A 57,671-nucleotide genomic window follows, 5' to 3' on the forward strand; every position below is an offset into this window, starting at 1 on the left:
ATATTTTCTGTTCATTCTTTTTAATGTTGCATCGCATCCACTTTGTAAAGATAAATGGAAATGAGGACAAAAACTTTGAATTTTGCTTAATCGTTTTACAACTTCAGGCGTAATAAATCCAGGTTCAAGTGAACCAAGACGGATTCTTTTCACCTGAGAAATCTCTGAAATAGCTTCCAGCAGATCAATTAAAGATGTATTCCCGATATCCACACCGTATGAGGTAACATGAATTCCTGTAATCACGAATTCCTGACACCCGTTTTCACATAACTGACTGATTTCTTCCAGAATCTCTTCCTGACTCCTGCTTCGGACTCTCCCTCTGGCATAAGGAATAATACAGTAAGAACAGAACTGATTACATCCATCCTGTACTTTAATATACGCTCTTGTATGATCATTCAAATGATCAATATGCAATGACTCATATTCTCTGTCCTTTGCAATATCAAGAACTTCCGGACTCTGGATCCTTTCCGGAGCATAACTTTCTAAAATATGCACAAGCTCCTTTTTCTTATTATTTCCAATAATAAGATCAATATTTGTATCTTTTGATAGCTCGTCTTTTCCAACCTGCGCGTAACAACCAACTGCAACTACTACAACATCAGGATTCATCTTTTTAGCCCGATGCAGCATTTGTCTGGATTTTCGCTCAGCCATATTTGTTACAGAACAAGTATTTACGATATAAATATCTGCAGCTTCTTTTGGAGATACCATAACCACTCCTGCTTCTAGAAGCATTCCCCACATGGCATCCGTTTCATACTGATTCACTTTACAGCCTAAAGTAACAATTGCTGCCTTTTTTCCCTGTAAATTCATAAGTTCCCTTTCTATTGACTTTTCTTTAAAATACGAGTACACTGTCCTTATTCAAGATATCTGCTGATGCATTTCTTTTTAAGGAGTTTTGTTATGTGTTACGCACTTATAAAATTTAATTCCATGAACGATGTATATTCATTTATCGATATCATCAATCAATTTCCTGGCGATTATGAGATCATAGACGGTCATCATGTGATAAATGCAAAATCACTTTTGAATATCCTTAGTATGAATCTTTCCAATCCATTAAAACTTACTCTGGATTCTGAACACGCCGATGATATTCTTCGTGCTATTCAGCCTTTTATTTTACATGAATAACTTCTGTCGTTTCAATGGCTTTTTTCATCAAATCATCTATAACATCTTTCAGATGCTCTTCTGATTTTCTGATTCTCTTTATATTTCCTTTTGTCACAGGATGTTTTGCAACAAAAATGGTACAGCAATCTTCAAACGGCTGAATTGATGTTTCAAATGTACCGATTTTTTCAGAAATATCAACAATTTCCTGTTTGTCCATTCCAATACAAGGACGAAATACCGGCATATGACACACTTCATTTGTAATTGCAAGGTTATGAATTGTCTGACTTGCAACCTGTCCGATACTTTCTCCTGTAATCAGCGCCAGACCATCATTTTCATTTGCAAAATGCTCTGCGATCTTCATCATATAACGTCGCATGATAATTGTTAATTCATCATGTGGACATTTTTCATATATTGCAAGCTGGATATCTGTAAAATTAACAACATGAAGATTGATTGGCCCTGCATATTTTGCAACAATCTTTGCAAGATCAACAACTTTTTGCTTAGCTCTTTCGCTTGTATATGGTGGTGCGTGGAAATATGTTGCATCAATTCTGACTCCACGTTTCGCAATCATATATCCAGCCACCGGACTGTCAATTCCTCCTGATAACAGAAGCATTGCTTTCCCGTTTGTTCCAACCGGCATTCCACCCGGACCTTTAATCTCCTGAGAATAAATATAAATATATTTGCGCACTTCAATATTTACCATTACATCTGGATTATGAACATCAACTTTAACACCATCAAAGGCTTCCAGCATTTTTTCTCCAATATCCATATTAATTGCCATGGAATTCATCGGAAACTGTTTGTCCCCTCTTCTTGCATGAACTTTAAATGTAAAATTCTTTACCGGATATTGTTCATCGATAAATGTAAGTACAGTTTTTCTAAGATTCTCAATATCTTTGGTTTCTTCTACGACCATCGGACAGATTCCAACGATACCAAACACTTTCTGTAAAGCTTCTACAGCTTCATCATAGTCAAATTCACTTCGTCCTTCCACAAACATACGGCCGGATTCTTTTCGAACTTCAAATTCTCCTACCGGTTTCATGGCATAACGAATCTGTTTCATCAAGGCATCTTCAAACATGTATCTGTTTTTCCCCTTGATACCAATCTCGCCATATTTAATCAAAAAGGCTGTTACCTGCATTTTTTCTTCCTTTCTATCTTCTCACAAATCTTCGAAGCATTGGAACCAGTTCCTTTAACGCTTCTATGGTTTCATCTACTTCTTCTTTTGTATTTTCTACAGAAAAACTAAATCTCAACGTTCCATCTTTAAAATCATCAGAAATTCCTATAGCATTTAAAGTACCGCTGACTGCCTGCTTTTTATTGGAAGAACAGGCAGAACCTGACGAAACATAGACACCTCTATCCTCCAGAGCATGTAAAAGAACTTCACTTCGAAGTCCTTTGAAACTGATACTTGCCACATGAGGAGCCTCACCTGAATTGTCTTTGATATCATCAATCTCTTTAACTTTTTCCTGAAAATACTCTTTGACCTGACGGATTTTATCAGCATTTTCATAATGATTAGCTATCATTTTCTCGCATGCACATCCTAGTCCTGCAATTCCAGGTACATTTTCTGTTCCTGAACGCATTCCCTTTTGCTGGCCTCCGCCAAAAATAATAGGCTGTATCTTAGTCCCTTCTTTTATATATAAGAACCCGATACCTTTTGGACCATGAATCTTATGTCCACTCATGGACAATAGATCAATATTCATATTCTTAGGAATAACCGGTATTTTCCCATATGCCTGAATGGCATCCACATGGAAAATCGTTCCCGGATTTACGGATTTTATGATTTTCCCTATTTCCTCAATCGGCTCTACAGCACCGATTTCATTATTTACCATCATACAGGAAACCAGAATTGTATCTGGCCGAATGGCTTCTTTCAATTGATCAATTTTTACGATTCCTTTTTCATCCACATCCAGATAGGTAACTTCAAATCCCTGTTCTTCCAGATGAAACATTGGCTCATATACAGAAGCATGTTCAATCCTAGTCGTGATAATATGCTTTCCTTTTCTATGATTTGCCATTGCTGTACCTATAATGGCCGTATTGTTAGATTCTGTCCCGCCTGATGTAAAAAGGATTTCCTTAGGCTTAGCTTTTAATGATTTTGCTATAATATCCTGGGCCCCTTTTATAATATTTTCTGCTTCAATTCCTTTTAAATGCTTTGCAGATGGATTTCCGTATGTGACTTCCATTGCCTGCTCCATGGCAGTCATTACCTCTGGAAATACTTTTGTTGTTGCCGCATTGTCAAAATAAATGCTCATCTTGATTCCTCCAAACCTATGGAAGATTTATCTTCTTCCAGTGTAAACATCAGAATCGATAACATAGCCATTCCAGCAGTTTCTGTTCGAAGAATTCTTTTCCCAAGGGTCATAGTTTTCCCTCCTGTCTCTCTTGCTGCAGCAATTTCTTCTTCTTCAAAACCGCCTTCCGGGCCAATGATGATTCCAATGGATTTCTTCTTTTTTGCCTGTAAAAGAAGTTCTTTTGAATATGTTATTCCTTTTACTTCTTCATATGGAACTAATAACATATCCAGTTCTTTTGCCTCCTCCAAGGCTTCTTTATATGATTTTACCTGAGATACTTCTGGAATAATTCCTCTTTTTGACTGCTTTGCTGCACTTAGTGCAATCCCATTCCAACGTTCTGTCTTCTTTTTTGCTTTCTTCTCATCCAGCTTTACAACACATCGTTTCATCCGTACCGGAACAATCTTTGTCACTCCTAGTTCAACTGCCTTTTGAATAATGAATTCCATCTTATCTCCTTTAGGCAGACCCTGATATAAAATTATCTCAGTTCCTAATTCTGTTTCCATCCCGTGAATATCCAGAATTCTCGCCTTGATTTTATCAGATGCAAATTCTTCCAGACTGCATTCATATTCTAAATCTGTTTCACAGCTTAAAAATACCTTATCTCCTTCTTTCATTCGAAGAACATTTTTTATATGATTCACATCTTCCCCGAGAATCAATACATATCCATCCTGTATCTGATCTTTCTTGATAAAAAAACGGTACATACATTTACCTCTTCTTGGCAGTCATGGAAACCCAGTCTTTCATTCTTCTTGTTTCCACGATTTCAAAGCCAAAAGTATTCAGTTTATCGGCTATTTCCTGTTCTTTTGAATCTATTATTCCGGAAATTACAAAAACTCCATCTTCTGTCATAAACTGATCTACAATCTCAATCAATGGAGAAATGACATCTGCTAAAATATTAGCAACAACTACAGGATAACATTTACTTCCCAGTGATTTTGCAAAATCATCATCTTCCAGAATATTTCCCTGATATACATCATAACAGTCTTTTGATAAATGGTTCACTTCAAAGTTTTCCATTGTGGCAGTGATAGCATGAGGATCTATGTCTGTCAATACTGCATGACTGGCTCCCAGTTTCATTCCGATAATAGATAAAATACCACTTCCGCATCCAACATCTAAAATCTTTGTATCTTCCTTAATATAAGGTTTCATTCCTTCGATACAAAGCTTTGTTGTTTCATGAGAACCTGTTCCAAAAGCTGTTCCAGGATCAATTTCTACAACAATCTGGTTATCTTTCACATTTTCCAAAGTTTCCCAGGTCGGTTTTATCACAATCTGGTCATCCAGCTGGATTGGTTTAAAAAACTTTTTCCAGTTATTGACCCAGTCTTCTTCTTTGGTCTTATCAAAAGAGATAGTTCCCGGCCCAATATCCATAAATTCTTTCAGACGTTCCAGCATCTGACGAATCTCCATAGTGATTGCTTCCAGATTCTCTTCCTCATCAAAATAACAGCTGATTTTAGCTGTTCCGTCATCAGGTGCAATATCATCTGGCAGAAGATCTACATACATTACTTTCATTTCTTCTTCTGTCAATGATACATGATCTTCAACTTCTACTCCTGTTGCTCCTAATTCAGTCAGTTCATAACTAATCATATCTTCTGCTGATGTCAGCGTATCAATCGTAATCTTATTCCATCCCATGAGATATTACTCCTTTAAAGTTTCTCGAAATCATAATATATCAATTTAAAAGTGTAACATAAAAGAGAATTGGAAACAAGAGATTTGCTCCATTTTATCTAGTCTGCTCTTAAGTCAACTTATGTTAACTATAACATAAAAATGGCATGATATTTAATTATCACACCATTTTTAAACAATAAATTAATTTCTTTTCCTTAAATGTAGTTCATTCTACAACGCCCTATCTGACCATATAGTTCTTTATATTTTCTTCTCATAATATGAACAATTTCATGGAGAGATACAGGATCCTGCTGCCTGACTTCTTTCTTAACCATTTCCTTGATTACTGCATCAAATGCAGCTTTCATAGATGAATACTTTCCAATGATTTCATAAATATTTCGATGAAGTTCAGCATCATATGTTTTGACTAATAATATATATGTTTCCTTCTTAATCTGTATATAATAATTTCCTTTTATATGCAACATCGTTATAATCTCCTTTCATTTTGGATTATTGGCATTATAACCTATTATTGTATACAATTTGTGTCATAAAGATTATCTCTTTTTAAAATTTTTCTTAAGAAATTATGATTTACATCAGATTATTTCCATATAAAGGAAATTTATACATGTCATCATATAATATGAAAATATAAAACTCCTCACAGATTAATATCTGTGAGGAGTCATCATCTTTTGGTTTATTTTTTATGTTTTCCAAAAAATCCTTTATGCTCTTCCTTTTTAGGAACTTCTCCCATAGCTTCCTGGAATTTCTGAAGTGCTGCTCTCTGCTCTCCACTTAAATGTTCTGGTACCTGAACAACTAATGTAACATAGTGATCTCCTCGAACATTTTTATTTCGAACCGCTGGCACACCTTTACCTTTTAATCGGATTCTTGTGTCCGTCTGAGTTCCAGGTTTGATGGTATATTCATATGGGCCATCCACTGTAGGAATTTTTATTGTAGCTCCCAGTGCAGCCTGCGTAAAGGAAATTGGCTCTGTAGAATAAATGGTTGTATCCTGACGCTGGAATTTAGGATGACGTTCTACAATAACTTCTACCAGAAGGTCTCCTCTTGGTCCTCCATTTACTCCAGGCTCTCCTTTTCCACGAATTCTGATACTCTGCCCATTATCGATACCTGCCGGCACAGTAACCTCTATGGTCTTACGACTGCTGGTATATCCTGTTCCATGACATTCCGGACATTTTTCTTTTATGACTTTTCCTGTTCCATGACATTCCGGACAGGTCTGTACATTCTGAACAGTTCCAAACATTGACTGCTGAGTATAAACTATCTGACCTCGGCCTCCACATTTCGGACAGGTTTCCGGACTTGTTCCGGCTTTCGCTCCTGTTCCATGACAGGAACTACATTCATCCTTTAATGTGATTTCAATTTTCTTTGATGTACCAAAAACGGCTTCTTCAAAAGTAACATGAATTCTTGCACGGACATGTGCACCCTGTGCAGGACGATTCTGCTGTCTGGCACCGCCTCTCTGACCGCCGCCAAACATACTTCCGAAAATATCACCAAAAATATCACCCATGTCTCCGCCGAAATCAAATCCGCCGAATCCGCCACCGTTAAATCCGCCGGCTCCCTGTTCAAAGGCAGCATGACCAAACTGGTCATACTGCGCTTTTTTCTCAGAATCACTTAACACTTCATATGCTTCAGAAGCTTCTTTAAATTTTGCTTCTGCTTCTTTGTCTCCTGGATTAGTATCAGGATGATATTTCTTTGCAAGTTTTCGGTAGGCTTTTTTAATGTCTGACTGTGAAGCATTCCGGTCTACACCAAGTACTTCATAATAATCTCTTTTATCTGCCATATTCGTCTACCTTCTCTTTATCTTAAACCTCTTTGTAATCACCATCGACTACATTATCATCTGCTCCACCTGCTGTCTGCCCTGCATCTGCTGCACCTTCTGGTGCTCCCTGCTGAGCCTGAGCAGCTGCTTCATACATTTTAGCGAACAGATTCTGTGCACTTGTCATTAATTTTTCCTTTTTAGCTTTCATATCTTCAACCTGTGCATCTGTCATTTCCTGATCTTTTGTCTGTTCTACCAGGTCTTTTAATGCCTTCAGGTCTTCTTCAACTGCTGCTTTTTCTGTTGGATCTACTTTGTCTCCTGCTTCTTCCAGAGCTTTTTCTGTCTGGAATACCATAGAATCAGCTTCATTTCTTGCATCAATTGCTTCTTTACGTTTTTTATCCTGTGCTTCAAATTCAGCAGCTTCTTTTACAGCTTTATCGATATCTTCATCAGACATGTTAGATCCGGCTGTAATTGTAATGTGCTGTTCTTTTCCTGTTCCTAAATCTTTTGCAGATACATTTACGATACCATTTGCATCAATATCAAATGTAACTTCAATCTGAGGCACTCCACGTCTTGCAGGTGCGATACCATCCAGTCTGAATCTTCCTAAAGATTTATTATCTTTTGCAAACTGTCTTTCACCCTGAACAACGTTAATATCTACTGCACTCTGATTATCTTCTGCTGTTGAGAAAATCTGACTCTTCTTAGTAGGGATTGTTGTATTACGTTCAATCAGTCTTGTTGCCACACCACCCATTGTTTCGATAGAAAGTGATAATGGTGTTACATCCAGTAACAGAATGTCTCCCGCACCTGCGTCTCCTGCTAATTTACCACCCTGGATAGATGCACCGATTGCTACACATTCGTCTGGGTTGATTCCTTTGAAAGGTTCTTTTCCTGTTAACTGCTGTACTTTATCCTGTACTGCAGGGATACGTGTAGAACCACCAACTAATAATACTTTGCTTAATTCAGAAGCTGTCATTCCAGCATCATTTAAAGCAGCATTTACAGGACCTGCTGTTCTTTCAACAAGGCTTGCTGTCAGTTCATCAAATTTAGCTCTTGTCAGGTTCATATCAAAGTGTTTTGGTCCTTCAGCTGTTGCAGTGATGAATGGAAGGTTAATGTTTGTTGTTGTAGAAGAAGATAATTCTTTTTTAGCTTTTTCAGCAGCTTCTTTTAATCTCTGCATAGCCATCTTATCTCCAGATAAGTCTACACCTTCCTGTTTCTTGAACTCATCTAACATATACTGTGTAATTACATTATCAAAGTCATCTCCACCTAATTTATTATCTCCGGCTGTAGATAATACTTCAATAACTCCATCACCGATTTCAATGATAGATACATCAAATGTACCACCACCTAAGTCATATACCATGATTTTCTGTTCATCTTCATTATCAAGTCCATAAGATAAAGCCGCTGCTGTTGGTTCATTAATAATACGTTTTACATCAAGTCCTGCAATCTTACCAGCATCTTTTGTTGCCTGACGCTGTGCATCATTGAAGTATGCAGGAACTGTAATTACAGCTTCTGTAACTTTTTCTCCCAGATAGTTTTCTGCATCAGATTTTAATTTCTGAAGAATCATTGCAGAGATTTCCTGTGGAGAATATGCTTTGTCATCAATTGTTACTTTATAATCTGTTCCCATATGTCTTTTAATGGATGAGATTGTCTTTTCTGCATTTGTAACTGCCTGACGTTTTGCAGGTTCACCAATTGCACGTTCTCCTGTTTTTGTAAATGCTACAACAGATGGTGTTGTTCTCATTCCTTCTGCATTTGTAATAACGGTAGGTTTTCCACCTTCCATAACTGCTACACAACTGTTTGTTGTTCCTAAGTCAATACCAATAATTTTACCCATGATCTATTTCCTCCTAAAATCTATCTAAAATTTATAAAACAATATATCGCCTGACGGCTTTAATTTGCTACTTTTACCATACTGTGGCGAAGTACGTTTTCTTTGTACATGTATCCTTTTTGCAATTCTTCTGCTACAACATTCTCGCCATATGCTTCATCTTCTATATGCATCACTGCATTGTGGAGATTTGCATCAAATTCTTTTCCTTCTGCATCCATGGCAGAAACTCCAAGATCATCAAATACAGACATTAACTGTTTGTAAATCTGCTGTATTCCCTGAACAAATGCTGTATCTTTTTCTTCTTCAGAAACTGCATCCAGCCCTCGCTCAAAATTGTCGATTACTGGAAGAAGTTTTTCCAGGACTCCCATAGCGCCCATATCATAGCGCTGTGTTGCTTCCTTTGCTGTACGCTTTCTAGCATTTTCAAATTCTGCCATCAGTCTCTGATATTTGTCTTTCCAGTCAGCAATTTCTGCTTCCAGTTTTGCTGTCTGATCTTCCTCAGTTTCTTCCTTTGGAGTTTCCTCCTTGGAATCTTCTTTTACTGTTTCTGGTTCTTCTATATTTTTCGCAGTTTCTTCTACGTCTTTTTCTTCTTCCTGAATATTCTTTTCTTGTTCTTTCATTCCTTCACTTCCTTTCTCAGGTTTTTTCTCTAAAAATATCGTCAAGTTCTTCTGTAAGATCCTTCAAAGTCTTTACAACCTTTCGGTAATCCATACGTTTTGGTCCGATGATTCCCACCGTTCCTGTGCCGCCCTCTGCAAGCTCATAGGTTGCAGTTACAATGCTGCAGTCTTTCATATTCTGTACCGGTGATTCTTCTCCGATGTATACCTGTATTCCATGATGATTGTCATCCTGACCTAATGTAGTATCCACCAGCTTCGTTAATGCCTTTTTCTCCACTAATGTGTCCAGAATCTCTGTTGCCCGATCCGGATTACCAAGTTCAGGATATCTCAGGATATTGGAAGCACCTCCTGTGTATATTTCCATTCGGTCTGCTTCATGAATCGTTTTGGCAACTTCTTCTAAAATCCGCTCCAAAACATCCTGTCGGATTCCAGCCTGATCACGCATCGTCTGAATCAGTTCCAGATTAATATCTCGTAAAGAAAGTCCCTGCAGAAATGTATTCAACAATACATTCAGCTTCAAAACATCTTCATTAGACAATGGTTCCTCTACAGAAATCATTTTATTCTTCACAATGTTCCCTTGTGTCACTATAACTGCCAGCAAATGTCTGTGATCTACCTGAGACAGCTGTACGAATTTTAATGTTACATTCTGATAATGAGGCGAAGAAACCATTGTTGCATAATTCGTATTGCTTGCCAGTACATTAGCCACCTGTTTCAATAAGACTTCCATCTTATCTACTTTTTGAATTAATGCCTGTTTTTCTTCATGATCAGTTTCTCTCTCCATCATCAGCTGATCTACATAAAAACGATATCCTGCATCGGAAGGAATCCTACCTGCTGACGTGTGAGGCTGCAGAATAAATCCCATATCCTCCAGATCCGCCATCTCATTACGAATGGTAGCTGAGCTAAGCTTCAGATCCGGATGTTTGGAAATGGTTCTTGATCCTACCGGCTCACCAGTTTCGAGATAATTGGCAATAATCGCTTTTAATATTAACTTTTTACGATCATTCAATTCCATATCTTTCCCTCCCTGTTATTAGCACTCAATAACACTGAGTGCTAACATCTATGTTTAAGGTATCACTTTTGTTTTTTATTGTCAACCTTTTCTAAACATTTTTTTGAAATTTTTCTAATCTATTCTGAAGCATAAAATGATATTTGCGTTCAGACATAAAACTTTAGAATACAACAAGCTGCCACAGTCCTTAAAACCAAGGACTGTGGCAGCTAATTTCTTCATTTTCTATTCTTTACTTTTTTTATTTTTCTTATTCCTTTTCTCTTTTACCACATCAATCATAAAACATAGTAAAAAATACAGAATAAAAAGTAATATGTCTTTTGTTATGATTTCATCGATAGTAGATGGAATTGTTTTGTCAAAATAGTCCAATAAGGAAATCACAACTAGAAAACAACATAAAAAAATACTATTTTTTCGAAATGTTTTAAACTTAAATACATTTTTCATAATAACCATCTCCCTATCTTATCCAACAACATATCTAACCTTATTCATACTTGTAACTGCTTTATGAATTTTATAGTATACTTTTATTCCCTTTTTTTACTATAAGCTTTATGAACTGCTTTCTCCAAGGATGAGTAGCCCCCATATGAAGAAGCTACAGCAACAGCTGAAAGTCCCCATCCACATCCAGGTATTGCACTAATCAACAAGGAAATAGCACCTGAAGCAGTCTTAGCTTTTTTTAATCCTGTTTTATATAAGTATTTCACACCCGAATAATTAATGTATCCACATTGAACTTCTGGATAGTATGAACTACTAGCTCTTTTTAGCACATTCTCTTTGTTAATAATATTATTATCCAAATTATAGATATCAATAAGTATGGCTGCATATTCTTCCTCGCTAATAGTTCCATTTCCTAACATAATCGATGCTTTGTTTAATTGATAGACTAAATCCGCAGAAGCAGAAATTGTATTTATTGAATGAGTTGTTTGAACTATTGTCTCGTTTTCCTGTTCCACATTTGCTGCAACTGGCACAGATGTAAAACTTACAAATACAGCTATTATAAAAGATATTATTTTTTCTTATTCATAATCTTTCTCCTATCATACAGTCAAAAAGTATCTTTTTTACATTTGTATTTTTCAAACTTTCTGTTACAATATGAGTATCCATGTGATACGTTGTTTGTATCTATTTGATACAAAATAGGCTGGCACCCTTTGTATTACATGGATTTTCTATCAATCATATGCATCACCATTCCTTTCTTCTTCTAAACAAAATGCCACTCAGGCAATCCATATGCACCCAATTTCCATCAAAATATCACAAAAAAATCCAATTTTAGTTCCACAGATAAATAAAAACGTTACCACAAAAAATACCTTTACAGTTTTTGATTCTTAATAATCCTTTCATATTCTCCACCATTCTCATTATATTCACATAGGTTTTCAATGCATCTCCATCTATGATACTGGTACCCTGAAATGCACAGGAGTTAAATATTTTATTCGTAATATTCTTCATTCTTTCCTAAATTTCATTTATTTTCTTTATTATAACATTATCCTCCAGTTAACACAACTAAAATTTTAGTCACTTTACTTGTTGTATTTTGAACAGTACTATATCATTATTTCCTATAATATCCAATCGCCTGAATACTGCCAGATGAGCAATTTTGAACAAACACATGATATGTATCCGTTTCCTTAATTTTAAATGTTTTATAAACTCCCATTGTCGTAGATTGATAAATTTTTTGTGTATTTCCTCTTATAATACCAATCAAAACCTTTTTCTCCGGCTTCACACTAATTTTAATTTCAATTGTGCTTCCTGCCTTTTTCTTAAATCCCCCGCTCTTTTTCAAAGTTTTTGGCTTTACCGTCCAATTCACTCCTGTCTTTACGGCAAACGGAGAAATCCCTGTATCTTCTGTCCATTCTTCCGTAAATCCATCTTCCAGAATCACCGAAGAATACTCCAAATCCGCATTAGAATTCTCCGCTGCACTTACCTTATTCCCTATTCCAAAGAAACATAATACTGACATCATAATACATAATCCTTTTTTCCACCTCATACCTATCTCCTTTTTTATTTCTGTTTCACATTGACGCAATAATATCCTCCAAAATCTCCCATTTGTTTTCCCCAATTTTCCATAAAAACTCTATAATAACCGTCTTTTTTTATTGTAAATATTCTACAAAAGTCAAATCCTTTTTCTGCATAAGTTTCCTTTCCTTGAGAATCAATAATTCCGATAGATACCTGCGTCTCAGGGTTCTCTTCCTCAAAACCGGTCGATACAGCAATTTCTACTTCCATTCCTTTTTTCAAATATCCCGGTTCCGTCTGTATTCTTTCTCCCGGTACCACATCCCAAACTACTGATTCTGCCTTTTCCGGTCTTGGTTTTTCTTTCCGCGTCGTCACTTTTCGAATTCCCGGATTCGGATGATTCCGTTCTTTCCCGCCCCGGATTCTCGGTGTGTCTTTTACTTCTACAAACCCGGCTTCTTCTAAATCAATATCCGTCTTTTCATATACAATATTATATCCCTCTACAAATGCCGCCCCCGATACCGTCACGGTTCCTGCACTGATTCCCAGAACCACGAACAGTAAAAGTGCTGCCACTCCTTTTTTATGTACCTTTTGCTTTCGGTAAGACTGCATTCGCTTCATTCGCAATTTTAGCAATTCTTTATTTTCATACAGTCCGGCAGTTGTATAAACTCCATATACCGGTACTTCCATAGAAATATCTATAATCACGGTAAAATAATATTTAATATCCCGGATTCTTTCGCTAACCGCCATATCACAATAGGTCTCTCCCCACTGATCCATTTGTTCAAACAAATTTTTTACCATCGGTTGAAACCAGTAGATGCAACAGGTAACATTCGTCCATTGTTTCCATATCAGATCATGATGTTTTACATGCATCAATTCATGATAAAAAATAACCTCCAATTCTTCTTTTTTATACTCCTTCGGAAGAATGACTTTCGGCTGAAAAATTCCATATAGCATAGGACTTCCGGCTTTTTGTTGTATAACTGCAGAAATATGTGTTCGGATTCCCAATTTTCGTTTCACTTCTGCCAAAACTTCTTCCGTCTGTGGCAGACACGGCAGACTTTCTCTTACATCTTTTTGAATTCTCCGGTATTGTTTGAATAGCTGTATCACCGCTGTAAAACAACCCAGCAGCCATAGAATTCCTAAAATCCCAAAAACAATACCTAATGTTTTTGTCGGCCAAAACAGCCATCGTTTTGTTTCCATATTCAGCATATAAATCCATGTAATTGGAAAAAAGAAAACAAGTAGTACAGCTTTCCACATCCAATAACTGACTTCTACATAATCTTTTCTTTCCATATACTTTCCAACAGTTTTCCATAATAAATATAAAATCGTTCCCTGTACTGCACATAAAAAAATTGCACTAAATATTTCTATTACTATCTTAATCAAAGTCCATATCATCTAATAATCCTTTCAGTTCCTGACTTTCATCTTCTGACAGCCTTCCTCCTAACGCACTGAGAAACTGCTTTGCCGAACCATCAAACCATATATCCAGAATTTCCGCTGCCTGCTCTTTTTTATAAGTTTCCACCGGAATCAAAGTTTGAATATAAGACTGCCTTCCTCTCTTTTCGACATTAATATATCCTTTTTCCTCTAATCGAAATAAATATGTTCGAATACTTGTTCTTTTATAATCCTTATGAAAATTTTCTTTTAATTTCTTTCCCAGCTCCAAAAACGGCATTTCACCTTCGTATTCCCAAATACACCGCATAATTAGCTGTTCTACATCCGTTAATTTTTCTATTTTTACTTCCTCCTATATATTTTATCCTTTTATTATATCATTGCTTTTTTATCATTACAACTAAATTTTTAGACATATAAAATATTTCCACAAAATCTTTTGATTTTTTGTGCAATTTTTATTGACTTTCTTCATAGAATAAAACGAAGGAGGAATACAATGAATCAAAATGCAAATTTGGAATTGGAGAGATTAAAATTACAAAATAAATACCAGCAAATAAATTCCGGCAAAAATTACATACAAGAAGAAAATGAACAACCTTCTTACTGGTCTTTTTTAAAACTCAGAATCGGATTTTCTCTTTTGCTGCTGTTCTTTATTGTGACTTCTTTAAAAGCTTTTGATTCCTCAGAAACCAAAAAAGTACAACATGTATTAAAACAGATCAATCAAAGAGATCCCTATACACAAAAAGCATTAGATAAATTAAAATCTTCTATTTCTTTTCCAAACAAATAAGGGATACACAAATTTTGTGCATCCCTTTCAATATTCATATTTTTATAATAAATGCTTTCTTAATTCTTCTCCTGATTTTGGACTTAAATATGCAGGTGCAATATCGAACACTGTCTTGCATCCTGTTTGCCCTTCTGTCTGTAAACGATAAACGGCTCTTGCATAAGCAAGCAAAACAGATGATGTAAATTCCGGATTAGAATCTAATTTCAAACTGTATTCAATGACATGCTTATGCTCTTTTTCCCATCCTGTTACGCCGGTTCTGAAAACAAATCCCCCATGAGGGATCCCGCTATGATCTCTTTTCAGTTCCTCTTCACTGATAAAATGAACCGTTGTATCATAATCAGAGAAATAATTTGGCATATTCTTAATGGTTTCTTCAATCTTCTGAAGATCTGCACCTTCTTCAGGCACCACAAAACACTCTCTTGTATGTTTCTGTCTTGTTGTTAGTTGTGGATTGCTTCCGCTGCGGACTACCTCTAAAGCTTCTTCTACAGGTATTGTATACTGTTTTCCGTCTTTTACACCTTCTACCCGGCGGATAGCATCAGAATGTCCCTGACTAACTCCCTTTCCCCAGAAAGTATAATCATTACCTTCCGGAAGAATTGCATTTGCATATAAGCGGTTTAATGAAAACATTCCCGGATCCCATCCACAGGAAATCAATGCAGTATGTCCGCTTTCTTTCGCTGCTGCATCTACATTTGCAAAATGTTCCGGAATTCTTGCATGTGTATCAAAACTATCAATTACGTTAAAATATTTTGCGTATTCCGGTGTTTGCTTTGGAAGATCTGTTGCACTTCCTCCACAAAGTACCAAAACATCAATCTGATCTTTCATGTTTTCGATTTCGTCAACAGAATAGACTGGAACTCCTTCGGTTAAAATCGTCACATCCGCTGGATTTCTTCTCGTAAACACTGCTGCCAATTCCATGTCATCGTTCTGACGGATACCACATTCGATTCCTCTACCAAGGTTTCCATATCCTAAAATACCTATTTTCATTCCTAAATTCTCCTTTCGCTTTCCGATTTCAAATCAGTCTGGTATCTGCTATTTTATACTCATTCCATATTATTTGACAAGCCTTGTCCTTAAAAAAATTTATCTTTATGCCAAACCTGCCACTTTCTGCATTTTTTCTTTACAGAATTTATTATAAACAGCAATGACACGACCAGTAAAAATTACCACAACAATCGTTCCAGCACCGATTCCGATGATTTGATGTGTAATTACAATTCCAATGATACATGAAATACAGAAACTGGTAAAATCAAACACATTTTTACCAAGTCCCATGTCTTTTCCTAATTTTTCTCCAATCACTGCTGCCAGTGCATCTGCCGGATTTGGCACCAGTTTCATATTCACCATTGTTGCCACTCCAACTCCCGTCACAAGAATCCCTGCAATTAACACAACCACTTTTTCCAGTGTATTTTCCGGCTGTATCACAAGAAAATCATTAAAAATATTGATAAATATACTGGTTACCAGACTCATTGGAATCTGCAAAAGTTCATAAAAGTGAAATTCTCTGCCCTTAAAAAAAGCTTCCACCGCTACACAAACGCAATAAAAAAAGAATGTTACCATTCCTAAGTTCCACTGTCCAATCTGACTGATACAATATGGCACTGAAATAATCGGGGAAACTCCCAGTAATGTCTTAGTATTTAAGACAATTCCCAAAGCCAGAGTAATCAATCCAATTATATAAATTATAATTCTTATACACATTTTCCTCAAACAATCATCTCCTTTTCTTCTATATATTATAGCAAAGACCCTGATTTTTGAAAACCAGGGTCTTTTGTCATTTTTTTAATCATAAAATTTATTTTTCTATGATCTGGCAGAATTTTTTCTTGCCTTTTTTCAGAAGGATTCTGTTTTTATCATCAAAATCAGCTTTTCCAAAGACTGCTTTTATATCTGTAACCTTTTCTCCGTTTACAGATACTCCTCCTTGCTGAACCATTCTTCTTGCATCGGAACGTGTCGTACACAATTTGGAATCAACAAGAAGTGTCAAAATATCGATTCCTTCTTCCAACTGTGCTGTTTCATATTCAAATGTTGGTGCATCATCATTGGCTCCACCACTGACAAACATTGCTTTGGCTGCTGTCTGTGCTTTCTTGGCTTCTTCTTCTCCATGAACAATCTTAGTCACTTCATATGCCAGTACTTCTTTGGCTTTATTAATTTCTGCTCCTTCTAACGCACCTAATCTGCGAACTTCTTCCATAGGAAGGAATGTCAATAAACCAAGGCACTCTTCAACTTTTACATCTTCAATATTTCTCCAATACTGATAGAAATCATATGGAGATGTTTTTTCAGGATCAAGCCATACAGCACCAGCCATGGTTTTTCCCATTTTCACTCCATCACTTCTTGTTAACAGAGTTAATGTAAGTCCATAGGCATCTTCCTGTTCTTTTCTTCTGATCAGGTCGGCACCCGCAAGAATATTAGACCACTGGTCATTTCCACCCATTTCCAGCTTACATCCATATTTTCTATTTAGTACAAGGAAATCATATGCCTGCATCAGCATGTAATTGAATTCAAATAATGTCAGTCCTCTTTCCATACGCTGTTTATAGCATTCTGCTGTCAGCATTTTATTTACAGAAAAATGTACTGCAATTTCTCTTAAAAAATCTACATATTTTAAATTCAAAAGCCAGTCTGCATTATTGGCAATAATCGCTTTATCATCATCAAAGTCAATAAACCTTGATAACTGCTCTTTAAAACGAGCTGCATTATGATTGATTGTATCAATGGTCAGCATATTTCTCATATCAGATTTTCCTGATGGATCTCCGATCATAGTTGTCCCGCCACCAAGCAGTGCAATTGGACGATGCCCTGCTTTCTGCATATGCATCATTGCCATAATCGTCAGAAAATGTCCCGCTGTCAGACTGTCTGCTGTTGCATCAAATCCAATATAAAAAGTAACTTTTTCTTTTCCTAGAAGGTCTCTTAATTCCTCGTGCGTTGTCTGGGCAATAAAGCCACGTTCCTGTAAAATATCATATACATTTCTACTCATCTTACTATTAAACTCCTTCATTTCTTATCCATGTCACTTATATAAGAATACACATTTTATGGAAATTCTTCAATATTTTTTAATAGAAAACCTCTATAATTAATTTTTAAAGCTATGAATAGGAGCCGGAATTCTTCCTCCTCTGTTTACAAATGCATCACAGGAAAATTCATTTACTGGCATAATTGGAGCATATCCTAATAATCCTCCAAATTCCACCTGATCTCCGACATCTTTACCAATTGCCGGAATAACACGAACTGCTGTTGTTTTCTGATTAATCATTCCCAGTGCCATTTCATCTGCAATCAGACCTGCAATGGTAGTTGCTTTTGTTTTTCCAGGAATAGCAATCATATCAAGACCTACAGAACATACACAGGTCATTGCTTCTAATTTTTCCAGAGTTAAAGCTCCTGCATTAACAGCATCAATCATTCTCTGGTCTTCACTGACAGGAATAAACGCCCCGCTTAATCCGCCAACATAAGATGAAGCCATAACTCCACCTTTCTTCACCTGGTCATTTAACATGGCAAGAGCTGCTGTTGTTCCTGGGGCACCAGCATATTCCAGACCGATTTCTTCCAGGATTTCACCAACACTGTCACCGGCTGCTGGTGTTGGAGCCAGGGACAGGTCGATAATTCCAAAAGGAATTCCAAGTCTTCTGGACGCTTCTTTAGCAACCAGCTGTCCAACACGAGTTACTTTAAATGCTGTTTTCTTAATTGTCTCACAAAGAACTTCAAAATTCTCTCCTCTGACTTTTTCGATAGCACGTTTTACAACTCCAGGACCACTGACACCTACATTAATAATTGCATCTGCCTCTGTTACTCCATGAAATGCACCTGCCATAAATGGATTATCATCCGGTGCATTACAAAATACTACAAATTTTGCACATCCAAGACACTGATTGTCTTTTGTCAGTTCTGCTGTTTCTTTGATCATCTCTCCAATCAGTTTTACCGCATCCATGTTAATCCCAGTCTTTGTAGAACCTACATTGACAGAAGAACAAACAAAATCTGTTTCAGCCAGTGCTTTTGGAATGGAACGAATCAGTAATTCATCAGCTTTTGTCATACCTTTACTTACAAGAGCAGAATAACCTCCAAGGAAGTTTACCCCAACTTTCTTTGCAGCCTTATCCAGTGTTTTAGCCAGTTCCACAAAATCATCCGGTGTTTCACATACGTTTCCACCGATCAAAGAGATTGGTGTAATAGAAATTCTCTTATTAACAATAGGAATTCCAAATTCTTTTTCTATATCTTTTCCTGTCTGAACCAGATCCCTGGCAACGGTTGTTATTTTGTTATATACATTTTCTTTTACTTCATCCAATGTATTTGCAACGCAATCCAAAAGACTGATACCAATTGTAATTGTACGAACATCCAGATTCATCTCATGGATCATCTTATTTGTTTCAAATACTTCATTAAGATTAATCATGTTGCCACCTCACTAAATTCTATGCATAATGTCAAAGATTTTTTCGTTCTGTGTCTGGATAACAACACCGATTTCTTCGCCGATCTGTTTCAATTCTTCAGACATCAAAGCTGTTTCCTTAGATGAATTCTGAGGATCAACAACCATCATCATATTAAAGAATCCTCCTGTAATTGTCTGTGAAATATCCAGGATATTTACATTATTATTTGCAAGATAATTACATACTTTTGCAATAATACCAACTCCGTCTTTTCCTACTACTGTAATAACTGTTTTTTCCATATTTTCCTCCTAAAATGTTGTTTACACACTGGTTACTGTTGAAACTGCATCACGTTTGGCAACTTCCAAAGGAAGTCCTTCCATATTATGTAATGATACTTTTACAGTTTCATAAGCCAGTTTTTCATAGTTATTTTCTTTACTTAAATGCCCCAGATAAACTTTCCGGGTATCTGATGTAGCTGTATCTTCAATCAGCTGAGCACACCGTTCATTTGATAAATGCCCGTGTCTTCCCAGAATTCTCCTTTTTAAATAGTAAGGATACCGTCCAACCTGAAGCATATTGACATCATGATTAGCTTCCACAAACAATATATCTGAACCATATATTTTCTCTACCAGATATTCATCATAATCTCCGAGGTCTGTTGCAATACTTGCTTTCACCCCATCGGAACAGAACGAATAACACACCGGATCTGCCGCATCATGCCAGACCCTGGATGCTTCCACTGTTATATCGCCAATCAAAAACGGCCTGTCTGCATCAATGGAATGAAACAAATCTTTTTCAACCTTCCCGAGATTCTTATATTCAAAGATTGCATCAATGGTTTTACTGGTCGCAAACACAGGAATACCATATCTTCGAGATATTACTCCCAGTCCTTTGATATGATCAGAATGTTCATGAGTAATCAAAATGCCATCAAAATCGGGAACCGTCAAATCCAGTTCCTTCAGTGCACTCTCTATTCTTTTAGCACTGATTCCACAATCTACCAGCAGTTTTGTTTTATCAGTCCCTACAAATATAGAGTTACCTTCACTACTGCTTGCAATACTTGTTAACTTCATTAAATCTACCTCAATGTTTCTTTAACAAATTTGTCTTAATCTACAGTATATCATAAGGGTATATGAGAATCTACTATTTTTATTTTTCGTACATCAGATGTGTTAAGAGACACTTAAATCCCATGGGTTCCCCTAAAATTTCCATAATTTGTCTTCTGGTATCTTCTATCTTCCCAGAATTATCAATTAAATGGGTTGCCTGTCTCTTGAATTCTTCTTCACTTTTCTGACTGCTGATCATCTGACGTATCTTTTCATCTGAATATCCTCTGGATTTCTTCAATCTTTCAAAGCGTATATTCTCTCTTGTAAAAATATACCACAGCTGCTGAAAAAGACTTTCGTATTCTGCCCCCACCAGCAATGCTGCTTCACACACAATAAATCCTTCCGGATTTTTCTTCTGGATATCTTCTATACGTTTAAGAATTTCCTTATCTACATTTTTATGGGTAATCTGATTAAGTTTTTGCAGTTTTTCCGGATTCTGAAAAACAATTTCTCCAAGAATTCCTCTGTCAATGGTTTTATCTTCTTTTAAAATTGTTTTTCCAAAATACTCTACGATTCCATTATAGCTTACAGCACCTGGTTCCATCAGTTCATGTGCTACCTGATCTGCAATGATAATATCCGCCTTGTAATCTTCTTTTAGGATATTAAGTACTTCACTTTTCCCAGATCCTACTCCTCCGGTAATTCCAATAATCATTTTCTTCAACTCCTATTTCGCATCATACCAGTTTTCTCCAGTATTCATATCCACAACTAAAGGTACTTTAAGACTGGCTGCATTTACCATTTCTTCTGTTAAAATCTGTTTCACTTCATCCAATTCATCTAAATGTGCTTCTATCAGTAATTCATCGTGAATCTGCAAAATCAGTCTGGATTTCATCTGCTTCTCCTTTAATTTCATATTCACACGAATCATTGCTATCTTTATGATATCTGCTGCCGTTCCCTGGATTGGAGAATTCATTGCAACACGTTCTCCAAAATTCCTCTGCATAAAATTACTGGACTTAAGCTCTGGAATCGGACGTATCCGATGGAACATAGTTGTCACATATCCATCGTTCTTTCCTTTTTCCACTTCACCATCTAGAAATTCTTTTACTTTCGGATATGTCTCAAAATATTTATCTATATATTCCTGTGCCTGTTTTCTGGTAATTTTTAAATCCTGACTTAATCCGAAAGCACTTAACCCATATATAATTCCAAAGTTTACTGCCTTTGCATCTCTTCGCTGTCCTCCGGAAACCTGATCCATTGGAACACCAAAAACCTCTGATGCCGTTTTTGCATGGATATCCTGATTTTCTTCATATGCATGAATCAGATTTTCATCCTTTGATAAATGAGCCAGTACACGCAGTTCAATCTGAGAATAATCCGCATCAAGGAAAATATATCCTTCTTCCGGAAGAAAAACTTTTCGTATTTTTCTTCCAAGATCCATGCGGACCGGTATATTCTGAAGATTCGGTTCTGTACTGCTGATACGACCTGTAGCCGTAATAGTCTGATTAAATTTACCATGAATTCTTTCATCTTCTCCAATATAATTAGCGAGTCCATCTGCATAGGTTGATTTTAACTTAGTCAGCTGACGATACTCCAGAATCATAGGAACAATCGGATAAAGATGTTCTATTTTTTCTAAAACATCCACACTGGTGGAATAACCTGTTTTTGTTTTTTTACCACCCTCCAGCTTCATATGTTCAAACAAAACAACTCCCAGCTGTTTTGGTGAATTGATATTAAATTCTTCTCCTGCTTCCTTATATATAGATGTCTGCAGCTGATCAATTCTGCCAACCAGCTGATCACCATACTCTTTCAAAGCTGTCCGGTTCACATGTATTCCTCTGACTTCCATATCATGCAATGCAAAAATAGTAGGAATTTCAATCTGAGAATATAAATCGGCCATATCTTTGTCTTTCAGCTGATTTATGAGAATTTCAACAGCTTCTCCTGATACATAAGCTTCATATCCTAAAATCTTTATGCCTTCCTGGGTAAGCTCCCCATTTTTTACCATCGGTGTTTTTTTATCCAAAAGCTCTTTCCTTGAAGGCAGCATCAATCCCAGATAATCTCTGGAAATATCATCATATTCATAAGTGCTTTTTAAAGGATTTAAAAGGTAAGCGGCCAATGACACGTCAAAAATACTTTCTGTTTTCTCATGGATTTTTAAAAATGACAAATACTTCTTCACTTCCATCATTGCCACTTTTTCTACATTTTCATAGAGCATGCTGATTTTGTCGAAAAGAAAATCTTTTGTTATAAAACCTTCTGCCGGAATCAATGCTATTTTCCCTTTATCATAGCAAATGGACACCCACATATTTTCTTCTTCTGCGTATATTGCAATTCCAATATTCTTTTGTTTTACTGTCAGCTCAAATAATTCTTCTGTTTCTGCAAGATCCGTTATGATTTCTGTTTCCAGTTTGAATTCTTCCTGACTTTCCCCGTCAAATCGCTTAAGAATAGATTTGAACTCCAGCTGTTTTAACAGCTGATATGCTTCTTTTGTATAAATATCCTGAATTTCTGTTTCTTCTATAGTTATATCTACAGGACTATCCAGTTTAATCGTAGCAAGTTCCTTGCTTAAAACTCCCTGTTCATAATATTCCTGAAGATTATTTTTCGCACGGTTTGGTTTCACTTCTTCTATATGCTCATAAGCATTTTCGATGCTTTTAAACTCTTTTATGAGTTTTGTGGCTGTTTTTTCACCAATTCCAGGAATTCCAGGAATATTGTCTGAAGCATCCCCCATCAAAGCTTTTAGATCAATAAATTCTTTTGGTGTCACTTCATATTTATCCAGCACATCTTTTGCAAAATAATCTTCCACGATGGTTCCTGAACGGTTTGTTTTAGGAATTCTTATCTGAACTTTTTCTGTAGCAAGCTGAAGCAAGTCTCTGTCTCCTGAAATAATCCGTACATCAAATCCCTGTTCTTCCCCCAAAACAGACATGGTCCCCAGCAGATCATCCGCCTCAAAACCTTCTTTCATCATCATTGGAATATCCATTGCCTTTAGTACTTCTTTTATAACCGGAACCTGCTCAGCAAGTTCATCAGGCATTCCTTTTCTTGTTCCTTTATAGTCATCAAACATTTTATGACGAAAAGTGGGTGCCTTTAAATCAAATGCAACAGCCAGATGTGTAGGATGTTCTTCTTCTAAAAATTTGAACATGATATTTAAAAAACCTAAAATTGCATTGGTATGAAGTCCCTGGCTGTTTGTCATTTCAGGAAGTCCATAAAATGCTCTGTTTAAAATACTGTTTCCGTCAATTAATAATAATTTATTTTCCATACCGGAGATCTCCTTTTCGATTCTTCTGAAACATTGTAACACAAAGAAATCCTATATGCACGGGATTTCATTCCATAACATATAGGATTCCAAAAACAAACTGTATTTTTACATTAAATCACAAAATCATTTTCACCCTTCAATTTTGCATGATCCACAAGTTCCTGTAAAGTAATATTATTTAAATATTCATATACCACTTTACCAAGTCCTTCCCAGATTTCAATAGTTGGACAATCACGGTAACGTTCACACTGGTTCACAGGATCATCTAAGCAGGCAACTGGCTGAAGACTTCCTTCAGTAATCTTGAGAATCTCATATATTGTGTAATCTTCTGGTTTTCTTGCCAGCTGATATCCTCCATAAGGTCCGCGAAGGCTCTTCAAATATCCACAAATTCCCAGTTGACGCACTATCTGTTCCAGATATTTCACTGAAATATTCTGCCTTTTTGACACGTCTTTTAAAGCAATCCAATCACCAGTATGGTGAATGGCCAAATCATACATTAATCGAACAGCATATCTTCCTTTTGTGGATATCTTCATAATTTCACTCCCTGTCTATTTTAATTCTTCGGCATTTACTTCAAGTATTTCTACTATTTTGCTATCATCATCTGATTGTTGAACATCCTTATATGACAGTTTATTTTCCGTTGTCAGAACTGCCACATAACTATCATTTTCCTCAAAACGTTTCATCGTATTATATACATGATGACTATATCTCTGATCTCCAAATTGGTCTCTTGAGGTATCCTCGACGTAATAATACTTTCCATCTTTGTATGCAATATAATTTAAAATAGGATCTCCTTCAACAGTAAATTGACTGATAAGAACTGCACCTTCTTTTTTCTTTTTAATCTTATTGCAGAAAGACTTCCATAGTTTCGCACTTTCCCCTTTCATCTGCCGGTTTTCTACAACAATAAAACCACTATCCAGAGCCTCTTTTGCACTTAGATCATCCGGGTACTGTTTGAGTGCACTTTCAATCTCCTTAAAATTTGTTTTTACAACGATTAGTATTTTTTCATCAGAGTCTGAATTTTTAGTCTGCTCAATGGTGTCTTTGTTAGCTTTGATAAAATTTGCTGCAAGAACGATACTAACCACAAGAGCCGCTACTGTAATCAGCCATGTTGGTATCTGCCATTTTGCTTTTTTCATAACACAACTCCTTTTTCCTACATTTCCTCTCTGATATTTTACTTGTTTTTCCATCTATTGTCAATTATCTTCAAATCATTTAAAATAGAACCTACAGGAGGTTATCACTATGAGTAAAGTTAATAAAATCACACCACTTACCAATGTAAAATATTTGAATTTATATGAATTAGAGGCTGAGAACAAATTTGGAAAAACTCATCCATATTATGTGGCAAGCCGTAAAGATTCCCAACATATGATGGCTGCCACTAAAAAAGCAGATCCCGACGGATGTATTATTTACAGTGTTTTTGGTGAGAACCATGACAAAGTCATTATGATACGTCAGTTCCGTTTCCCTCTGAATTCTTATGTTTATGAATTTCCTGCCGGTCTGATCGATCCAGGTGAATCTGCCAGAGAAACCGCCATACGTGAGATGATGGAAGAGACTGGTCTTTCCTTTACTCCAGTTGAATGTAAAAACTTTTTAAATCGACCTCATTTTTCTTCTGCCGGAATGACAGACGAAACAAACTGTACTGTTTACGGATATGCATCCGGAAAACCTAATCTTGATCATTTAGAACCAAACGAAGACTTATCCGTTCATCTCGTTGATAAAAAAGAAGCGAAAAGAATTTTAAAAGAAGAAAACCTATCTGTTAAAGCATATTATCTTTTACTTCACTTTTTACATAGCAATCCGGAACATCCTTTTGAATTTTTAAACATTTAAAACAAAAAACGCTCCGCGCGTATGTACATGATGTGCAATGGAAAACAGTGAAAGCTATGGCACATCGGCACGCAAAGCGGAGCGAATCTCTCATGATTTTGGTATATAGGGAGTTTGTAGCAGACTTATCCGCTTTGTTCTTTACTTCACCGGCATAGGTAAATCTACAACTATTGGTTCATGATGTACTGCTGGAAGAAATTTTTCTAAAATATCCCTTGTCTTTATTTTTAAACTTGATGTACTTACACACGGATGACATCCTATATATTCGCTATCAAGTACTGTCTGATCTATCAGAAGCTGCACCTGATTATTTTTATCATTCATCAGTCCCATTATAGATACTGCTCCAGGTTTGATATGAAGAAATTCTTCCATATGCTCCGAATCTGCAAAGGATAATCTGGCACTATCAATCTGTTTGGATAACTCTTTGGTTTTAAAAGGTTTTTCTCCAGGCATCATCAAAAGATAAAATTTTGTTTTCTGACGATTACAAAGAAATAAATTTTTACAAATAATAGTATCTAAAATCTTATCAATTTCATTGCAAGCTTCCATTGTATTGGCTTCTTCATGATCGGTTCTCTCAAATTTTATATTCAGTTCATCCAGCAGATCATAGACTTTCACTTCCCGTTCCAGTCTACCATCTGTATTTTCAGGTCTTCCCTTATGTAATTCCATAGCTGTTCTCCTTATCCTGATATTTTTTCTTCTATTATAAATGTAATGATAAAAAAATCAAGAAAAACCAAAAAGTTATTGACAGGTTCACCCATTAATGATATTATAATTGAGGTCAAAAATTACATAAGCCGATGTGTCGGAACTGGCAGACGAGACAGACTCAAAATCTGTTGCTCCTGTGGGCGTGTGGGTTCGAGTCCCACCATCGGCATTTGTCAGTTATGGTGAAATGTCCATTCTATATGGATATTTCACTTTTTTCTTTCTTAAAAGAGTGATTACCTTTGATTACCATTTCCTCAAAAACATTCCGAAAAGATACACAAAGTGTATAAAAAGAAACAGCAGGGTCATACATTTATATGCCCTGCAAACTTATTATCCTTTTAATTCAATTAACAGATCTTCAATCTGATCTATACAGGCGCCACATACACTTCCTGCACCTGTTATATCTTTAATTGCATCAACTGTTGTTGCACCTTCTTCATAAGCATCCATAATCTGCCCTGCTGTTACATCCAGACAAGGACAAATCATCTGTTCTCTGTCCATAATCAATACCTCCTAATAACTATAATTTAGAGCCCTATTACAGGACTTCATAAGCTATTATAGGCTTTTTGTGATTTTCTATACATTTTTTATGATATTTTCCAATCCTCTCTTTCGAATCTGTTTATTTACAAACTGAGCAAGCAGCTGATAAAGCACTGAACAGATTGGAATACTGAAAATCATTCCAACAACTCCAGAAATATTTCCTCCAACTGTAACTGCAACCAGTACCCAGATTGCCGGTAATCCCACAGAATTGCCAACCACATGAGGATAGATCAGATTACCTTCAATCTCCTGTATAACCACAAATACCACAATAAAAATAATTGCCTGTTTCCAGTCTACCATTAGAATCAGAAATACACCTACCCAGCAGCCTATAAAACCTCCAACAATTGGTATCAAAGATGTAACTCCAATAAACACTGCAATCAAAATTGCATACGGTATTCCAAAAAGCTGCATACTGATAAATATCAGCATTCCTAAAATAACAGCCTCCATGCATTGTCCTGACAGGAAATTGGAAAACGTCTGAACTGATAATCTTCCAACTTTAATCATGTTTTCTACAATTCTCACTGGAAGAATCGCAAATAGCAGTTTTTTTATCTGATTTGCCAGAATTTCTTTCTTAAGCAGTGCATTCAAAGCAAATACCAGACCTAAAGCAAAACTTATCACCGCCTGTACTGCACCGGAAATAACGCTAACTGTAGAATTAAGAAGACCGGTTGCCCAGGTCTGCAGATAATTCATCAGCTCTCCACTAACCTTATTCCAATCAATTTCCATCTGTTCAATATATTTATGTATGGCAGGATTATTCTTTGTCATTTGATTAAGCACATCCTGTATCTGTCTGGCAAATCCCGGAATACTGTTTGATAGTTTATATAAAGTATCCACAAGTTCCGGAATGATCAGTCCAAGAACGAGCAAAATTACCCCTATAATACATGCAATGGCGCTGACGATACTTAATGCTCTTTTCCCTTTCTTCACTTTTGAAAAAACTTTTCTTTCAAAAAAACTCATAGGAACATTTATAATAAATGCCAGACAGCTTCCTAGAATAAAAGGAAACGCAACAGAAGATACATAAGATATCCCCTTAATCATTAGCTGTATATTACTCAACCCCAAATATAAAACGATACCAAATGCCACCACAAGAAAAGGGGTTTTATCATTTTCTTTAAAAAATTTCATCTTTTAAATTCTCCTTTTGTAAAAGATAGAAAACATCAAAGGAGACAGTATCCTGTCTCCTCTGTTATCTTATGCATATTATTATTTTATCTTTTGTAATACCCGGGAATGCCGGTCTCGCAATTTTGACGCCTAGCTAAGCTAGGTGGGTCATCTCAACAAACCTTCTGCCGTCCCTTACAAAAAGAGGGCATGACATCCAGTTCATTATACGATGTCCCGTGACAAGTAAATGTAGGTTCAAAATAGCAAGTTATCGCACACCCCAGGCTTTTAACTTTACATTAATTATACTTTAAGTATGTTTATTTTGCAAGACACCCATACATGAAATTCTATCCAATATGAATTGTACTTGTTTTCTGAAATGGTGATATCCTGTCATAACCACTAATATCATCTCTCAAATCTCTTTTTAAATATTGAAAGGTTTCATCTTCACCTTTCTTGGCATACATAGTCAGAAGCATAGTCAGATAATCCCTGGATGCATCATTCATAATCGTTGCTCCTATTCCATGATTAAAATATTCCAACGGACTTTCTTTTGTAAATTTATTTCCATTGTATATCTTCCCGGCACTTACTCTGTCTACAAACATTTCTGCCATGTATTTTTTGGGAATCTTCATTCCCACAAGTCCTTGATGATGTACATCAAGACTATAATCAATCCAATACTCAAAATGATGTTTATTTCTTCCTTTGTGATGAAGCCATGCCATAGATACACCATTTTTCAGACGCTCACCATTGTTAGGGCTCTGCGTTCCTTTATAATAAAGAATTCCAGGAATAAATTCAGCCGGAGAATACTTTGACATATCATGCATCAATCCCTGCCGATATAATCCCAGCCGGAAGCATCCCTTTGCCACAAGTATTTTATGCCGTGTAATCGTTTTAAAATGTCCAAGAATATTCATAACATCCAACTCCTACTGCAAATACAAATTTCTTCCATATTACTATAGCAAAAACCCCGATTAAAGAAAAGTACATTTTTTAAAACAGCATCTCCAAACATTCCCATTTGAAGATGCTGTTCACTATTATGATTGGTAATTCAAGCCCGGCAAAGATTATAAATTTGTATAACCCATCAGCTGATAATCTACTTCTCTGGCAACATCTCTTCCTTCACGAATTGCCCATACAACCAGAGACTGTCCACGATGCATATCACCTGCTACAAATACATTTTTTACACTTGTGGCAAAACTATTCTGCTCTGTTTCCACATTGGTTCTTGCATTTACCTTTACTCCAAAGGCATCTGTAACATACTTTTCACTTCCTAAGAATCCTGCTGCAATTAATACTAAATCTGCAGGTATCTCTTTTTCTGAACCTTCTACAGGAACCATTGCCATTCTTCCTGTTTTTTCGTCCTTTTTACTTTCCAATGAAACAAGTACAGCTTTACATACTTCGCCTTTTTTATTCATCTTAAATTCTTTTACTGTTGTCTGATAAATTCTTGGGTCATGTCCAAAAACTGCTATAGCTTCTTCCTGACCATAATCTGTCTTACAGATTCTAGGCCATTCTGGCCATGGATTGTCTTCTGTACGCTGATCCGGAAGTTTTGGCATCATTTCCAGCTGTGTAACACTTTTAGCACCATGACGGATGGATGTTCCCACACAGTCATTTCCAGTATCTCCACCACCGATAACAATAACATTTTTTCCTTTTGCAGAAATATATTTATTATCTTTCAGTTCAGAATCAAGAAGACTTTTTGTAGTTGCCTTTAAGAAATCTACTGCAAAATAAATTCCCTTTGCTTCACGTCCAGGTACTTCAATATTTCTTGGATTAGAAGAACCACAGGCAAGTACAATCGCATCATACTCTTTCTTTAACTGTTCTGGTTTGATGTCTTTTCCAACATTTGTATTGGCAACGAAATGAATTCCTTCTTCTTCCATGATTTTCAATTTACGTTCTACAATATGTTTTTCCAGTTTCATATTTGGAATACCATACATTAACAATCCGCCAAAGCGATCAGAACGTTCATATACAGTCACTTCATGCCCGCGTTTATTTAAAGAATTTGCTGCTGATAAACCTGCCGGTCCAGAACCTATCACTGCAACTTTCTTTCCTGTACGGAATTTTGGAGGCATTGCTTTTGCAAGACCATTGGCATATCCATATTCAACAATACTTAACTCATTTTGTTTTGAGCAGACCGGATCTCCATCCAGTCCACAGGTACATGCATTTTCACAAAGAGCCGGACAAACACGTCCTGTAAATTCAGGAAATGGATTAGTCTTTTTCAATCTGCGATAGGCCTGCTTCCAGTTTCCTGTACAAATCAGGTCGTTCCATTCCGGAACAAGATTGTTTAACGGACATCCTGAAGCCATTCCGTTTAACACCTGTCCGGACTGGCAGAATGGCACTCCACAGTCCATACATCTAGCTCCCTGTTTCTGCTGTTCCTCTTTTGGAAGAGGAACATGAAATTCATTATAATGTTTGATTCTTTCTTTTGGAGATTCAGCCTGGGCATCTTCTCTCACATAATCTAAAAATCCAGTTGGTTTTCCCATAATTTCCTCCTCCTAATTCTGTCCATTGGCATTCATGTAAAACGCTTCAATCTGTGCCTGTTCACTACTTAATCCACGTTCTTCCATCTGCACGATCAGATTCTGCATCTTCTTGTAATCATTTGGCATAATCTTTTTGAATTTTGGCAAATATTTTCCAAGATTCTTGAGAATTTCCTTACCTTTTTCAGAATTTGTATATGCCACATGTTCTTTCAGCATTTCTTTTACTTCCATAACATCATATTTAGAGGTAACCGGTTCAATTGAAACCATTTCTTTATTCAGATTCATATATAACTTGCTTTCTTCATCCAGAACATATGCAACTCCACCACTCATACCTGCAGCAAAGTTTTTACCGGTTGGTCCGAGAACCAGCACACGTCCTCCAGTCATATATTCACATCCATGATCACCAACACCTTCTACAACAGCTGTTGCTCCAGAGTTACGTACACAGAAACGTTCACCTGCAATACCGTTAATATATGCTTTACCACTTGTTGCTCCATATAATGCAACGTTACCTACGATAATATTTTCTTCGGCTTTAAATTTCACTCCTTTTGGTGGACAAAGCACTAATTTACCACCGGATAAACCTTTTCCAAAATAGTCGTTACTGTCTCCCACCAGCTGTAAAGTCAGTCCTTTCGGGATAAATGCTCCAAAACTCTGTCCGCCGGCACCATTACATTTTACTGTATATGTATCGTCTTCCAGTGTCTGTTCTCCCCATTTTCTTGTAATCTCAGCTCCAAACATTGTTCCAAATGTACGATCAATGTTTGTTACATCAATTTCAATACTCTTCTTCTGCTTTTTATCCAGTGCAGTCTTTAACTGTTTCATCAGAACTTTTTCATCTGCTGTCTGTTCCAGTTTAAAGTCATAAACTTTCTTATGATTGTAATCCATCTTTTCTGCATTTACAAAAGTTGGATCTAAGATACGTGATAAATCCACATGTTTTTCCTCGGCTACATGATTTGGTCTTAACAAATCTGTACGCCCTACCAGTTCATCCACTGTGGCAACACCTAATTTTGCCATATATTCTCTTAATTCCTGAGCAATAAATCTCATGAAATTCATTACATATTCCGGTTTACCTTTAAAACGTTTTCTTAATTCCGGATTCTGTGTCGCAACACCAACAGGACATGTATCCAGATTACAAACACGCATCATAACACAACCAAGTGTTACAAGTGGCGCTGTTGCAAATCCAAATTCTTCTGCACCAAGCATTGCTGCAATGGCAACATCACGTCCGCTCATCAGTTTTCCATCTGTTTCTACGATAACTTTGTTACGTAAATCATTCATCATAAGATTCTGATGTGCCTCTGCCAAACCAAGTTCCCAAGGAAGCCCTGCATTATAGATAGAATTTCTAGGTGCTGCTCCAGTACCACCATCATATCCGGAAATCAGGATAACCTGTGCTCCTGCTTTTGCAACACCAGAAGCAACAGTACCAACTCCTGCTTCAGATACCAGTTTGACAGAAATTCTTGCATCTTTATTTGCATTCTTACAGTCATAGATCAATTGTGCCAAATCCTCGATTGAATAAATGTCATGATGAGGTGGTGGTGAAATCAATCCTACACCAGCTGTTGAATGACGTGTTTTTGCAATCCAAGGGTAAACTTTCTTTCCTGGAAGATGACCACCTTCTCCAGGTTTAGCTCCCTGAGCCATTTTAATCTGAATTTCTTTTGCACTTACCAGATATTCACTGGTTACACCAAATCGTCCAGATGCAATCTGTTTGATTGCAGAACAGCGATTCAAACCATCTCTTCCAATTGTTAAACGTTCCGGTCTTTCTCCACCTTCACCACTATTAGATTTACCACCCAGTTTATTCATAGCAATGGCAAGGGTTTCATGAGCTTCTCCGGAAATAGATCCATAAGACATAGCTCCCGTTTTAAAACGTTTTACAATGGAATCAACACTTTCAACTTTTTCAATCGGAATTCCTTTTTTAGGATAATTAAATTCCATTAATCCTCTTAAATTTCCAGGTTCTAATTCCTGATCGATCATATGTGTATATTCTTTAAACAACTCATAATTTCCAGTTCTTGTTGCAGTTTGTAATGTATGAATTGTTCTTGGATTATACAGATGCTGTTCTTTTCCACTTCTATATTTATGACTTCCTGCACTTTCAAGAGTCATATCATTTTCCAGTCCAAGAGGATCAAATGCCGATGCATGTCGTGCATCCACATCTTCTTCAAGATCTTTTAATGAAATTCCTTCCACACGACTGACAGTATTTGTAAAATATTTATTTACCACATCAGAGTTAATACCAATAGCTTCAAAAATCTGAGATCCCTGATAAGACTGAATTGTTGAAATACCCATCTTAGATGCAATCTTAACAATTCCATGAAGTATGGCATTTGTATAATCATTTACTGCTGCATAATAATCTTTGTGAAGCAATTCATCATCAATCAGCTTCTGAATACTCTGCAGTGCAAGATATGGATTCACGGCACATGCACCATATCCAAGAAGTGTAGCAAAATGATGTACTTCTCTTGGTTCACCACTTTCCAGAATCAATGCAACAGAAGTACGTTTTTTCGTTCTGATCAGATGCTGATGCATTGCTGAAACAGCCAGTAATGATGGAATTGCCACATGGTTTTCATCCACACCACGGTCAGATAAAATAATAATATTGGCACCATCACGATAAGCTCTGTCCACTTCTACAAAAAGACGATCCAGTGCTTTTTCAAGTGATGTATTTTTATAATATATAATAGGAAGTTCTACAACCTTAAATCCTTCTTTTTTCATGTTCTTGATTTTTAACAAATCTGTATCTGTAAGGATTGGATTATGAACTTTTAATACTCGACAGTTTTCCGGTTTTTCATCAAGAATGTTTCCTTCTTTACCAACATAAATCGTGGTGGATGTTACAAGTTCCTCACGAATTGCATCAATAGGCGGATTTGTAACCTGTGCAAACAACTGTTTAAAATAATTAAACAACGGCTGATGTTTTTTAGATAATACTGCCAATGGTGTATCTGTACCCATTGCAGCAATAGCTTCTGTTCCATTTAACGCCATTGGCTGAATAGTTGTTTTGATTTCTTCATAAGTATATCCAAATGCTTTCATCATTTTTTCTCGTTCTTCTTTTCCATAAGAAGGAACTGGCTCATTTGGAATCTTTAAGTCTTTTAATTCTAACAGATTGCTGTCCAGCCATTCACCATAAGGTTCTTTCTTTGCATATTTTTCTTTTACTACATCGTCTGCAATTACTTTTCCCTGGATAGTATCTACCAGAAGCATCTTTCCAGGACGAAGTCTTTCTTTTACTACAATTTTTGTCGGATCAATATCTAAAACACCAATTTCAGAAGAAAGGATCAACTGATCATCATCTGTAATATAGTATCTTGATGGACGTAATCCATTACGATCCAGAACGGCACCAACCTGATCCCCATCTGTGAACAAAATAGATGCAGGTCCATCCCACGGTTCCATCATAGTTGCATAATACTGATAAAAGTCTTTCTTTTCCTGTGTTATAACTTTATTATTTTCCCATGGCTCTGGAATTGTAATCATAACTGCATGAGGAAGGTCCATACCACTCATTACCAGAAATTCCAATGTATTGTCCAGTCTCGCTGAATCTGATCCGTTTGGATTTACTACAGGAATCAGTTTATGCATCTCATTTTTAAGATATTCAGATTCCATATTTTCTTCACGGGCAAGCATCTTATCAGCATTTCCACGGATGGTATTAATTTCACCATTATGAACAATAAAACGATATGGATGCGCTTTTTCCCAGCTTGGTGTTGTATTTGTACTAAATCTGGAATGAACAAGTGCAATAGCAGATTCATAGGATACATCCTGTAAATCTTTAAAGAATGTACGAAGCTGTCCAACCAGAAACATACCTTTATATACTATGGTACGGCTTGATAAAGAGACAACATATGATTCTTCATTACTCTGTTCAAATACCTTTCGTGCTATATATAACTTACGATCAAAAGCAAGTCCTTTTTCCACATCTGCAGGTTTCTTTACAAATCCCTGCAGAATCTTAGGCATACATTCCAGTGCCTTTTTACCAAGAACTCCTGGATCTGTAGGAACCTCTCTCCATCCCAGGAATGTCATTCCTTCTTTCTCAACTATGATTTCAAACATCTTTTTAGCCTGACGAAGTCTTAATTCATCATTAGGAAAAAAGAACATACCAATTCCGTATTCTCTCTCATCTCCAATGTCAATCTGGGCTTCTTTACAGGCTTTTGTAAAAAATTTATGTGAAATCTGAAGCATGATACCTACACCATCTCCAGTTTCTCCCGCTGCATCTTTACCAGCTCTATGTTCTAATGTTTCAACGATCTTCAGGGCATTATCAACTGTCTGATGATTTTTTACACCTTTGATGTTTACACATGCACCAATACCACAGTTGTCATGCTCGAAGCTTGGATCATATAATCCTGGCATCTGTTTATCCTGATTCATCATCTTCCTTCATCCTTTCGTCAAATTCTTTCCTTTATGTTGTTTTTTATAATACATAAATAATCTTCTCTTGTAAAGAGGAAATTTTCTTAAGTTATCTGATTATTAGATTATTTAATTATATAAATATTGTTTTCAGATAATGTTTTGAATTTTCTCTTATTTTCTCAAGAACAAGACATTTTATTGCAAAATTTTTTTCTGTTAGTTGTGTCGAATCTTGTTTTATATTATACTTATTTACAGCCTATTAATAGAAAGTTGAGGATATAATTGAAATGTTACAAGAAAAGAAAAACAATCCTTTGGGCACTGAGAAAATCAGTACTTTATTGCTTAGATTTGCTATTCCTAGTATTATCGCTATGCTGGTCAGTGCATTATACAATATGGTAGATCAGTTCTTCATAGGACGAAGCGTAGGAATGCTTGGAAATGCTGCTACAAACGTAGCTTTTCCTCTGGTCATGACCTGTACCGCTATTGCTTTGATGTGTGGAATTGGCGGTGCGGCTAATTTTAATTTATCCATGGGAAGGGGAGAAAAAGATAAAGCTGCAGGATTCGCAAGAAATGCTATTACTATGCTATTTACTTTAGGCATTCTTTTATGCATAATCACAAAAATATTTCTTAAACCAATGATGCTTTTATTTGGCGCTACAACCGATGTCTTAAATTATTCTTTAATATATACCAGTATTACATCTTTTGGGTTTCCTTTTTTAATATTGACCACAGGTGGAACAAATCTTGTAAGAGCTGATGGCAGTCCCAGATTTTCTATGATCTGCACTATTACAGGAGCTATTATTAATACTGTTTTAGATCCATTATTTATATTTGTTTTTCATATGGGAATATCCGGTGCCGCATGGGCAACGGTTATTGGACAGGTTATTTCAGGACTTATGGTTCTTGGTTATCTAAGGCAGTTTCATACAGTTTCCCTTACAAAAGATACCCTTATTCCAAAACCTGAAAATTGTAAAAAAATCATCACTTTAGGAATGGCACCCTGCTTTAACCAGCTGGCAATGATGATCGTCCAGATTGTAATGAACAATGTTCTTATTTTATATGGTGCTTCTTCTGTTTATGGAAGTGATATACCTCTTGCATGTGCCGGAATCATCATGAAAGTGAATATGATCTTCTTTTCTGTCAATATCGGTATTTCCCAAGGACTCCAGCCGATTATCAGCTTCAACTATGGTGCTAAGAAATATCATAGAGTGAAAGAGGCTTATTTAAAAGCCATTGTTTCCGCCACAACAATCAGTACAATCGCTTTTTTGTGTTTTCAGATGTTTCCAAGAGAAATCATCGGGTTTTTCGGTTCAGAAAGTGAAGCTTATTATCAATTTGCAGAAAAGTTTTTCCGTATTTTCCTGTTTTGTACTTTCATTAACGGAATTCAGCCGATTACTTCCAATTTCTTCACTGCAATCGGGAAAGCAAATCGAGGTATTTTCATTTCTCTGACCAGGCAGATAATCTTCCTTCTTCCACTTTTAATTATTCTGCCGATTTTCTTGGGAATTGACGGCATTATGTTCTCTGCACCGATTGCAGATGCCATTGCTGCAGTCTTTGCAATCACATTTGCCTTACATGAACTTAGAAGCTATCCCATTTATATGTAAGAAGAAAGCGGACAAGTCCGCTATCAACTCCCTGTATCCCTCAATCATGAGGGACTTGCTCCTCTTTGCGTGCCGATATGTGCAGCAGTTTTAACTGCTTTCCTTTGTACATCGTGCACATCCGCGCGGAGCGTTTTTTGTTACATAGGAAATTCAAAGTAATTTCCTATGTAATAAAAAATAAATCCTCCTTAAGTAAATTCGGTTATATACCTTATCTACTTAAGGAGAATTTATATCAGATGTGAAATAAATTCCGCACCAAGACTCATGAGCGAATTTTAAATTAAAATATATCTATCCGCTTTTTATTAAAACGTTACATCTTTTCCATAGTAAATACATTCCAGGATCTTTTCCATATCTTCTACAGAAGTTTCTCTTGGGTTTGAACCTGTACATGCATCGCCCACAGCTCTTTCCGCAATCATATGCTTCTTCTCAAGGAATTCATCTTCCTTAACTCCAAAATCTTTCAGATTGGAAACAATATTCAAATCTGCTCTTAATTCTTTCACTGCCTTGATCAGTGATAATGTAAGTGCTTTATCTGTCATTCCCGGCAGTCCTAATTTTTTTGCAATCATCGCAAAACGGTCTGAACACACTTTTGCATTATACTGGATAACATATGGAAGATAAATGGCATTTGCACATCCATGAGGAATATGTCCTGTATCAAACACAGCTCCTGTTTTATGCGCAAGAGAATGTACGATTCCCAGCAGAGCATTGGAGAATGCCATACCTGCAAGACACTGTGCAATATGCATGTTTCCTCTTGCTTCCATATCTCCCTCATAAGAAGCTTTCAGATTATCAAAAATCATTTCTATAGCCTGAATAGCCAGAGGATCTGAAAATGGAGAATGTAATCCTGCCACATAGGCTTCGATTGCATGTGTCAATGCATCCATTCCTGTATGAGCTGTCAATGTCTGTGGCATTGTTTCAGCTAATGCCGGATCTACAATTGCAATATCCGGTGTAATTTCAAAATCAGCTAATGGATATTTGATTCCTGTACTATAATCTGTAATAACAGAAAATGCTGTAACTTCAGTTGCGGTACCTGATGTTGATGGAATTGCAATAAATTTTGCCTTATTTCTTAATTCTGGTATAGTAAATGGATCCTTAATATCATCAAAGGTTGTTTCCGGATGTTCATAAAATACCCACATTGCTTTTGCTGCATCAATTGGAGAACCTCCACCCATTGCAATAATCAGATCAGGCTCAAATTCTTTCATGACTTCGGCACCTTTCATTACGGTTTCCACAGACGGATCCGGTTCTATGCCTTCAATAAGCTTTGTTTCAATTCCAGCTTCTTTTAAATAATCAATAACCTGATCAACAAATCCAAAACGTTTCATGGATCCACCGCCCAGACAGAGAACTGCCTTTTTACCTTTTAATGTTTTCAGTGTCTCCAGTGAACCTTCACCAAAATACAAATCTCTTGGTAATGTAAATCTTCCCATAACAACATCTCCTTTTTTATTGGATAATAACTCATCCTTCTTATTGCTACAGGTTCATTATATATTTATGTTAAAATATTATCAATATTCTTCGTGATTTTTTACAAAAATTTTATATTTTTCTAATCATTTTTTGTTCTGATTTTCAAATATTCATCTAAACCTTTTTTTCTCAGTTTACAGGATGGACATTCACCGCATCCATCTCCCATAACACCATTATAACAGGTAAGCGTTTCATTTCTGATAATATCAAAAACCCCAAGCTTATCAGCCATTTCCCAGGTTTCCTTTTTATCGATCCACATCATCGGAGTTATAATCTCAAACTCATAATCCATAGCCAGAGTAAGAGTCGTCTCCAAAGAAGAAATAAACACATGACGACAATCTGGATATCCACTGAAATCACTTTGTGAAACCCCTGTCACCAGAACGTGAATATCTCTTTGTTTTGCGAATACTGCAGCAAAAGTTAAAAATAGCATATTTCTTCCATCTACAAATGTATTTGGAGTACCTTTTTCCGGTGCATCGTGATCCACCTCCATATCCATTCTTGTCAAAGAATTTGGAGCCAGCTGATTTAATAGTTCCATATTAAGAATATGATGTTCAATTTCATACTTATTACATATATCTTTTGCACATTCAAGCTCCAGAGAATGTCTCTGTCCATAATCAAATGACAAAGCGATTACTTCATCATATTTCTTTTTTGCCCAGAATAAACAGGTCGTACTGTCTTGTCCTCCGCTAAAGACTACCACTGCTTTCGTAGGTTTACTCATGATTCTTTTCCTCCAGTCTCAAAAATTTTGAAAAAACTCAATCAGGAAGATTAAACTGCCACCTTCCCTATAGCTATTTTATTTCCCTGCCTGCATCATAAAATGCCATTTCAATGTATCATCTTTTTCAAATGCCCCTCTTAACGTAGTCGTAACAGTTTTCGCATTGTTCTTTCTGATTCCTCTTGCACTCATACAGCTATGACATCCTTCAATATAAACTGCCACATCTTCACATTCTGCCACTTCCATAATAATTTCAGCGATATCACTTCCAATTCTTTCCTGAAGCTGCAGGCGCTTTCCAACCATGTCACAAATTCTGGCAATTTTACTTAATCCTAAAACTTTTTGATTAGGTAAATATGCCACTGCCACTTTCATATCATACATCAATGCCATATGATGCTCACAGTAGCTGAAAATATCTATATCCTTTACAATGACCATATCACGATGATCTTTTACTGTCAGATCATCTTCAAAGGTTTTTGAAAACATCTGTGCCACTTGATGATTAGAATAATTCATACCTTCAAACACTTCTTCATACATTTTTGCCACACGTTCTGGTGTTTCCACAAGTCCTTCTCTCTCTGGATCATCTCCCAAAGCAATTAAAATTCCTTTGATATGCTCTTTGATTGCTTCTCTGTCAATTGCCATAACATCCTCCTACACTCCGGTTTTTTCCGGATCCCAGACTACTTTATGTATCTGGATTTGAAATCTAACTTTATTTAAGTGCTCTTCTTTCATAAATTCTACTATTTCCACTGGTTCTATTTGCCCAAATACCGGGCTAAAATAGACAATTGCTTTTTCACAAAGAGAAAATCTTTCAATTATCTCCTTTGCCCGCTCCAGATCTTCTCTGCTTCCTATTACAAATTTTACCACATCCCATGGCTTTAAATATTCCATATTTTCCAGACACATAGACTCTTCCATAAAACTGGATGGAAGTTTATAATCCATAGTCATGGAAAGTCGGGCATCCCTTTCTTTATAAAAACGAATAGGCATGCTTCCATTGGTTTCAATTTCCAGTTCCACCTGGGGAATCATTAATATACTTCCAATCAATTCTCCAATATTGTCATTCATCAAAGGTTCTCCACCAGTCAAAGTTACCAGTTGAACACCCGATTCTACAATTCTATCTGTAATCTGCTTTGACGTCATCCATTCAAAAGGTGCTTTTCTTTCATTAGCCCACTTTGTATCACAATAGGAGCAATCAAGATTACATCCTTTCAATCGTATGAACATGGCAAGGCGACCGGCTTTTTTCCCTTCTCCATTAATACTTATAAAGGTTTCTACTACCTGATATTCTTCCATTACCCTTCTCCATATCCCGCCATATTATTTGGTGTTTCATATACATTAACAAATGATACCTGATATCCTTGTGCCTTCATCCTGTCAAAGAAATATTTAGCAAAATTTTCAGCCGTAGGACGAAACTCTACCGTGATAATTTTAAATTTCTCTTCCAGCAAAGCTTCCATGGTTTTTGATTTTAATGTATTTTTCTCAACGATCAGACAGTGATCAAACTCATCTGCCAGCATTTTTACATCTTGTTTTAACTTGCCAAAATCTACAATCATCCCTCGAATCTGCCCATTCTCCTCAAGCTTTTCACTTTCCACCGTCACTTCCAGTTTCCATCGATGCCCATGGAGATTACTGCATTTTCCATCATAACCAGCGAGAAAATGAGCCGAGTCAAAAGACGCATGTGTTGTTAATCGGTACATATAATTCCCTTTCTGTTTTATTTTTCTAATGTATATTCGCGCGGAGCGTTTTTGTTTCGTTAGGAAAGACTTTTACACTTTGGTGTAGCAAGGTCTTTCCTAATAAAATAAAAAAGATACAGATAAACGCACCTGTATCCTGAAAAATCAAATTCTTTCAAGTCCTAGTTTTATTTATAGACAGGATGGTACGAATGAACTGTCTTATTCACCTAATCCTACTAAGTATAGCATCCTTTTAGCAAAATAGCAAACAGAGATTGCGATTTTCATCGCAATCTCTACTTAATTTTTATTTATTTAACGATTTTTTAGTCACTGACATAATCAGCATTCCAACCACTGCTCCTACAAGAACAGCTACTATATACATTAATGGATTTGTGATAACTCCAATTACAAAGATTCCACCATGAGGAGCTGGAAGTCCGCATCCAAATGCCATAGATAATGCTCCTGCTATTGCTGAACCAATAATACATGGAGGAAGAATATGGATAGGATCTCCTGCTGCAAACGGAATTGCTCCTTCTGTAATAAAAGATAATCCCATAACATAATTTACAACACCTGATTTTCTTTCACTTTCTGTAAAGCGATTTTTAAAGAAAGTTGTACAAAGTGCAATTGCAAGTGGTGGAACCATACCACCGGCCATTACTGCTGCCATAATTGCGTATTGTTCTGGTCCTGCATCTGCTACTGTTAACTGTGCTGTACCAAAAACATAAGCAGCTTTATTGAAAGGTCCGCCCATGTCAACAGACATCATTCCACCAAGGACAGCACCTAATAAAATAGAACTTGTTCCACTCATGGAAGACAGGAAATTATTAAGTCCTGTATTAATTGCACCCATCACAGGATTGATTGCAATCATAACAACGCCCATAATCAAAATACCGCAAACCGGATACAATAAAATTGGTTTTAATCCCTCTAATGCACTTGGAAGCTTATCAAAGATTTTTCTTAATGCAACCATAATATATCCACCAAGGAAACCTGCAAGCAGCGCACCGACAAAACCAGATGAAACTGCTGTAGCAGAATCATAAGACATAATATTAGCAAATGTATATCCGCCATTAGCAAGAGCTCCACCGACAAATCCAACGGCAAGTCCCGGACGATCTGCAATACTCATTGAAATAAAACCGGCAAGAATTGGAAGCATAAATCCAAAAGCCTGTTCACCAATGGTCTTTAATGTTGCCGCAAGCGGAGTATTCTTTCCAAAGTTTGCAGGGTTGATTTCCTGATTATCAAATAAAAATGCAAGGGCAATCAGAATACCACCACCGATAACAAATGGGAGCATATGTGATACACCGTTCATCAAATGTTTGTAAATCTGACGTCCGACACTTTCACCTTCTGTATTTTCTTCTTCCTGTGCCCCACCTGCGTGATGATATGTAGGAGCTTTTTTATCTAAGATTGTCTGAATCAGCTCTTCAGGCTTATTGATTCCGTCTGCAACTTTTGTCTGAAGTACCTGTTTTCCATCAAAACGAGCCATTTCAACATTTTTATCTGCTGCAACAATAATTCCATCACAATTTGCGATTTCTTCTTTTGTAAGAATATTTTTTGCTCCTCCTGAACCATTGGTTTCAGCCTTCAGCGCAATTCCCATTTCTTTTGCTTTATTTTCCAGTGATTCTGCTGCCATAAATGTATGAGCAATTCCTGTTGGACATGCAGTTACAGCCAGTACCTGATATCCCTCTTTTTTATCTTCCTTTTTTTCTTCTTTTACTTCTTCTTTCTCTTCTTCAGGAAATCTTTCGCTTTCCTTTTCATCAATTAACTTCAAATACTCTTCTTTTGATGAAGCCTTTAACAGACTATCTTTAAAAGACGGATCCATCAGCATTGTTGATAATCTTGACAATGCCTCTAAATGAACATCACTTCCTTCTGCCGGTGCTGCAATCATAAAAAACACATCAGATGGTTCTCCATCCATTGCTTCATAATCAACACCTTCCGGAACAGTCATAGAAGCAAGTCCTGCTGTTTTAACTGCTGCATTTTTGGCATGAGGAATTGCAATTCCTCCTCCGATACCTGTAGTTCCACCTGCTTCTCTGGCAAGAATTCCCTTTTTGTATTCTTCTCTGTCAGAAATATTCCCGCCTTTCATCATCAGATCAACTAAGTGATCAATAGCTTCTTCTTTACTATTAACTTTTACACCTAAGTCAATAGTTACATCCTGCAGTAACTCAGTAATTCTCATAAAAATCCTCTTTTTTCAAATTACAATCAAAATCAGTCATTTATTGTTCAAATTTATGAGTGAATTTTACTGTTTTAATTGATTATAACATGATTTCAGTCAAAGTCAATCATTTTATCCATTTCTAAACAAATTTAACATTTTGAAAAAAAAGATGATTTTTTTAATTCTATTTTCATTTTTTGTCATTAAAAAATTACTTTTTAACTTAATCTCCCAGCAGCATATATATTCCGATTGCAAGCATAAACAATCCAAGAACAAATTTGAAAAGTTTTGAAGCAATATCTGTACTTCCATCTTCCAATCGATTGGCAAAACCTACAGAAGTTCCTGCTGCAACAATAATCATTCCATGTCCTACAGAATAACAGAACAGCAAAACTGCACCAAGAAAATAATTTCCACTTTGTGTCGCAATTGTCAAAAGCATAAGAATGACCGGTGCTGCGCAATGGGAAGAAAAAATTCCTCCAATCATTCCAATAAAGAACGCTCCAACCAAGCCTTGTTTTCCATTTCCCGCAAGTCCATGAACATGAGGAATCAAATGAATCACATCCCACATCTGCAGTGCCATCAAAATCATTAATACTCCCAGCAGAATATGAAGAATTTCAGAATGACCTACCACATGCCCTACAATAGATGCAATAAATCCAAGGCAAATAAAAGTGAATGCTGAGCCTGCAGCAAAAGTCAATGACAGTAATAGTGCTCTTTTGGTATCTTTAATCTCATCTCCATCAGCCGTCACATAACCGGTTACCAACGGAATATTAGACATTGCACAAGGAGTCAACGATGTAAAGATTCCTGCAATTAATGCAAAAAGAGGTCCAATCCATAAATTCCCCTGTATCATATCAATAATATTTTTCACAAATGTTTCTAACATAATCAAATCCACCTTTTACAAATTTTAGGTTCCAGTAGATTATTTTACTCATTTTCAAAAAAATATGCAACAAAAACTTCATATATCTCCATTTACTAATCATAATTTCTGATAGCCCATCTCATTTTTGTAGAACGAGCTCTTCCGTTTTTTATACATTCTTCTTTCGACGGACGGATTACATCCTTTGCAATTTCCTGATATATTCCCGCTTTTTTCCCTTCTTTAAATGCGTATTTGACCAAACGGTCCTCACCAGAGTGAAATGTTAAAACTGCAACACGTCCACCTGGTTTTAACGCACCTGGAAGTTTTTCCAAAAATTCTTCCAATACTTCAAATTCACTATTTACATCTATTCGCAATGCCTGGAATGTCCTCTGGCAGGATTTTCTAACAGCCTGTTTTCGCTCATTTTCAGGAATGAAGGAAAGTGCCTGCCAAATAACATCATGCAGCTGTGTTGTTGTTTTGATTTTCTTTCCTTTTCTGATCTCCTGAACCACTTTTTTTGCAATTTGTTTTGCATATGGTTCATCTGCATTTTCTATTAGCATTCCTTCTAATTCGTCTTTTGTAATATCTTCCAGACGTTCTGCCGCTGATATTCCTTTTTCGGGATTTAACCTCAAATCCAATGGTCCTTCATATTTATAGGAAAATCCTCTCTCCGGATTATCAATTTGCATGGACGAAACACCTAGATCCGCCAAAATAAAATCAAATGGGCCAACATCTTCGGCAACCTGATCAATATTAGCAAAATTGGTTCGTCGAATAGTTAAAATATCTTCCCCAAATCCTGCATCTTTTAATCGTTTTTCAGTTTTTACCGATTCGATAGGATCAACATCCAATGCATAAATATGTCCTTTTCCTTTTAAGCATTCCAGCATCTTTCTTGTATGCCCTCCATATCCTAAAGTAGCATCTAAACCTACCTGTCCTGGCTGAATATCAAAAAACTCCAGTATTTCTTTCACACAAATGGAAATATGCATTCCTGCCGGTGTACCGCCTTTTCGAATCACCTTCTCAACTGTATCCTGGTATTTTTCAGGATTTAATTCTTTATATTTTTCTTTAAACTTTCGTGGATGTGTCCCTTTATAACGAACACGACGTTTATGTTTCTTTTCCTGATTTTCCATAATATCCTCTTTTCTATATTTTTTTAATATTTTTCTGCATTTACTGTCTTTTTTAGTCATATAGATAATATGTAATATATTTCCCTCTACTGTCAATATATTTTAACATAACTATCATAAAAGTATTCTATAGAAAATCAAAAATCCATCAGACTTATCATATGTCCGATGGATTTCTGTTTGAAATATGCTAGAGTTTTATCTTACTCTTTTGTCAATTTTATTTTTCATTCCGACTTTAATCGCAATATCTTTCACACTATTCTGCATATCCTTATTAATTCCAATTGCCTGTTTTCCAAGACTTTTCGGCACGACTGCCTCATCTCTGTTCAATCGGATCAGAATCATATTTTCTTTTCTAGATGCAAGATACTCAAATGGAAATCTTATAATTGCAGGTGTATTGAAACCGATTCCAAGTTCAAACAGCACGGTTTTCTTATTTTCACATTTCTCTAAGAATTTTTCAAAGTTTTCCTCTGCCTGATGCCATGTATCATCCTCAACAAAATACTGATCACATCTTAAATTCATAGTCATTGGTTCCCCGCACACAGGACATTTAGGTACCATGTATGAAGGTACCAGGCAGTTTTTTCTAGCCTGATGCATCTGGATCATCATCTTTTCATCATCATAGATTTTCTTATGACATCCTTTAAGACACTGAATATAACCGTAATCGCCTTGAACAGCAAAAATATGGTCTTTTCCAAAACCAGCTTTATAAAACTGGTAATCTGCATTGGTGGTAAGTACAAAATATGGCTTATCCTTTACAAGTTTATATAAAATCTGATAAAGTTCCAAAGCCTGCGGCTCTATCCTGTTTACATACACATGCTTAGACCAGTACCCCCATCTTGCCTCTTCACTTTGAAATGGATAAAATCCCGCGCTGTACATATCTGTCATTCCATACTTTTCAATAAACTCAGCAAAATTATCCGTAAATCTTTTTCCACTATAAGTAAGACCTGCCCCTGCACCGATCAGGATATAGTCTGCTTCTTCAATGACTTTTGCAGCCTGTGCAATCTGTTCATCATATTCTGTTTTCTGAAAAATATAATCTCCTGCGGGTACTCCACATAAAAACTCCTGAAATGTCATATAACTGCTCCTCTCAAATCTGATCTACCAAAATGCCATGCTTTCACCTGCATCTATATGCATCAATTTTTCCTGCTTCTATGACTAGAATTCATAAGGTGGATTGCCTGAGAAGTCTGCAATTACACCATGAGCATCCTCAAGATAGAATACTTCAAATGCCGGATTATCTGCCGTCTGATAATTGCTCTTTACGATCGGGTTCTCAAGTTCTGCTTCCTTGATTGCTTTATCATCTACAAATTCTGCCTTCCCGCTAAGGCGTATCCACTGATACTATGGTGAAGAAACACTAATCTGAATATATGGATTTTCCTGCAATTCCTTATAAACTTCCTTGAAATTACCAGTATTAAACCAAAGTTTACCATCCTTTTCAAAGCTGAACATAAAAGGACGGCACTTCGCCTTTCCATCAAGACTTACTATCGCGATTCATATTTTACTTTGTATTTATCAGTTTTCAGACGAAGAAAAGGTTACTTCCAATTTTCTCGCAGGAAGTATTGGTGTAAACCCTGTTATCATTAGAAATGTACTTCTTAAATTACAGAATGCAGAGCTTGTAACAACTGCTGCAGGAGTTGGCGGGTCAAAACTGACCAGAGATCCGGCTGATATCACTATGCTTGATATTTTTAAAGCAGTGGAAGATTCTGAAGAATCACTCTTCCATTTCCATGAAAACCCTAATCCAGAATGTAAAGTCGGACATATCATTCATGCTGTATTGGATGACCGCCTTGCACTTATTCAGCAGGAAATGGAGAACAGTATGAAATCTGTTACAATACAATCAATCATTGATGATATGAAAAAGAAACAGCAGGAAATGATTTAGCATAACACGGTCTTTTCTAATGAAATGAAAAACCACTTAAAAAGGCGACAAGAGTTATTCTCTGTCGCCTTTTCCTTACATATATGAAAATCTTTCCTTTAATTTCCTGTTTCAATACTAATCTGATTAAACTGATCCAAAAGATCATCCACATTCAGATTATCTTTATCTTTCCCTGCTTTGTCAAGAATCGCCTGACCTTGATGCATCATGATCAAACGGTTTCCGTATTCTATTGCATAACGAAGATTGTGAGTTACCATAATGGTTGTTAATCCCTTTTCTTTTACAACCTTTCCAGTAAGTTCCATAATCAGCTCTGCCGTTTTGGGGTCCAGCGCAGCGGTATGTTCATCTAAAATCAGAAATTCGATAGGTGTCATAGTTGTCATAAGCAGTGCCATCGCCTGTCTTTGTCCTCCGGATAATGCACCAACTTTGCTTCCCATCATATCTTCCAGACCAAGACCTAACTGACTCAACAACTCACGATAATAATCGATACGCTTTTTATTTGTTCCAAAACCAAGGCCGAAAGGTTTTCCTTTATTATCTGCTAAAGACATATTTTCAAGAATTGTCATCGATGGACAGGTTCCCATAGCAGGATTCTGGTATACGCGCCCTATTTTCCGCTGACGGACAAATTCTTTCTGATGAGTAATATCTTCTCCATTTAACATAATGTTTCCAGCCTCTGCCTCAAGACTTCCACAAATTAAATTCAGCATAGAAGTTTTTCCAGAACCATTACTTCCAATAACAGAAATAAAATCTCCATCCTGAATGGTTAAATTAAAATCCTTAAATAGACAAACCTCATTTACTGTTCCAATATTATAATATTTATCAATATGCTGTAATTCAATCATGCTTTCACCTTCTTCTTGCGGTCCATGCTGATAACCAGAATAATCAGGAACAATGCCGCTGTAATCATTTTCAGATCTGAAGCCGGAAGACCAACTTCAATTGCAATTGCTACACAGGCTTTATAAATTACAGAACCAATCACAACCGCAGTGGTAGCTTTCAATAAATTTCCTTTAAATACATTGGTTCCAATAATAACACTAGCCAGGCCAATAACGATGGTTCCAGTTCCCATGGAAATTTCAAAAAACCTCTGCTGCTGACACATAACACTACCTGCCAGAGACACAAGTCCGTTGGAAATTGCCAAACCTACAATTTTTACAAATCCGCTATCTTTTGCTAAAGATGTTACAATTGTCGGATTGTCACCTACTGCCCGAAGTAAATATCCTGATTTTGTTTTTAAATAAAGATCTAAAAGCACTTTCGCAATTACCATTACAATAAAAATAATAATCACAGTCTTATAAGGCATCAATACTTCAGGAAATAATCCATTTACAACATCATTATCAAAAATGGACTGGTAATTAAATAGAGGCACATTGGCACTTCCGCCAACAATCCTTAAGTTTAGTGTATAAAGTGCTGTCATGACAATAATACCTGATAAAAGATCTCGTACCTTGCATTTTACATGAATCAGTCCTGTAACGATTCCAGCTAATGCACCAGCTGCAGTTGCAGCCAGCAATGCCAGAAATGGGCTTTTTCCAGATGATACCATGACTGTCGTAATCGCAGCTCCCAATGGGAAGGTGCTGTCGACAGATAGATCAGGAAAATCCAGTATTTTATATGTAATATATACTCCCAGCGCCATAATCGCATAGATAAATCCCTGCTCAAATACGCCGATAATTAATTGTTCCATAGTGCTCAACATCTCCTAATTATTTTGCAGCTTCAATTTTATTAAAAGTCTGCTTTGCCTGTTTCTGTACGTCTTTTCCAATGGTCATGCCGATTTTTTTAGCTGCCGCTGTATTAATAATAACATCTCCATCTTTAAAAGATTCATACTTCATTTCTTTTGCTTCTTTTTCACCTTTTAAGATTTTTGCAGCCATTTCTCCTGTCTGTTCCCCTAATTTAATGAAGTCAATTCCGACACAAGCTACACATCCTAGTTTTACCTGTTCTACTTCAGAACCAAATACTGGAATCTTTGCTTTGTTTGCTTTTTCCAGATATGTCTGCATATTGCTGACAACAAGATTGTCTGTCAGGTTTGTTATACAATCTACCTTTTTGATCAGGCTGTCTGCTGCCATTGGCATATCAGCAGATGCTGAAATTCCCTGTGTGATGATCTTGAATCCATATTTGTCTGCTACTTTTTCATAAGCTTCAATACCCGCTTTAGAATTTGCCTCATTTGTACTATATAAAATTCCAACATTCTTTGCTTTTGGCATCATCTGGCGAATTAATTTCAGCTGTTTATCTGCCAGAACCATGTCAGATGTTCCTGTAATATTTCCAACGTTGTTTCCATCTTTGTCTACAAATCCTGCTGCCTCTGGAGAAGTAATCGCTGTATAAACAACCGGTGTATCTCCATCTTTTACTGCATTATATGCACTTTGTGCACTTGGTGTTGCAATGGCACAAATCATATCCAGTTCCTTTGATGCAAAGCTGGATGCAATCTGATTATCTGTTGCTGTATCTGCCTGAGAATTTTTATAGGTTATGGTTAAATTCTCACCTTCCTTAATTCCCTCATTTTCTAATCCTTGTATAAATCCTTTTCTACAGTTATCCAGAGATCCATGTTCTGCAAACTGAAGAATTCCGATTTTGTAATTCTTATCTTTACTTTCCTCTTTTTTACTTCCACATCCTGTCATCATTGTCATTGCCATAACGGTTGCAAGTCCTGCTGCTAAAATTTTTTTCATATTTCTCATTGTTCTGTTCTCCTTTTTATTCCAGTTTACTAAATCAAATTGAAAAATAGAAAAATAAAAAGCCCCAAGCATCATCTGCTTGAGGCGAAATATCCGCGGTACCACTCAAATTGACATCATAAAACATGTCCACTCTCATCATATACTATCATATATGCCCACTGTGATAACGGGTCGGGTGCCCGGCGACTCCTACTGCTACTTCAGAATCACCCTCGAAAGTCCATTCATCAGGGAAGTCATGCTGCAATCCCACCACCTGCAGCTCTCTGAGATTCCTTCAAATCCTGCTTACTACTCTTTCTCAACGGTTTTTTTTCTATTTGTTTAAAATCATAATACTTTTGGAGAATGATGTCAAGAAAATTTTTTACATTATTTATAAAAAGAATGTCCCTCATAAGTAAACAGCATGGTCAGATTGTTTTCAAACCAAGATACATTTCGTGGATTTGCCATTGTTTTTTCTACAAAATATAATGCCCCTTCTGAGTAATCTTCTCCTTCTAATGCTCGTTTTACACTTTCTCTGGAACTCTTTGTTACATGAACAGCATCATATCTTCCATCTGCTGTAGGTGAAAACTGAACTTTTCCATTTTCTCTCTGAAACACAACTTTTTCAATAGAATCAGGAAATTCCTTGGAACGAACTCTGTTTAATATAACATTAGCAACTAAAATCTTACTTTTTATATCTTTGTCCGTAGCTTCTGCTTCCACAATTCGTTCCAAAACAGCTCGTTCTCTGGTAGTTATCTGATGACTGGTACCTGGAATAAAAACAGGTTTTTCCAAAATTTTCTTTTCCAGATTAATTTTTGTTATCAGCTGTGCATGTAGCAAATAATCTCTCTGTTCTTTTAAAAGTCTCGTCTGTACCAGATGTTCCATTTTTTCATTACTTTCCTTAGGCAGCCGCATAAACTCACTGGCACAGACATTCTGTCCAAAACTGCATAGCCCAATAGAACATACAATGGCTGCAATTTCTATTTTTTTCTTCAATATCACATACGCTCCTTTAATATAGTGTATGCATCTTTGAAAAAAATATTCTTACAGAAAAATAAATTATTCTAACAATTTTCCATCTTTTATTACAGCTTTCAAATTCAACTCTTTATCCCATAAAACAAGATTTGCTTTTTTGCCTTGTTGAATCGAACCATACAGTTTATCAATTCCAAGACTCTTGGCAGGATTAATAGTTGCACATGCTATTGCTGTTTCCAGCGGAATCTGCATTTCCCTGACAACTGTTCTGACACAATCAGGCAGTGTAGTCACTGAACCTGCCAACGCTCCATCTGATACTAAAGTTGCATGCTTTCCCTTTACTTTTACATCCAGCCCACCTAAAGTATACTGTCCGTCCGGCATACCTGCTGCTCTCATACTATCACTTATTAAGACCATTCGTTCTTTACCTAGCATTTCAAAAGTTGCTCTTACAGTTGCTGGATGAATATGAATACCATCACAGATAATTTCTGCCATTACATGTTTACTGTCAGCTACTGCACCAACAACACCCGGTTCCCGATGAGTAAATGGAGGCATTGCATTATACAGATGAACTGCATGATTTGCCCCTGCGTCAAATGCTTTTTTTGCCTTATCATAGTCTGCATTGGTATGAGCAAGAGAAACTGATACTTCTCCTTTTACAGTCTTGATAAACTCATCTGTATCACTTTCTTCTGGTGCAATTCCAATGAATTTTACCAGTCCATCTGCAGCTTTTTGAAATCTTCGGTATACATCTATATCACAGGGAACAATGTTTCTTTCATCCTGAGCTCCCTTTTTGATTTTGCTTATAAAAGGACCTTCCATATTGATTCCTACCAGATCTGCTCTGGAAATCATATTCTCTTCCAGCTGTTTCTTTCTGTAATCTGCCCCTGTCTTTAGAATCTGTTCCAGTTCTGCTACCGGCAATGTCATTGTAGCCGGAGCAATGGAGGTAACGCCGATAGAAGCCTCATATCTGGCAATCTGGTCTATTGCTTCCAGGGTTCCATCGCAAAAATCATAGCCTTTACATCCGTGAAAATGCAGATCGATCATTCCAGGAATACAATAACATCCTTGTCCATCAATAATTTCTTCATTTTCATTATTTATGCATTGAGGTTCAACCCCCTGCATTACCTGTTCAATTCTATCAGATTTTGTGATTATGATTCCGTCTTCAAATTTATTTTTTTCTGTATATACTTTTATATTTTTTATAATCATTTTCACTATCCCCATAGTCATTTTTTATTCCATATAGCAGAAAAAACGCCAAAGGCGTTCTTTCATTTATTTTGGCATTTTAGATAACGCTGCTTCGTCTGCAACCAATGTTACATCTGGATGAAGCTGAAGAATAGAACCTGGTACTTCTGGAGTAATTGGTCCGCAAACAGATGCTCTCACTGCTTCTGCTTTTTCTTCACCACTTGCTACCAGCAGAATTTTCTTCGCACTTAAAATTGTTCCGATTCCCATAGAATAAGCCTGTTTTGGAACGTCATCTGCAGAAGCAAAGAATCTCTTATTTGCATCAATAGTGCTTTCCAATAAATCTACACAATGAACTGCTTTATCAAATGAATCAGATGGCTCATTAAATCCAATATGACCGTTACGTCCAATACCTAATAACTGAAGGTCTGCTCCGCCAAAAGATCGAATAAGCTTTTCATATCGAACACATTCTGCATCTGGATCTTCAGCAATACCATTTGGAAGATATGTGTTATCCGGATTAATATTTACTTTATCAAATAAATGTTTATGCATGAAATAGTAGTAGCTCTGATCATTTTCTTTATTCAGACCTTTGTATTCATCCAGGTTTACTGTAGTTACTTCTGAAAAGTCTATATCCCCTTTGTTATACCATTCTACCAGCTGAGCATAAATTCCTTCTGGTGAGGAACCTGTTGCCAGTCCTAAAACACAGTCTGGTTTCATGATAACCTGTGCAGAAATAATATTTGCTCCCTGTCTGCTCATTTCCTTGTAATCTTTTGCTTTAATAATTCTCATCTTTTTCTCCTTTTAATGCTTTTACTGTGTTATCATGTAATGCTGCTTTTTTTATTTTATCTTGTTTTACATAATAAGAATAAATCAAATCCAGCATAATTAAAATTGGAAACTGCGGTGAAATAATATTTCCATAATTTAAATATTTTAATGACGGAATCAATACCATTTCATCACAAAATTCACTATAGTCTTCCTTGTTTTTTCCAGTAATCAAAATAGTCTTTGCTTTTCGCCTGCGCGATTCCTGCAACATATTCAATACGCCTACTGTATCACCGCTAATGCTGATGCCAATGACAAGATTGCTTTCTTTTTGAAATACTGCCTGCATTTTCATTAAATCTGTATCCTGTATGGAATTAATGTCCACTCCTATTCTCATGAATCTTAATTCCATTTCTTTGGCCGCAATTCCAGAACTTCCTTTACCACATACAAAAACTCTTTTGGCCTTATTCAGGCTATCACAAATTCTTACAATCTGCTCTTCATCCATCAGGCTGTATGTTTTATTTAGTAATTCCTGATACGCATTTAATACCATTCTGGTATGATTTGCAATGGACTCATTTTTTTCAACAAAAGTCTGTTCATATTGGTAAATAAATTCCCGATATCCCCGGTATCCGCATTTTTGTGAAAATCTGGAAAGTGATGCTTCTGACACAAATAGCCTCTCCGAAATGGATCTGGCTGAGAAATCAACTTGTTCCTGATTTTTCATAAAAAAATCTGCAATCACCTTTTCCATTGGTGTAAAATTTTCATAATTAGATTCAATAACCGGTACAACTGATTTCACATAATATTCCATATCATCTCTCCTGTTTAAATTACAAAGCTTCTACGAAGGATTTTGTAATCAACTGTGGTCTGGTTATAATAGAACCTACCACTACACTGAAGGCACCGAGATCTATGACCCTTTTTGCTTTTTGCGGAGTATTGATATTCCCCTCGGCAATCACACGATGTTTTACATTTTCAAGAATCTTTCTTAAAACTTCAAAATCATTTTCGTCTATCTTCAGATGTTTACTTTGTTCTGTATATCCGACTAAAGTTGTCCCAATAAAATCAAAACCTAGCTCATCTGCATGGATTGCTTCTTCCACCGTAGAACAATCTGCCATTAAAAGCTGATCCGGATATTTTTCTTTTATCTGATGAAAAAACTCATCTATAGTTTGTCCATCCGGTCTGACTGAGCCAGTTGCATCCAATGCAATAATTTCAGGTTTCACTTCCATTAATTCGTCGACTTCTTTCATAGTTGGTGTAATATACACTTTACAGTCTTCGTAATTTCGCTTTACAATTCCTATCACTGGTAAATCTACCTGAGATTGAATCTCTTTGATGTCTTCCCTGGTGTTTGCACGAATCCCAACGGCACCGCCTTCTTTTGCAGCTAATGCCATTCTTCCCATTATAAAAGAAGAATGTAACGGTTCTTCCGGCAAAGCCTGGCAGGAAACGATTAACTTGCCTTTTAATCGTTCTACTTTATCATTCATCTCTCTTACCTCCTTTATCTGCATTATATTTATATTTGATTTTATTTTCAATAGTTTATGCCAATTCTGAAAGTACTTTCTTTTTTTTAAATTTTATAAACTTTACTCCTGATTTTTTGCTGAATTTTATAAAACATTCTCTCGGTTTCTGCAATTTCTTTCGATAAAACTACGATTTGTAAAAAACCTCTTAAGTAATACCATTACCTAAGATGTTTCTTGCATATTTGCATAATTTATCAATATTTTTATCTGATACCTTACCAATATAATAAAGAAATAAAAAAGACATCTGCCATTATTTCAGCAGATGTCCTTTCTTCATATGTTTAGCCAGCCGATAAGCCGGGTTCTGTCGTTGAATGGTCATCTATCTCGACTTACTGTTACCAGCAAGCTCCAGCGACCCACCTGAAAACAAATCGGGCCAATTTATAGTTTTCATTTCGGTCTTGCTTCGGATGAGGTTTACATGTGCCCTGTCTGTTACCAGACAGGCGGTAAGCTCTTACCTTGCCTTTCCACCCTTACCATAAAAATGGCGGTTTATTTCTGTTGCACTAGCTTGAGGGTCACCCCTACCGGACGTTATCCGGCATCCTGCCCTGTGAAGCCCGGACTTTCCTCACCATTTCCCTTTCGTCTGAAATGGCGCGACCATTTGTCTGACTAAACACAAACGTCATCATAACATACCTTGTCATTTAGTGCAAGTTAAGTTTCAAAACAGCTTCCACCAATAAACTCCCGCAAAAGAGAGCTTTTTGGGATATCCTCGCTTTTAATATTCATAAAATAATCCAGAAAATTCAACAGCCTCTTGGCTTCCTGATACTCCGGACAATCCTGTGGCACAGCAAATAACAAAGGCTCTGCATATTGTTTTAACACTGCAAGCTCATAAATCTGTGCAGAATTAAACATAATATCCGCTTCTTCCTGATAAGGAAAAATATTATCTTCTTCCCCTTTTCTAACAGAATCCCAACGGGCAATGGTGTCTCTTGCATCATTCCCACGGCGCATGGCATCTCTTACAATCCTCCGAAGAAGCCTTCCATCAGAACTTGGAATACGATTGTGCTCATCCAGGTTTATCTGGCTTAATGCACTTACATAAATTTTGTATTTATTTTCTTCAGGAATATTGGCAGAAAGAATACCATTTAATCCATGGATTCCTTCGATTACCAGAATATCATCTGATCCGATCTGCAGTTGATTTCCTCTGTATTCACGCTTTCCGGTAATAAAGTTATATGTTGGCATGGATATTTTTTCTCCATTCAGCAAGCGATTTATATGTTCTGAAAACAATTCCACATCCAGAGATGCTATAGTTTCAAAATTATAATTTCCTTTTTCATCTTTTGGAGATTTTTCACGATCATAAAAATAATCATCCAAAGCAATGGGGTGGGGATGTTTTCCTGCAATTTCCAGCTGAATCGATAGTCTGTGAGAAAAAGTGGTCTTGCCGGAAGAAGATGGACCGGCAATTAATACAATTCGTTTTTTCTGCTGGACAATTTTATCTGCAATATCTGATAGCAGTTTTTCCTGTAATCCTTCCTGAAGAAGAATCAAATGACTGGTCTTACCTTCTGTAATTACTTCATTTAATGCACCAACCGTATCAACACCTAAAGTCTTACACCATTCACGGGATCTCTGCATAACACGAAATAATTTAGGCTGAGGATAAAAACGGGCAATTTCTTCTGTTTGATGACGCTTCGGTGTCTGAAGTACCATTCCATCCTGATATGAAGACACAAGAAACGTTCCGATATAGCCTGTAGAAGGTGCCATATATCCGTAAAAATAGTTATCATATCCATCTAAGGAATAAATATTGGTCCTGGATTCTCTTCTAAAACGAAACAGTCTCTGCTTTTCCCTTAAACCGGCTTGGGCAAAATACTTCCTTGCCTGAGATGTGTCAACGGATTTCTTTTCAATAGAAAGATCTGCCTTATATAATTCCTGCATTCGTCTTTGAATTTTATCTGCCAGTTCTTTATCTACCGTCACTCCATCCATTAAAAACTCACAAAAAGTACTGTTCCCTATGGAATAATTAATGGCAATATCATCTGCTGCACCCTTTCCAAGAACATCTTCACATGCTTTTAAAAACATAAACATTGCTGTTCTCTTATAGGTCATATATCCAGCCTGTTCCTCCAATGTTACAAATCTGACATAACTATCTTTTACCAGCGGATAAAACAGCTCTTTTAACTTTCCATCTGCATAGGCCAGTAAAATTTCAGACTCTTCTGGTTTTTGAACGACCTTTGCCAATTGAGCCAGCGTAGTCCCCTGCTCTACCTGATAGACTGTCTGATTGACTGTAACATGTATCATAAACATCACCCCTTTTTAGAATGTCTTTGACTTTCTTTTTGCGTGTTTATATTATAACTTTAAACGGACTTCCTGCTTTCAAAGAAATTATTTCACATTCCGGAAGTTTTTTCTTTAAAAGCTCTTCCATATCATCAATAAAAACCTGTTCCAGTCCATAATGTCCCGCATCGATAACTGTCAATCCCATATCAACAGCATCTAATCCTTCATGATGTCCAAAATCTCCTGTAACAAGTACATCGGCCTCTTTTTCCATTGCCTCTTTCATTAGACTTTTTCCAGAACCTGGAACAACTGCAACTTTCTCTATTTGCTGCTGTGGATCTCCATAAATCATAACTGAATCAAGTCCAAAATCATTTTTCACTTTTTTTGCAAATTCCTGTAATGATTTTTTTTCTTTAAATGTACTAATAAAACCAATTCCTTTATTATCTGATGCCAATGCAGGATTAGATGAAATTTCCACTGGTGCATCTGCAGTAAGACAAAGTCGTCTTCCTACAGCATCACACATTCTGTAAACATCATAATTGGTATGCATTCCATAACAGCAAATATCATTGCGAATCAGTGTTAGCAATTTCTTCTGGAGGAAATCATCACTGGTACATT

At 36.4% G+C, this 57,671-nt stretch carries 56 protein-coding genes, 1 tRNA gene, 2 other RNA genes, 1 pseudogene and 1 other annotated feature (1 of these 61 running past the window's edge); of the genes and pseudogenes, 6 read left to right on the forward strand and 54 right to left on the reverse strand.

The genetic code is table 11. The annotated features are described in order from the left end of the window. A partial coding sequence (locus KTB61_RS09315; protein ID WP_216697368.1) for a MiaB/RimO family radical SAM methylthiotransferase occupies positions 1–834 on the reverse strand: 834 nt, incomplete at its 3' end. Positions 835–927: 93 nt separating this feature from the next. Here KTB61_RS09315 and KTB61_RS09320 point away from each other — a divergent pair. After that, a complete protein-coding gene (locus KTB61_RS09320) occupies positions 928–1,161 on the forward strand; it encodes an HPr family phosphocarrier protein (protein WP_216697369.1) in 234 nt (77 codons plus the stop codon). Here the strand turns inward: KTB61_RS09320 and thiI are convergent. The 15 genes from thiI to KTB61_RS09395 form a co-directional block, all read right to left on the reverse strand. Then, a complete protein-coding gene (gene thiI / locus KTB61_RS09325) occupies positions 1,145–2,323 on the reverse strand; it encodes a tRNA uracil 4-sulfurtransferase ThiI (protein ID WP_075758509.1) in 1,179 nt (392 codons plus the stop codon). The genes KTB61_RS09320 and thiI overlap by 17 nt on opposite strands. Before the next feature lie 13 nt (positions 2,324–2,336). Continuing rightward, on the reverse strand, positions 2,337–3,482 hold the full coding sequence (locus KTB61_RS09330; RefSeq protein WP_075758508.1) for a cysteine desulfurase family protein: 1,146 nt from the start codon (positions 3,480–3,482) through the stop codon (positions 2,337–2,339). After that, a complete protein-coding gene (locus tag KTB61_RS09335; RefSeq protein ID WP_216697370.1) occupies positions 3,479–4,249 on the reverse strand; it encodes a 16S rRNA (uracil(1498)-N(3))-methyltransferase in 771 nt (256 codons plus the stop codon). Before KTB61_RS09335 ends, KTB61_RS09330 begins: the two co-directional genes overlap by 4 nt. Positions 4,250–4,253: 4 nt before the next feature. Then, positions 4,254–5,213: a 50S ribosomal protein L11 methyltransferase gene (gene prmA, locus KTB61_RS09340; RefSeq protein WP_216697371.1), complete on the reverse strand. Its 960-nt coding sequence runs from the start codon at positions 5,211–5,213 to the stop codon at positions 4,254–4,256. A 197-nt stretch (positions 5,214–5,410) separates the two neighbouring features. Then, entirely contained in the window at positions 5,411–5,689 is a 279-nt protein-coding gene (locus tag KTB61_RS09345; RefSeq protein WP_075758505.1) for a hypothetical protein, read from the reverse strand. 218 nt (positions 5,690–5,907) lie between these two features. After that, positions 5,908–7,056, reverse strand: coding sequence for a molecular chaperone DnaJ (gene dnaJ / locus KTB61_RS09350; RefSeq protein WP_216697372.1), 1,149 nt, complete (start codon positions 7,054–7,056; stop codon positions 5,908–5,910). A gap of 22 nt (positions 7,057–7,078) precedes the next feature. After that, complete coding sequence (gene dnaK / locus KTB61_RS09355) at positions 7,079–8,941, reverse strand: molecular chaperone DnaK (RefSeq protein ID WP_075758503.1); 1,863 nt, start codon at positions 8,939–8,941, stop codon at positions 7,079–7,081. 59 nt (positions 8,942–9,000) lie between these two features. Further along, complete coding sequence (gene grpE / locus KTB61_RS09360; RefSeq protein WP_075758502.1) at positions 9,001–9,576, reverse strand: nucleotide exchange factor GrpE; 576 nt, start codon at positions 9,574–9,576, stop codon at positions 9,001–9,003. A gap of 16 nt (positions 9,577–9,592) precedes the next feature. Further along, positions 9,593–10,624, reverse strand: a complete 1,032-nt coding sequence (hrcA, locus tag KTB61_RS09365; RefSeq protein WP_075758501.1) for a heat-inducible transcriptional repressor HrcA — start codon at positions 10,622–10,624, stop codon at positions 9,593–9,595. Between the two features lie 228 nt (positions 10,625–10,852). After that, the gene (locus KTB61_RS09370) at positions 10,853–11,080 is read right to left on the reverse strand and encodes a hypothetical protein (protein WP_075758500.1); all 228 of its coding nucleotides are present in this window, start codon (positions 11,078–11,080) and stop codon (positions 10,853–10,855) included. A gap of 83 nt (positions 11,081–11,163) precedes the next feature. Next, positions 11,164–11,625, reverse strand: a complete 462-nt coding sequence (locus KTB61_RS13050; protein ID WP_230973708.1) for a hypothetical protein — start codon at positions 11,623–11,625, stop codon at positions 11,164–11,166. Between the two features lie 310 nt (positions 11,626–11,935). Continuing rightward, positions 11,936–12,121, reverse strand: coding sequence for a hypothetical protein (locus tag KTB61_RS09380; RefSeq protein WP_075758499.1), 186 nt, complete (start codon positions 12,119–12,121; stop codon positions 11,936–11,938). Between the two features lie 106 nt (positions 12,122–12,227). Continuing rightward, the gene (locus KTB61_RS09385) at positions 12,228–12,680 is read right to left on the reverse strand and encodes a hypothetical protein (RefSeq protein ID WP_075760481.1); all 453 of its coding nucleotides are present in this window, start codon (positions 12,678–12,680) and stop codon (positions 12,228–12,230) included. A 14-nt stretch (positions 12,681–12,694) separates the two neighbouring features. After that, positions 12,695–14,086 carry a M56 family metallopeptidase gene (locus tag KTB61_RS09390; RefSeq protein WP_158024863.1) on the reverse strand — a complete coding sequence of 464 codons (1,392 nt, stop codon included), beginning with the start codon at positions 14,084–14,086 and terminating at the stop codon, positions 12,695–12,697. Further along, positions 14,079–14,450, reverse strand: coding sequence for a BlaI/MecI/CopY family transcriptional regulator (locus KTB61_RS09395; RefSeq protein WP_075758498.1), 372 nt, complete (start codon positions 14,448–14,450; stop codon positions 14,079–14,081). The genes KTB61_RS09390 and KTB61_RS09395 overlap by 8 nt, the downstream gene beginning before the upstream one ends. A 159-nt stretch (positions 14,451–14,609) precedes the next feature. Between KTB61_RS09395 and KTB61_RS09400 the strand changes: the two genes are divergently transcribed. Further along, positions 14,610–14,912 carry a hypothetical protein gene (locus KTB61_RS09400; protein ID WP_075758497.1) on the forward strand — a complete coding sequence of 101 codons (303 nt, stop codon included), beginning with the start codon at positions 14,610–14,612 and terminating at the stop codon, positions 14,910–14,912. 42 nt (positions 14,913–14,954) lie between these two features. Here KTB61_RS09400 and KTB61_RS09405 read toward each other — a convergent pair whose 3' ends face one another. From KTB61_RS09405 to KTB61_RS09450, 10 genes are all read right to left on the reverse strand, one after another. Then, positions 14,955–15,935, reverse strand: coding sequence for a diaminopimelate dehydrogenase (locus KTB61_RS09405; protein ID WP_075758496.1), 981 nt, complete (start codon positions 15,933–15,935; stop codon positions 14,955–14,957). 105 nt (positions 15,936–16,040) lie between these two features. After that, positions 16,041–16,673, reverse strand: a complete 633-nt coding sequence (locus KTB61_RS09410) for a YczE/YyaS/YitT family protein (protein WP_075760479.1) — start codon at positions 16,671–16,673, stop codon at positions 16,041–16,043. Positions 16,674–16,770: 97 nt separating this feature from the next. Then, complete coding sequence (gene tyrS, locus KTB61_RS09415; RefSeq protein ID WP_075758495.1) at positions 16,771–18,000, reverse strand: tyrosine--tRNA ligase; 1,230 nt, start codon at positions 17,998–18,000, stop codon at positions 16,771–16,773. A gap of 99 nt (positions 18,001–18,099) precedes the next feature. Beyond that, positions 18,100–19,464, reverse strand: a complete 1,365-nt coding sequence (locus KTB61_RS09420; RefSeq protein ID WP_075758494.1) for a PFL family protein — start codon at positions 19,462–19,464, stop codon at positions 18,100–18,102. A 12-nt stretch (positions 19,465–19,476) separates the two neighbouring features. Continuing rightward, positions 19,477–19,749, reverse strand: a complete 273-nt coding sequence (locus KTB61_RS09425) for an ACT domain-containing protein (protein ID WP_075758493.1) — start codon at positions 19,747–19,749, stop codon at positions 19,477–19,479. A 21-nt stretch (positions 19,750–19,770) separates the two neighbouring features. Continuing rightward, the gene (locus KTB61_RS09430) at positions 19,771–20,550 is read right to left on the reverse strand and encodes an MBL fold metallo-hydrolase (RefSeq protein ID WP_075758492.1); all 780 of its coding nucleotides are present in this window, start codon (positions 20,548–20,550) and stop codon (positions 19,771–19,773) included. 79 nt (positions 20,551–20,629) lie between these two features. Further along, complete coding sequence (gene coaE, locus KTB61_RS09435; RefSeq protein ID WP_075758491.1) at positions 20,630–21,262, reverse strand: dephospho-CoA kinase; 633 nt, start codon at positions 21,260–21,262, stop codon at positions 20,630–20,632. A 12-nt stretch (positions 21,263–21,274) separates the two neighbouring features. Further along, positions 21,275–23,908 carry a DNA polymerase I gene (gene polA / locus KTB61_RS09440; RefSeq protein ID WP_216697373.1) on the reverse strand — a complete coding sequence of 878 codons (2,634 nt, stop codon included), beginning with the start codon at positions 23,906–23,908 and terminating at the stop codon, positions 21,275–21,277. Between the two features lie 113 nt (positions 23,909–24,021). Then, on the reverse strand, positions 24,022–24,459 hold the full coding sequence (locus tag KTB61_RS09445) for an RrF2 family transcriptional regulator (RefSeq protein WP_075758489.1): 438 nt from the start codon (positions 24,457–24,459) through the stop codon (positions 24,022–24,024). Between the two features lie 15 nt (positions 24,460–24,474). After that, positions 24,475–25,086, reverse strand: coding sequence for a DUF4362 domain-containing protein (locus tag KTB61_RS09450; RefSeq protein WP_158024862.1), 612 nt, complete (start codon positions 25,084–25,086; stop codon positions 24,475–24,477). A gap of 109 nt (positions 25,087–25,195) precedes the next feature. On the opposite strand from KTB61_RS09450, the gene KTB61_RS09455 reads away from it, so the two are divergent. Beyond that, positions 25,196–25,807: an NUDIX hydrolase gene (locus KTB61_RS09455; protein WP_216697374.1), complete on the forward strand. Its 612-nt coding sequence runs from the start codon at positions 25,196–25,198 to the stop codon at positions 25,805–25,807. A gap of 141 nt (positions 25,808–25,948) precedes the next feature. On the opposite strand, the gene KTB61_RS09460 is transcribed toward KTB61_RS09455, so the two are convergent. After that, positions 25,949–26,497: a prolyl-tRNA synthetase associated domain-containing protein gene (locus KTB61_RS09460; RefSeq protein ID WP_075758486.1), complete on the reverse strand. Its 549-nt coding sequence runs from the start codon at positions 26,495–26,497 to the stop codon at positions 25,949–25,951. 130 nt (positions 26,498–26,627) lie between these two features. Here KTB61_RS09460 and KTB61_RS09465 point away from each other — a divergent pair. Beyond that, positions 26,628–26,711: transfer RNA gene (locus KTB61_RS09465), tRNA-Leu, on the forward strand. A 167-nt stretch (positions 26,712–26,878) separates the two neighbouring features. Here KTB61_RS09465 and KTB61_RS09470 read toward each other — a convergent pair. From KTB61_RS09470 to gltB, 6 genes are all read right to left on the reverse strand, one after another. Continuing rightward, on the reverse strand, positions 26,879–27,055 hold the full coding sequence (locus KTB61_RS09470; protein WP_075758436.1) for a (2Fe-2S)-binding protein: 177 nt from the start codon (positions 27,053–27,055) through the stop codon (positions 26,879–26,881). A 78-nt stretch (positions 27,056–27,133) separates the two neighbouring features. After that, positions 27,134–28,273 (reverse strand): AI-2E family transporter, encoded by a 1,140-nt coding sequence (locus KTB61_RS09475; RefSeq protein WP_075758435.1) that lies wholly within the window; start codon positions 28,271–28,273, stop codon positions 27,134–27,136. 95 nt (positions 28,274–28,368) lie between these two features. Further along, positions 28,369–28,548: non-coding RNA, 6S RNA (ssrS, locus tag KTB61_RS09480), on the reverse strand. 60 nt (positions 28,549–28,608) lie between these two features. After that, a complete protein-coding gene (locus tag KTB61_RS09485) occupies positions 28,609–29,199 on the reverse strand; it encodes a DUF5662 family protein (protein ID WP_075758434.1) in 591 nt (196 codons plus the stop codon). 156 nt (positions 29,200–29,355) lie between these two features. Beyond that, the gene (locus KTB61_RS09490) at positions 29,356–30,840 is read right to left on the reverse strand and encodes a glutamate synthase subunit beta (protein WP_075758433.1); all 1,485 of its coding nucleotides are present in this window, start codon (positions 30,838–30,840) and stop codon (positions 29,356–29,358) included. Between the two features lie 12 nt (positions 30,841–30,852). Next, positions 30,853–35,391, reverse strand: coding sequence for a glutamate synthase large subunit (gene gltB / locus KTB61_RS09495; protein ID WP_143249393.1), 4,539 nt, complete (start codon positions 35,389–35,391; stop codon positions 30,853–30,855). Positions 35,392–35,669: 278 nt separating this feature from the next. On the opposite strand from gltB, the gene KTB61_RS09500 reads away from it, so the two are divergent. After that, positions 35,670–37,037, forward strand: coding sequence for an MATE family efflux transporter (locus KTB61_RS09500; RefSeq protein ID WP_216697375.1), 1,368 nt, complete (start codon positions 35,670–35,672; stop codon positions 37,035–37,037). Between the two features lie 311 nt (positions 37,038–37,348). Here KTB61_RS09500 and KTB61_RS09505 read toward each other — a convergent pair whose 3' ends face one another. From KTB61_RS09505 to KTB61_RS13375, 10 genes and pseudogenes are all read right to left on the reverse strand, one after another. Next, positions 37,349–38,524, reverse strand: coding sequence for an iron-containing alcohol dehydrogenase (locus KTB61_RS09505; protein WP_216697376.1), 1,176 nt, complete (start codon positions 38,522–38,524; stop codon positions 37,349–37,351). Positions 38,525–38,646: 122 nt separating this feature from the next. Beyond that, the gene (gene queC, locus KTB61_RS09510; protein ID WP_075758429.1) at positions 38,647–39,315 is read right to left on the reverse strand and encodes a 7-cyano-7-deazaguanine synthase QueC; all 669 of its coding nucleotides are present in this window, start codon (positions 39,313–39,315) and stop codon (positions 38,647–38,649) included. 78 nt (positions 39,316–39,393) lie between these two features. Further along, positions 39,394–39,981 carry a GTP cyclohydrolase I FolE gene (gene folE, locus KTB61_RS09515; protein WP_216697377.1) on the reverse strand — a complete coding sequence of 196 codons (588 nt, stop codon included), beginning with the start codon at positions 39,979–39,981 and terminating at the stop codon, positions 39,394–39,396. A 9-nt stretch (positions 39,982–39,990) separates the two neighbouring features. After that, positions 39,991–40,659, reverse strand: coding sequence for a putative 7-carboxy-7-deazaguanine synthase QueE (queE, locus tag KTB61_RS09520; protein WP_075758427.1), 669 nt, complete (start codon positions 40,657–40,659; stop codon positions 39,991–39,993). Then, on the reverse strand, positions 40,659–41,081 hold the full coding sequence (gene queD, locus KTB61_RS09525; protein WP_075758426.1) for a 6-carboxytetrahydropterin synthase QueD: 423 nt from the start codon (positions 41,079–41,081) through the stop codon (positions 40,659–40,661). Before queD ends, queE begins: the two co-directional genes overlap by 1 nt. A gap of 292 nt (positions 41,082–41,373) precedes the next feature. Then, positions 41,374–43,326: a PTS fructose transporter subunit IIABC gene (locus tag KTB61_RS09530; RefSeq protein WP_216697378.1), complete on the reverse strand. Its 1,953-nt coding sequence runs from the start codon at positions 43,324–43,326 to the stop codon at positions 41,374–41,376. 208 nt (positions 43,327–43,534) lie between these two features. Then, positions 43,535–44,224, reverse strand: a complete 690-nt coding sequence (locus KTB61_RS09535) for a cytochrome c biogenesis CcdA family protein (protein WP_216697379.1) — start codon at positions 44,222–44,224, stop codon at positions 43,535–43,537. A gap of 95 nt (positions 44,225–44,319) precedes the next feature. After that, positions 44,320–45,375 carry a 16S rRNA (cytosine(1402)-N(4))-methyltransferase RsmH gene (gene rsmH, locus KTB61_RS09540; RefSeq protein WP_216697380.1) on the reverse strand — a complete coding sequence of 352 codons (1,056 nt, stop codon included), beginning with the start codon at positions 45,373–45,375 and terminating at the stop codon, positions 44,320–44,322. A gap of 198 nt (positions 45,376–45,573) precedes the next feature. Next, complete coding sequence (locus KTB61_RS09545) at positions 45,574–46,491, reverse strand: SIR2 family NAD-dependent protein deacylase (protein WP_216697381.1); 918 nt, start codon at positions 46,489–46,491, stop codon at positions 45,574–45,576. 84 nt (positions 46,492–46,575) lie between these two features. After that, positions 46,576–46,926, reverse strand: a pseudogene (locus KTB61_RS13375) (pyridoxamine 5'-phosphate oxidase family protein). Between KTB61_RS13375 and KTB61_RS09555 the strand changes: the two are divergent. Then, on the forward strand, positions 46,829–47,332 hold the full coding sequence (locus tag KTB61_RS09555; RefSeq protein ID WP_330656362.1) for an Rrf2 family transcriptional regulator: 504 nt from the start codon (positions 46,829–46,831) through the stop codon (positions 47,330–47,332). The pseudogene KTB61_RS13375 and the gene KTB61_RS09555 sit on opposite strands and share 98 nt — an antisense overlap. 98 nt (positions 47,333–47,430) lie before the next feature. Here KTB61_RS09555 and KTB61_RS09560 read toward each other — a convergent pair whose 3' ends face one another. The 11 genes from KTB61_RS09560 to KTB61_RS09610 form a co-directional block, all read right to left on the reverse strand. Beyond that, on the reverse strand, positions 47,431–48,204 hold the full coding sequence (locus KTB61_RS09560; RefSeq protein ID WP_075758421.1) for an ABC transporter ATP-binding protein: 774 nt from the start codon (positions 48,202–48,204) through the stop codon (positions 47,431–47,433). Next, a complete protein-coding gene (locus KTB61_RS09565) occupies positions 48,201–49,082 on the reverse strand; it encodes an ABC transporter permease (protein ID WP_075758420.1) in 882 nt (293 codons plus the stop codon). The genes KTB61_RS09560 and KTB61_RS09565 overlap by 4 nt, the downstream gene beginning before the upstream one ends. Positions 49,083–49,101: 19 nt before the next feature. Further along, entirely contained in the window at positions 49,102–50,121 is a 1,020-nt protein-coding gene (locus KTB61_RS09570) for an ABC transporter substrate-binding protein (protein WP_216697382.1), read from the reverse strand. Between the two features lie 77 nt (positions 50,122–50,198). Continuing rightward, positions 50,199–50,438 (reverse strand) — a binding site (T-box leader). Positions 50,439–50,496: 58 nt separating this feature from the next. After that, a complete protein-coding gene (locus KTB61_RS09575) occupies positions 50,497–51,135 on the reverse strand; it encodes a cell wall hydrolase (protein ID WP_075758418.1) in 639 nt (212 codons plus the stop codon). Between the two features lie 60 nt (positions 51,136–51,195). Further along, positions 51,196–52,365: an N-acetylglucosamine-6-phosphate deacetylase gene (gene nagA, locus KTB61_RS09580; RefSeq protein ID WP_075758417.1), complete on the reverse strand. Its 1,170-nt coding sequence runs from the start codon at positions 52,363–52,365 to the stop codon at positions 51,196–51,198. Positions 52,366–52,431: 66 nt separating this feature from the next. Then, positions 52,432–53,163 carry a glucosamine-6-phosphate deaminase gene (gene nagB / locus KTB61_RS09585; protein WP_216697383.1) on the reverse strand — a complete coding sequence of 244 codons (732 nt, stop codon included), beginning with the start codon at positions 53,161–53,163 and terminating at the stop codon, positions 52,432–52,434. After that, positions 53,150–53,980 (reverse strand): MurR/RpiR family transcriptional regulator, encoded by an 831-nt coding sequence (locus KTB61_RS09590; RefSeq protein ID WP_075758415.1) that lies wholly within the window; start codon positions 53,978–53,980, stop codon positions 53,150–53,152. Before KTB61_RS09590 ends, nagB begins: the two co-directional genes overlap by 14 nt. Positions 53,981–53,999: 19 nt before the next feature. After that, on the reverse strand, positions 54,000–54,683 hold the full coding sequence (locus tag KTB61_RS09595; protein WP_075758414.1) for an N-acetylmannosamine-6-phosphate 2-epimerase: 684 nt from the start codon (positions 54,681–54,683) through the stop codon (positions 54,000–54,002). A 325-nt stretch (positions 54,684–55,008) separates the two neighbouring features. Then, an RNA gene (rnpB, locus tag KTB61_RS09600) (RNase P RNA component class A) lies at positions 55,009–55,356 on the reverse strand. Positions 55,357–55,397: 41 nt separating this feature from the next. Beyond that, positions 55,398–57,053, reverse strand: a complete 1,656-nt coding sequence (locus KTB61_RS09605) for a nucleoside kinase (protein ID WP_075758413.1) — start codon at positions 57,051–57,053, stop codon at positions 55,398–55,400. Positions 57,054–57,099: 46 nt separating this feature from the next. Next, positions 57,100–57,671, reverse strand: partial view of a Nif3-like dinuclear metal center hexameric protein gene (locus KTB61_RS09610; protein WP_075758412.1) — the 3' portion only. The gene runs 220 nt beyond the window's last position; the window shows 572 of its 792 coding nt (coding positions 221–792); its start codon lies off the right edge, out of view; its stop codon occupies positions 57,100–57,102.

This window comes from Anaerostipes faecalis, from assembly GCF_018982945.1.
Taxonomy (GTDB): Bacteria; Bacillota; Clostridia; order Lachnospirales; family Lachnospiraceae; genus Anaerostipes; species Anaerostipes faecalis.

What these genes read in the sequence shown, in the direction of transcription:
- gltB (WP_143249393.1), bottom strand. Translation starts at nt 35,391, where the DNA reads ATGAATCAGGATAAACAGATGCCAGGATTATATGATCCAAGCTTCGAG.
- coaE (WP_075758491.1), bottom strand. Translation starts at nt 21,262, where the DNA reads ATGATTATTGGAATTACCGGAGGAGTAGGATCTGGGAAAAGTGAAGTA.
- KTB61_RS09430 (WP_075758492.1), bottom strand. Translation starts at nt 20,550, where the DNA reads ATGAAGTTAACAAGTATTGCAAGCAGTAGTGAAGGTAACTCTATATTT.
- hrcA (WP_075758501.1), bottom strand. Translation starts at nt 10,624, where the DNA reads ATGGAATTGAATGATCGTAAAAAGTTAATATTAAAAGCGATTATTGCC.
- KTB61_RS09420 (WP_075758494.1), bottom strand. Translation starts at nt 19,464, where the DNA reads ATGATTAATCTTAATGAAGTATTTGAAACAAATAAGATGATCCATGAG.
- KTB61_RS09335 (WP_216697370.1), bottom strand. Translation starts at nt 4,249, where the DNA reads ATGTACCGTTTTTTTATCAAGAAAGATCAGATACAGGATGGATATGTA.
- grpE (WP_075758502.1), bottom strand. Translation starts at nt 9,576, where the DNA reads ATGAAAGAACAAGAAAAGAATATTCAGGAAGAAGAAAAAGACGTAGAA.
- KTB61_RS09400 (WP_075758497.1), top strand. Translation starts at nt 14,610, where the DNA reads ATGAATCAAAATGCAAATTTGGAATTGGAGAGATTAAAATTACAAAAT.
- KTB61_RS09475 (WP_075758435.1), bottom strand. Translation starts at nt 28,273, where the DNA reads ATGAAATTTTTTAAAGAAAATGATAAAACCCCTTTTCTTGTGGTGGCA.
- KTB61_RS09470 (WP_075758436.1), bottom strand. Translation starts at nt 27,055, where the DNA reads ATGGACAGAGAACAGATGATTTGTCCTTGTCTGGATGTAACAGCAGGG.
- KTB61_RS09565 (WP_075758420.1), bottom strand. Translation starts at nt 49,082, where the DNA reads ATGGAACAATTAATTATCGGCGTATTTGAGCAGGGATTTATCTATGCG.
- folE (WP_216697377.1), bottom strand. Translation starts at nt 39,981, where the DNA reads ATGGCAATTGACAGAGAAGCAATCAAAGAGCATATCAAAGGAATTTTA.
- tyrS (WP_075758495.1), bottom strand. Translation starts at nt 18,000, where the DNA reads ATGAGTAGAAATGTATATGATATTTTACAGGAACGTGGCTTTATTGCC.
- KTB61_RS09560 (WP_075758421.1), bottom strand. Translation starts at nt 48,204, where the DNA reads ATGATTGAATTACAGCATATTGATAAATATTATAATATTGGAACAGTA.
- nagA (WP_075758417.1), bottom strand. Translation starts at nt 52,365, where the DNA reads ATGATTATAAAAAATATAAAAGTATATACAGAAAAAAATAAATTTGAA.
- nagB (WP_216697383.1), bottom strand. Translation starts at nt 53,163, where the DNA reads ATGAGAATTATTAAAGCAAAAGATTACAAGGAAATGAGCAGACAGGGA.
- KTB61_RS09505 (WP_216697376.1), bottom strand. Translation starts at nt 38,524, where the DNA reads ATGGGAAGATTTACATTACCAAGAGATTTGTATTTTGGTGAAGGTTCA.
- polA (WP_216697373.1), bottom strand. Translation starts at nt 23,908, where the DNA reads ATGGAAAATAAATTATTATTAATTGACGGAAACAGTATTTTAAACAGA.
- queD (WP_075758426.1), bottom strand. Translation starts at nt 41,081, where the DNA reads ATGTACCGATTAACAACACATGCGTCTTTTGACTCGGCTCATTTTCTC.
- KTB61_RS09330 (WP_075758508.1), bottom strand. Translation starts at nt 3,482, where the DNA reads ATGAGCATTTATTTTGACAATGCGGCAACAACAAAAGTATTTCCAGAG.
- KTB61_RS09535 (WP_216697379.1), bottom strand. Translation starts at nt 44,224, where the DNA reads ATGTTAGAAACATTTGTGAAAAATATTATTGATATGATACAGGGGAAT.
- KTB61_RS09485 (WP_075758434.1), bottom strand. Translation starts at nt 29,199, where the DNA reads ATGAATATTCTTGGACATTTTAAAACGATTACACGGCATAAAATACTT.
- KTB61_RS09490 (WP_075758433.1), bottom strand. Translation starts at nt 30,840, where the DNA reads ATGGGAAAACCAACTGGATTTTTAGATTATGTGAGAGAAGATGCCCAG.
- rsmH (WP_216697380.1), bottom strand. Translation starts at nt 45,375, where the DNA reads ATGGAAAATCAGGAAAAGAAACATAAACGTCGTGTTCGTTATAAAGGG.
- KTB61_RS09460 (WP_075758486.1), bottom strand. Translation starts at nt 26,497, where the DNA reads ATGGAATTACATAAGGGAAGACCTGAAAATACAGATGGTAGACTGGAA.
- KTB61_RS09405 (WP_075758496.1), bottom strand. Translation starts at nt 15,935, where the DNA reads ATGAAAATAGGTATTTTAGGATATGGAAACCTTGGTAGAGGAATCGAA.
- KTB61_RS09605 (WP_075758413.1), bottom strand. Translation starts at nt 57,053, where the DNA reads ATGATACATGTTACAGTCAATCAGACAGTCTATCAGGTAGAGCAGGGG.
- KTB61_RS09445 (WP_075758489.1), bottom strand. Translation starts at nt 24,459, where the DNA reads ATGAAGATATCCACAAAAGGAAGATATGCTGTTCGATTAATGTATGAT.
- KTB61_RS09455 (WP_216697374.1), top strand. Translation starts at nt 25,196, where the DNA reads ATGAGTAAAGTTAATAAAATCACACCACTTACCAATGTAAAATATTTG.
- KTB61_RS09345 (WP_075758505.1), bottom strand. Translation starts at nt 5,689, where the DNA reads ATGTTGCATATAAAAGGAAATTATTATATACAGATTAAGAAGGAAACA.
- KTB61_RS09410 (WP_075760479.1), bottom strand. Translation starts at nt 16,673, where the DNA reads ATGTGTATAAGAATTATAATTTATATAATTGGATTGATTACTCTGGCT.
- KTB61_RS09500 (WP_216697375.1), top strand. Translation starts at nt 35,670, where the DNA reads ATGTTACAAGAAAAGAAAAACAATCCTTTGGGCACTGAGAAAATCAGT.
- prmA (WP_216697371.1), bottom strand. Translation starts at nt 5,213, where the DNA reads ATGGGATGGAATAAGATTACGATTGATACGCTGACATCAGCAGAAGAT.
- KTB61_RS09590 (WP_075758415.1), bottom strand. Translation starts at nt 53,980, where the DNA reads ATGGAATATTATGTGAAATCAGTTGTACCGGTTATTGAATCTAATTAT.
- KTB61_RS09320 (WP_216697369.1), top strand. Translation starts at nt 928, where the DNA reads ATGTGTTACGCACTTATAAAATTTAATTCCATGAACGATGTATATTCA.
- dnaJ (WP_216697372.1), bottom strand. Translation starts at nt 7,056, where the DNA reads ATGGCAGATAAAAGAGATTATTATGAAGTACTTGGTGTAGACCGGAAT.
- KTB61_RS09530 (WP_216697378.1), bottom strand. Translation starts at nt 43,326, where the DNA reads ATGAGAATTACTGAGTTACTGCAGGATGTAACTATTGACTTAGGTGTA.
- KTB61_RS09380 (WP_075758499.1), bottom strand. Translation starts at nt 12,121, where the DNA reads ATGAAGAATATTACGAATAAAATATTTAACTCCTGTGCATTTCAGGGT.
- KTB61_RS09425 (WP_075758493.1), bottom strand. Translation starts at nt 19,749, where the DNA reads ATGGAAAAAACAGTTATTACAGTAGTAGGAAAAGACGGAGTTGGTATT.
- dnaK (WP_075758503.1), bottom strand. Translation starts at nt 8,941, where the DNA reads ATGGGTAAAATTATTGGTATTGACTTAGGAACAACAAACAGTTGTGTA.
- KTB61_RS09545 (WP_216697381.1), bottom strand. Translation starts at nt 46,491, where the DNA reads ATGACATTTCAGGAGTTTTTATGTGGAGTACCCGCAGGAGATTATATT.
- KTB61_RS09595 (WP_075758414.1), bottom strand. Translation starts at nt 54,683, where the DNA reads ATGAATGATAAAGTAGAACGATTAAAAGGCAAGTTAATCGTTTCCTGC.
- queE (WP_075758427.1), bottom strand. Translation starts at nt 40,659, where the DNA reads ATGGAAGAATATCAGGTAGTAGAAACCTTTATAAGTATTAATGGAGAA.
- KTB61_RS09450 (WP_158024862.1), bottom strand. Translation starts at nt 25,086, where the DNA reads ATGAAAAAAGCAAAATGGCAGATACCAACATGGCTGATTACAGTAGCG.
- KTB61_RS09570 (WP_216697382.1), bottom strand. Translation starts at nt 50,121, where the DNA reads ATGAGAAATATGAAAAAAATTTTAGCAGCAGGACTTGCAACCGTTATG.
- KTB61_RS09370 (WP_075758500.1), bottom strand. Translation starts at nt 11,080, where the DNA reads ATGAAAAATGTATTTAAGTTTAAAACATTTCGAAAAAATAGTATTTTT.
- KTB61_RS09385 (WP_075760481.1), bottom strand. Translation starts at nt 12,680, where the DNA reads ATGAGGTGGAAAAAAGGATTATGTATTATGATGTCAGTATTATGTTTC.
- thiI (WP_075758509.1), bottom strand. Translation starts at nt 2,323, where the DNA reads ATGCAGGTAACAGCCTTTTTGATTAAATATGGCGAGATTGGTATCAAG.
- queC (WP_075758429.1), bottom strand. Translation starts at nt 39,315, where the DNA reads ATGAGTAAACCTACGAAAGCAGTGGTAGTCTTTAGCGGAGGACAAGAC.